The organism is Anabaena sp. UHCC 0399 (assembly GCF_034931465.1).
Classification (GTDB): Bacteria; Cyanobacteriota; Cyanobacteriia; order Cyanobacteriales; family Nostocaceae; genus Trichormus; species Trichormus minutissimus.
In genome coordinates, this window is sequence record NZ_JAYGGZ010000046.1 from 1 (window position 1) to 57,671 (window position 57,671).

47 protein-coding genes and 3 pseudogenes (1 of these 50 running past the window's edge) are annotated in these 57,671 nt (G+C 40.5%); 18 read left to right on the top strand and 32 right to left on the bottom strand.

Annotated elements, in window-relative coordinates; translation table 11 throughout:
• A partial coding sequence (locus tag VB693_RS21710) for a DUF3131 domain-containing protein (RefSeq protein ID WP_323268075.1) occupies positions 1-2,444 on the bottom strand: 2,444 nt, incomplete at its 3' end.
• 94 nt (positions 2,445-2,538) lie between these two features.
• Positions 2,539-2,976 (bottom strand): annotated as a pseudogene (locus VB693_RS21715) (DUF3131 domain-containing protein); the annotation flags it as partial.
• Between the two features lie 236 nt (positions 2,977-3,212).
• Between VB693_RS21715 and VB693_RS21720 the strand changes: the two are divergent.
• Positions 3,213-4,307: pseudogene (locus VB693_RS21720) on the top strand (transposase); the annotation flags it as partial.
• Positions 4,308-4,353: 46 nt separating this feature from the next.
• Here VB693_RS21720 and VB693_RS21725 read toward each other — a convergent pair.
• Both VB693_RS21725 and VB693_RS21730 read right to left on the bottom strand, forming a co-directional pair.
• A pseudogene (locus VB693_RS21725) lies at positions 4,354-5,352 on the bottom strand (DUF3131 domain-containing protein); the annotation flags it as partial.
• Complete coding sequence (locus VB693_RS21730; RefSeq protein WP_323268077.1) at positions 5,282-6,229, bottom strand: hypothetical protein; 948 nt, start codon at positions 6,227-6,229, stop codon at positions 5,282-5,284. The gene VB693_RS21730 and the pseudogene VB693_RS21725, both read right to left, overlap by 71 nt.
• 483 nt (positions 6,230-6,712) lie before the next feature.
• Here VB693_RS21730 and VB693_RS21735 point away from each other — a divergent pair, with 483 nt between their 5' ends.
• The 4 genes from VB693_RS21735 (at position 6,713) to VB693_RS21750 (ending at position 10,863) form a co-directional block, all read left to right on the top strand.
• Complete coding sequence (locus VB693_RS21735; RefSeq protein WP_323268078.1) at positions 6,713-8,758, top strand: serine/threonine-protein kinase; 2,046 nt, start codon at positions 6,713-6,715, stop codon at positions 8,756-8,758.
• A gap of 179 nt (positions 8,759-8,937) precedes the next feature.
• Positions 8,938-9,114, top strand: a complete 177-nt coding sequence (locus tag VB693_RS21740; RefSeq protein WP_190698249.1) for a hypothetical protein — start codon at positions 8,938-8,940, stop codon at positions 9,112-9,114.
• A complete protein-coding gene (locus VB693_RS21745) occupies positions 9,104-9,469 on the top strand; it encodes a type II toxin-antitoxin system PemK/MazF family toxin (protein ID WP_323268079.1) in 366 nt (121 codons plus the stop codon). The genes VB693_RS21740 and VB693_RS21745 overlap by 11 nt, the downstream gene beginning before the upstream one ends.
• Before the next feature lie 248 nt (positions 9,470-9,717).
• Positions 9,718-10,863 (top strand): transposase, encoded by a 1,146-nt coding sequence (locus tag VB693_RS21750; protein WP_323268080.1) that lies wholly within the window; start codon positions 9,718-9,720, stop codon positions 10,861-10,863.
• 73 nt (positions 10,864-10,936) lie between these two features.
• Here the strand turns inward: VB693_RS21750 and VB693_RS21755 are convergent, their stop codons facing one another.
• The 17 genes from VB693_RS21755 to VB693_RS21835 form a co-directional block, all read right to left on the bottom strand.
• On the bottom strand, positions 10,937-12,820 hold the full coding sequence (locus VB693_RS21755; RefSeq protein WP_323268081.1) for a CHASE2 domain-containing protein: 1,884 nt from the start codon (positions 12,818-12,820) through the stop codon (positions 10,937-10,939).
• 95 nt (positions 12,821-12,915) lie between these two features.
• Entirely contained in the window at positions 12,916-13,593 is a 678-nt protein-coding gene (locus VB693_RS21760; RefSeq protein ID WP_323268082.1) for a response regulator transcription factor, read from the bottom strand.
• A gap of 238 nt (positions 13,594-13,831) precedes the next feature.
• Complete coding sequence (locus tag VB693_RS21765) at positions 13,832-14,491, bottom strand: hypothetical protein (RefSeq protein ID WP_323268083.1); 660 nt, start codon at positions 14,489-14,491, stop codon at positions 13,832-13,834.
• Positions 14,492-14,612: 121 nt separating this feature from the next.
• Complete coding sequence (locus VB693_RS21770; protein ID WP_323268084.1) at positions 14,613-16,025, bottom strand: HlyD family efflux transporter periplasmic adaptor subunit; 1,413 nt, start codon at positions 16,023-16,025, stop codon at positions 14,613-14,615.
• 180 nt (positions 16,026-16,205) lie between these two features.
• Complete coding sequence (locus VB693_RS21775; protein ID WP_323268085.1) at positions 16,206-18,356, bottom strand: peptidase domain-containing ABC transporter; 2,151 nt, start codon at positions 18,354-18,356, stop codon at positions 16,206-16,208.
• Positions 18,357-18,369: 13 nt separating this feature from the next.
• Complete coding sequence (locus VB693_RS21780; protein WP_323268086.1) at positions 18,370-18,657, bottom strand: hypothetical protein; 288 nt, start codon at positions 18,655-18,657, stop codon at positions 18,370-18,372.
• 115 nt (positions 18,658-18,772) lie between these two features.
• The gene (locus VB693_RS21785) at positions 18,773-19,030 is read right to left on the bottom strand and encodes a hypothetical protein (RefSeq protein WP_323268087.1); all 258 of its coding nucleotides are present in this window, start codon (positions 19,028-19,030) and stop codon (positions 18,773-18,775) included.
• 199 nt (positions 19,031-19,229) lie between these two features.
• Entirely contained in the window at positions 19,230-19,451 is a 222-nt protein-coding gene (locus VB693_RS21790; protein WP_323268088.1) for a hypothetical protein, read from the bottom strand.
• 129 nt (positions 19,452-19,580) lie between these two features.
• Positions 19,581-19,802 carry a hypothetical protein gene (locus tag VB693_RS21795; RefSeq protein WP_190698277.1) on the bottom strand — a complete coding sequence of 74 codons (222 nt, stop codon included), beginning with the start codon at positions 19,800-19,802 and terminating at the stop codon, positions 19,581-19,583.
• Positions 19,803-20,142: 340 nt separating this feature from the next.
• Complete coding sequence (locus VB693_RS21800; RefSeq protein ID WP_190698283.1) at positions 20,143-20,892, bottom strand: SDR family oxidoreductase; 750 nt, start codon at positions 20,890-20,892, stop codon at positions 20,143-20,145.
• Between the two features lie 557 nt (positions 20,893-21,449).
• The gene (locus VB693_RS21805; protein WP_190698286.1) at positions 21,450-21,767 is read right to left on the bottom strand and encodes an RNA recognition motif domain-containing protein; all 318 of its coding nucleotides are present in this window, start codon (positions 21,765-21,767) and stop codon (positions 21,450-21,452) included.
• A 272-nt stretch (positions 21,768-22,039) separates the two neighbouring features.
• A complete protein-coding gene (gene infC / locus VB693_RS21810) occupies positions 22,040-22,600 on the bottom strand; it encodes a translation initiation factor IF-3 (protein WP_323268115.1) in 561 nt (186 codons plus the stop codon).
• Positions 22,601-23,090: 490 nt separating this feature from the next.
• The gene (locus VB693_RS21815) at positions 23,091-23,552 is read right to left on the bottom strand and encodes a peroxiredoxin (protein WP_323268089.1); all 462 of its coding nucleotides are present in this window, start codon (positions 23,550-23,552) and stop codon (positions 23,091-23,093) included.
• A gap of 285 nt (positions 23,553-23,837) precedes the next feature.
• Entirely contained in the window at positions 23,838-24,308 is a 471-nt protein-coding gene (locus tag VB693_RS21820; RefSeq protein ID WP_323268090.1) for a PAM68 family protein, read from the bottom strand.
• 12 nt (positions 24,309-24,320) lie between these two features.
• Entirely contained in the window at positions 24,321-24,590 is a 270-nt protein-coding gene (rpsO, locus tag VB693_RS21825; protein WP_190698297.1) for a 30S ribosomal protein S15, read from the bottom strand.
• 104 nt (positions 24,591-24,694) lie between these two features.
• Positions 24,695-25,543, bottom strand: coding sequence for a cyanophycinase (locus VB693_RS21830; protein WP_323268091.1), 849 nt, complete (start codon positions 25,541-25,543; stop codon positions 24,695-24,697).
• A 337-nt stretch (positions 25,544-25,880) separates the two neighbouring features.
• Positions 25,881-26,084: a hypothetical protein gene (locus VB693_RS21835; RefSeq protein ID WP_190698303.1), complete on the bottom strand. Its 204-nt coding sequence runs from the start codon at positions 26,082-26,084 to the stop codon at positions 25,881-25,883.
• A 304-nt stretch (positions 26,085-26,388) separates the two neighbouring features.
• On the opposite strand from VB693_RS21835, the gene VB693_RS21840 reads away from it, so the two are divergent.
• Entirely contained in the window at positions 26,389-28,299 is a 1,911-nt protein-coding gene (locus tag VB693_RS21840; RefSeq protein WP_323268092.1) for a cyanophycin synthetase, read from the top strand.
• A 98-nt stretch (positions 28,300-28,397) separates the two neighbouring features.
• Here the strand turns inward: VB693_RS21840 and VB693_RS21845 are convergent, their stop codons facing one another.
• The 3 genes from VB693_RS21845 to VB693_RS21855 form a co-directional block, all read right to left on the bottom strand.
• On the bottom strand, positions 28,398-29,441 hold the full coding sequence (locus VB693_RS21845) for a 3-deoxy-7-phosphoheptulonate synthase (RefSeq protein ID WP_323268093.1): 1,044 nt from the start codon (positions 29,439-29,441) through the stop codon (positions 28,398-28,400).
• Positions 29,442-29,717: 276 nt separating this feature from the next.
• Positions 29,718-31,376 carry an alpha-amylase family glycosyl hydrolase gene (locus tag VB693_RS21850; protein ID WP_323268094.1) on the bottom strand — a complete coding sequence of 553 codons (1,659 nt, stop codon included), beginning with the start codon at positions 31,374-31,376 and terminating at the stop codon, positions 29,718-29,720.
• 425 nt (positions 31,377-31,801) lie between these two features.
• Positions 31,802-32,179, bottom strand: coding sequence for a DUF1823 family protein (locus VB693_RS21855; RefSeq protein WP_323268095.1), 378 nt, complete (start codon positions 32,177-32,179; stop codon positions 31,802-31,804).
• A 105-nt stretch (positions 32,180-32,284) separates the two neighbouring features.
• Here VB693_RS21855 and VB693_RS21860 point away from each other — a divergent pair, with 105 nt between their 5' ends.
• Complete coding sequence (locus tag VB693_RS21860) at positions 32,285-32,587, top strand: acylphosphatase (protein ID WP_323268096.1); 303 nt, start codon at positions 32,285-32,287, stop codon at positions 32,585-32,587.
• A 43-nt stretch (positions 32,588-32,630) separates the two neighbouring features.
• Here VB693_RS21860 and VB693_RS21865 read toward each other — a convergent pair whose 3' ends face one another.
• Both VB693_RS21865 and VB693_RS21870 read right to left on the bottom strand, forming a co-directional pair.
• Entirely contained in the window at positions 32,631-33,617 is a 987-nt protein-coding gene (locus VB693_RS21865) for a zinc-dependent alcohol dehydrogenase family protein (RefSeq protein WP_323268116.1), read from the bottom strand.
• A gap of 200 nt (positions 33,618-33,817) precedes the next feature.
• The gene (locus VB693_RS21870; RefSeq protein WP_323268097.1) at positions 33,818-34,606 is read right to left on the bottom strand and encodes a dienelactone hydrolase family protein; all 789 of its coding nucleotides are present in this window, start codon (positions 34,604-34,606) and stop codon (positions 33,818-33,820) included.
• A gap of 237 nt (positions 34,607-34,843) precedes the next feature.
• Here VB693_RS21870 and VB693_RS21875 point away from each other — a divergent pair, with 237 nt between their 5' ends.
• From VB693_RS21875 to VB693_RS21885, 3 genes are all read left to right on the top strand, one after another.
• Positions 34,844-36,952 (top strand): M3 family metallopeptidase, encoded by a 2,109-nt coding sequence (locus tag VB693_RS21875; RefSeq protein ID WP_323268117.1) that lies wholly within the window; start codon positions 34,844-34,846, stop codon positions 36,950-36,952.
• A gap of 744 nt (positions 36,953-37,696) precedes the next feature.
• Positions 37,697-39,373, top strand: coding sequence for a SulP family inorganic anion transporter (locus VB693_RS21880; RefSeq protein ID WP_323268098.1), 1,677 nt, complete (start codon positions 37,697-37,699; stop codon positions 39,371-39,373).
• Between the two features lie 198 nt (positions 39,374-39,571).
• Positions 39,572-40,987 carry a cation:proton antiporter gene (locus tag VB693_RS21885; RefSeq protein WP_323268099.1) on the top strand — a complete coding sequence of 472 codons (1,416 nt, stop codon included), beginning with the start codon at positions 39,572-39,574 and terminating at the stop codon, positions 40,985-40,987.
• Positions 40,988-41,052: 65 nt separating this feature from the next.
• Here VB693_RS21885 and VB693_RS21890 read toward each other — a convergent pair whose 3' ends face one another.
• Together VB693_RS21890 and VB693_RS21895 are read right to left on the bottom strand one after the other, a co-directional pair.
• Positions 41,053-42,132: a hypothetical protein gene (locus VB693_RS21890; RefSeq protein ID WP_323268100.1), complete on the bottom strand. Its 1,080-nt coding sequence runs from the start codon at positions 42,130-42,132 to the stop codon at positions 41,053-41,055.
• A 53-nt stretch (positions 42,133-42,185) separates the two neighbouring features.
• The gene (locus tag VB693_RS21895) at positions 42,186-43,169 is read right to left on the bottom strand and encodes a hypothetical protein (protein ID WP_323268101.1); all 984 of its coding nucleotides are present in this window, start codon (positions 43,167-43,169) and stop codon (positions 42,186-42,188) included.
• Between the two features lie 577 nt (positions 43,170-43,746).
• Between VB693_RS21895 and VB693_RS21900 the strand changes: the two genes are divergently transcribed.
• The 5 genes from VB693_RS21900 (at position 43,747) to VB693_RS21920 (ending at position 49,623) form a co-directional block, all read left to right on the top strand.
• Positions 43,747-44,499 (top strand): winged helix-turn-helix domain-containing protein, encoded by a 753-nt coding sequence (locus VB693_RS21900; protein WP_190698334.1) that lies wholly within the window; start codon positions 43,747-43,749, stop codon positions 44,497-44,499.
• A gap of 58 nt (positions 44,500-44,557) precedes the next feature.
• On the top strand, positions 44,558-45,889 hold the full coding sequence (locus VB693_RS21905; protein WP_323268102.1) for an ATP-binding protein: 1,332 nt from the start codon (positions 44,558-44,560) through the stop codon (positions 45,887-45,889).
• 28 nt (positions 45,890-45,917) lie between these two features.
• Positions 45,918-46,586, top strand: coding sequence for a phosphate signaling complex protein PhoU (gene phoU / locus VB693_RS21910; RefSeq protein WP_323268103.1), 669 nt, complete (start codon positions 45,918-45,920; stop codon positions 46,584-46,586).
• Between the two features lie 688 nt (positions 46,587-47,274).
• Entirely contained in the window at positions 47,275-47,886 is a 612-nt protein-coding gene (locus tag VB693_RS21915) for a Crp/Fnr family transcriptional regulator (RefSeq protein WP_323268104.1), read from the top strand.
• Between the two features lie 147 nt (positions 47,887-48,033).
• Complete coding sequence (locus VB693_RS21920; RefSeq protein WP_323268105.1) at positions 48,034-49,623, top strand: iron uptake porin; 1,590 nt, start codon at positions 48,034-48,036, stop codon at positions 49,621-49,623.
• A 76-nt stretch (positions 49,624-49,699) separates the two neighbouring features.
• Here the strand turns inward: VB693_RS21920 and VB693_RS21925 are convergent, their stop codons facing one another.
• Complete coding sequence (locus VB693_RS21925; RefSeq protein WP_323268106.1) at positions 49,700-49,960, bottom strand: hypothetical protein; 261 nt, start codon at positions 49,958-49,960, stop codon at positions 49,700-49,702.
• 215 nt (positions 49,961-50,175) lie between these two features.
• On the opposite strand from VB693_RS21925, the gene VB693_RS21930 reads away from it, so the two are divergent.
• Complete coding sequence (locus VB693_RS21930; protein WP_323268107.1) at positions 50,176-50,784, top strand: DUF3318 domain-containing protein; 609 nt, start codon at positions 50,176-50,178, stop codon at positions 50,782-50,784.
• Positions 50,785-50,803: 19 nt separating this feature from the next.
• Here VB693_RS21930 and VB693_RS21935 read toward each other — a convergent pair whose 3' ends face one another.
• The 3 genes from VB693_RS21935 to VB693_RS21945 form a co-directional block, all read right to left on the bottom strand.
• Complete coding sequence (locus tag VB693_RS21935; RefSeq protein WP_323268108.1) at positions 50,804-52,441, bottom strand: N,N-dimethylformamidase beta subunit family domain-containing protein; 1,638 nt, start codon at positions 52,439-52,441, stop codon at positions 50,804-50,806.
• A gap of 413 nt (positions 52,442-52,854) precedes the next feature.
• Positions 52,855-54,555: a glycosyltransferase gene (locus tag VB693_RS21940; protein WP_323268109.1), complete on the bottom strand. Its 1,701-nt coding sequence runs from the start codon at positions 54,553-54,555 to the stop codon at positions 52,855-52,857.
• A gap of 73 nt (positions 54,556-54,628) precedes the next feature.
• Positions 54,629-55,876, bottom strand: coding sequence for a glycosyltransferase (locus tag VB693_RS21945; RefSeq protein ID WP_323268110.1), 1,248 nt, complete (start codon positions 55,874-55,876; stop codon positions 54,629-54,631).
• A gap of 413 nt (positions 55,877-56,289) precedes the next feature.
• Between VB693_RS21945 and cofH the strand changes: the two genes are divergently transcribed.
• Positions 56,290-57,459, top strand: coding sequence for a 7,8-didemethyl-8-hydroxy-5-deazariboflavin synthase subunit CofH (cofH, locus tag VB693_RS21950; protein WP_323268111.1), 1,170 nt, complete (start codon positions 56,290-56,292; stop codon positions 57,457-57,459).
• Positions 57,460-57,577: 118 nt separating this feature from the next.
• A protein-coding gene (gene psb27 / locus VB693_RS21955; protein ID WP_190698365.1) for a photosystem II protein Psb27 crosses the window boundary here: on the top strand, positions 57,578-57,671 show its start. The gene runs 308 nt beyond the window's last position; 94 of the gene's 402 nt are visible here — the first part of the coding sequence; its start codon is at positions 57,578-57,580; its stop codon lies beyond the right edge, outside the window.

The following is a 57,671-nucleotide window of genomic DNA, read 5'->3' on the forward strand; positions in this document are numbered from 1 at the left end:
GCAAAGGCTACTGCTGTACTCACCATTCGCGCTTTAGGTAGAGTCTGTCCATCATCTCCTACAACTATCCAAGGCTCACCTTTTCCAGTGACTGCACTGTGTACGGTGTAAGGCTTGCGGTCTATGAGGGTAGTAGCTGAAGCTGTTAGTGTTCCGGTGCGACGGTAACGCTCGGCTTGTGCTTGGAAAACTGGCTCAAAGAGCGATCGCATTTTTGGATCTAAGCCAAATTCCAGCGCATACAGTAAGAAAGGATTGCTAACTGTATATTGGTTAACTTGGGAATTGGTATCAGTTCGCTGACGCTGGATGGGAACTTTCAACCCTTCTACTAACGCAGTCTTATATTCACCCCCAACAGCAGAACCTTCAACCTCAAAGCCCCATAATTGAAAAGCACGCGCGGCATATTCTTCATACCCTAAGCGGGTTTCAGGGTTGACGCGGGTCAGAGTACGCCCTTCTTTATCTTTGGCGGTTGTAGCACTGGATAAAATACCATCCCGCACTACCCGCAAGTATGACCAATCTAAAACAATTTGATCAACTGCTGCTGCATATTCTGGATGATAGCTTTTTAAGTTGTGCAGTGCTGCCAGCATCCTACCTAAATCTAACGCAGACCAGCCGTTACCTTGGGGAACTGGATTCCCGCCGTAATCTATTACTTGGAGCGATCGCGTATCATAACCCCGATTTGGCAATTCCCCTGCAAATAAAGGCAGTTTACCTAAAGCAGCTAATAAATGACGGGTGCGCTGATCAAATTCTTGGGGTGTAATTATATCTAGCGATCGCGCTGCATGAAGTGCTGCTAGATAATCTCCTAACCCCCAAAGAGTTGCACCTTTAAAATCACTGCGATCGTTTATCAGCCCACTTTTAGAATGATAATTTGCTTGAAAATACCTCCATGCTGCTGCTGCATAACGCCGTTCAACTACTGTTAGAGGTCGAGTTAGTTTTAGGTTAGACGATGGTTCACCAACTGGAGGAATAGGTGCGATCGCCACTTCTACAACTTGAGAAGTATCCGCAGAGATTTTCGTGGGAACGCTAGGATTTAGTGGAGTTGCAGGTGTCGCAGCCGGAGTATTATTACTAGGCGGTTTAGTTGGTGTACCGATAGATGCAGAAGCAATTAAAGGCCGATTCCCTCTAGCTTTGTAGTAGAGAATTTCTAAAATTAGCCCGTTGGTATTGCCAGTTAAAGCTTTATTCGGCTGCTTCGATTCCTCATAAATCCCAGCATAGTAACCATCATCATTAGGGCTGCGAAGTTCTTTAACTGTATCAAACAGTTTTTGCGCGTAAGCATTATCTGGAAAAAGATAACGCCAACCAAAAGCTGCCTTTGTACTCACGCTGCGAAATTGCGGGTAAGGTTTGTTTTCGTCTGTAATTGTTGCCCAGGCGTTACCATTAGCGTAAACAGTATTGTAGAGAAAATAGGGTGCTTGGTCGATGTTATCTTCTGTCACCGCCGTCAACTGACCTGTAGCATCATACCGCCGCTTCTGCACATCTAAAACCCTAGCGGCAAAATCTGCTAATTCTCCTTGCAAGCCAAATTCGATGCCATCTAAAATATAAGACTCACTAACAACGTAATTATTGGCGTTAGTGGTTTGAAAATCGCGGGTATCAACGGGAATTTGGACACCGTTAATCTCAACCATCTTATATGGTTCAAAAGCCAGGGCTTTGGGTGCAGAAAAACCCCAAAGTTGATAACCTCTAGCACCGTATTCCTCGTAGCCGAGTCGTCCTTCTTGTACCAGTAATGTTTTGTTATCTGGGAGAACTGTCGCGCCAAACAGTTGTTCATCTTTGAGCGATCGCCCGATTTGCCACTTGGCGACAATTCCCTTCAGCCAGTCATTATATTGCGGGTGACAAGTACGAATCACATCAAACGCCGCTAATATCCGACCTATATCCAAAGCAGACCAGCCAATCCCGCGTTCAATAGGATTGTTACCATAATCAACCATCTGTCCGGTAGCTACGTTGTAAACTTTATTCGGTAAAGCATCTTCAAATAACTTTAGGCTGCCGAAAGTTGTCAAGAACTTGTTGAGACGCGCATCAAAGTCTGCTTGGTCAGTAAGATTTAGCGATCGCGCCGCATTCAACGCCATGAGGTAGTTTCCCATATCCCAGAGCGTACCAGAAGGATAACCCCCAGTAGAATTGGTAAATCCCGTTGCTGGCTGATAATTTTTGACAAAATATTGCCAAGCCGCACGAGCATAAGTTTGTTCTTCTGGGGTGAGAGGGGCAGTAATATTGTTACAACTACTAGAATTTTGAGATAAGACTGGTGTTGGGATGTAAAACAATAATTGCAGAAATGTCCCAACGAGGAACAATGCAATCCATCTCAACAGCTTTTGTTGATGGTGTTTGTATAGCATATATAAATAAAAAGTTAAGAGCGTCATAGCGCGATCGCACAAATAATTCGAGTAACGGGAATGGCTAGTGGAACGCGCAGATCAGAGCGAAAGAAAGCAAGTAGTATCTGCCAGTTGATTGCTAATTATTAACTGTTGCCCAAACTATAAGCGGTTTGCCAACTTGCTTGTATAGCAAGCTTTCTAGAATCACACCATTATTGTTAGCGGTGAGAGATTTATTTGGCTGACGCAGAGATTCATAAAAGCCGTTGTACCAGCCATCTTGAGATTTAAGGTTGGCTTGGACAAAATCAAATAACTGGTGAGTGTAAGCCGTGTTGTAAAGTACGTGCCAACCGATCGCAGCTTTGGCACTCAGGAAGCGTAAATTATTATGCTGTTCTTGAGTATCTGTCATCGTTGTCCAAGGTTTACCATTAACAAACAAGCTGTTGTAAACAAAGTAAGGCGGACGATCTAAGTTGTCTTCTGTCAGGGCAGTTAATTCTTTTGTTGCTTGATAACGTGCTTCTTGAGCAGCTAACATCCTATCTGCATAAGCTTTACTCACATCTTGCACCAACCGTATTCACCCGTACAGGTGAAAGGAACTAGTGCCAAACTATAACAACAGGTGAATATAACTAATCAAGTATATTTAGTAATAAATACAACTTAAATAGTATCATTAATACAGAGACAGACAGATGATGGAATGCACAGACTTCTTGACCTCAGATCATAGAGATGATTGCATCTGAGTCTCAAAACATGAGAGAAAAGGCGTGAAATATTGAAATTAAAGCAAGAAAAATGCTTGCCCACGCCCAAGAATTAGTTTACAGCCTAAAGGAATTGATGCCGACGCAGTACCAAAAAGATAACCTAGAGACTATGTTGGCGTTATTTTTGGAGGCACAAGGACACCCATTACCCGAACATAGCCAGACAAAATCCCCCAGTGCAATCAGCCGATTTCTGAATATCAATCCTTGGTCAACTAGGGAAATGATTCGGAGAATTCGCCACCAAGTATTACAAACAGTTGTCAAATCATTATCCTCATCTGGCAGAGGACGTAGACCATTTTTACAAGTAATAATTGACCTGACGACTTTAGAAAAACGAGGCAAATTTAAAGAATTTAGTGATTTAATCAAAGTCTATAACGGTAAGCGTGGTCTCCATTTGGTAGTAGTTTATTTGGTCATAGGAAAATGGCGTATTCCCTCTCCTTACGGAGACGCTACGCGAAGGAATTTTCGGGTTTGGCGAGGTAAGGGAACGCCTTCCCCAGCACAGTTGGGGCTATCCCTAGTGAAACGTTTACCTCAATCTTTAACTCAACATTTCCAGACAATTATTTTAGCGGATACAGCTTTTGGCAGTGTCGAATTCTTGGAGGGTATACGTCAGCTTAAATATCATGCCGTTACAGGTGTAGCTATTAGCCGTAAATTAGTTGATGGCAGGGTTTTACGACATTTACATCAACAAGGGCAGCAGGTTCGTTTGTTTGGCTTAAAGTTTCCCGTTACGGTGTCTTGGTATTACTTAAAGCGTGATAACGGCAAGTTAGAAAAGCGTTTTGTTCTGTCTACCCGTCCCATTAAAGCCTCTACTCTGCGGTGGTGGGGTAAGCGTCGTTGGCAGATAGAAGGTTGGTTCAAGACTGTAAAGCATCGTTTTGGTTTACACCGCTTTGGACAAGGGACTCTGCTCGGTATGTATCGCTGGCTGATTCTTTCTCTCACTGCTTATCTCATCGCTCATTGGAGTTATCTGCATACTCAGCCAGCATCCCCACCTGATTGGGGACAAGCTGCACAAACAGCAAGAGAATCTATTTTCCCTCAAATAGTTGTGTATCTTCTTTTACTGGATATTGAACGCCTAACTCCCCTTACACGTAGTTGTGGTTTTGACATTCATATTTCCAGGTGCAAGATGTGAGTTTAGGCAATGCTTTAAATCCGGTTTCAATGCCGTCGAGAATATAAGGTTCGCTGAGGACGTAGTTATTTGCACCTGAGTTACTAGCGTCGCGGCGATCATAAGGAATACCCTGGCTGTAAAGATTGACAAAAGCAGTATTAGACTTATAGTCTAAGGCTTGCTTGACATCTAATCCCCACAGTTTCAAACCATAGGCAGCATAGTTTTCGTAGCCTAAGCGGCCTTCCTGGTTATACTGTTCTTTCCCTTTAACAACGGCAGTACCGTACATTTGCCCGTTTTTGGTGAGACGCTTAACTTGCCAATGTTTCCAGACAGCTTGCACAGGCGATCGCATTTTGGGATACTTGGCTTCGACAATTTTCAGCCAGATTGCCATCCGTCCCAAATCAATGGCTGACCAACCAATTTCTTCTCGTTTCTCTAATTGTCCATAATTAACAGGTATAAGTGTTTTCGCGTTATAGACTTTGTTGGGCAATTCACCTTTATATAGTGGCAATGCTGCTAAAGTCTGCAACATCTTGGTCATCTTCGCCTCAAATTCTGCGGCTGAGATGATATCTAGTTCCTTAGCACTTACCAAAGCGGCGATCGCTGCCGCTTGATCCCACATAGTCACAGAATTAAAGCCATCAACAGAATTGACTAAGCCAGTTTTATCATTCCAGTTGCGTTGAAAATACGACCAAGCTAGACGCGCAGTTGCCAGGTCTACTGCATCCAGTTTTCTGACTCCAGACGTAGTAAAAGGTGTTTTGCTGATTAGTTCACTGGGAGCAATTGCTGTTCCTGGCAAAACTACGGAGTTAGCATCAAGTTTTGCTACATTTTGAGCTTGTGTTTCCAGGTCTGCTTGAGGGATAACAGGGGTAACAGTTTTGGATGTTGTGATTACAGGTGTTTGTGTATTTTGAGCAAGACGACTAGACCAAAAATTTAAAAGAGCGATCGTAACTCCAAGTAAATAAGTTAGCCGCCACAGAAAATTGTCCAAACTTGCGTTCTAGCCTGCTAAATGACTGAATTTCAGAATTACCATCGTTGTAATTACCTAAACGCAACGATGAGAATAAACTAGTATCACGATCAATCTGCCAATATAAATTCGGACCGAACCGCCAAGCACTAATTTGATTGTCTAAAGTTTGAGCATTAAATTTATATGGTTCTTTGTCTAAGTTGGCTGATAGTATTACAGCCGAAAGTAATTTACCGGAAGAAGAAACCTGTGGCGGTACAATTGGAGCTTCAACTTGAGCATTGAAATTTATAGCTGTGGGTAAACGGTTGAAAATATCCACTCCTGCTGCTGTAGAGAGAGTTACTTGTCCGATTTTTCCTTGCCAACCAATTTGTAAAGGAATATTGGTAATTGATTCCACACCCCGTTGCTCAAAAAAGTTAAAACCTGTTGTGAACAGTATTTTATTGCCATTGGGCGATCGCAATTGAAATCTTGGTTCGATGAACAAATTATGTTGACCGAAATTATCGGTATCATTCCGAAAGTCAGTTTGAATGCTTTCTAAAACTGCAAATGGCTTAACTGGTTCAGGAAAAGTTGATGGTGGACTAGGTTTTTGTGGCGGTTTTGGTAATGGTGGTGGTACTCGCAGACCAGGATTAAAGTTTTCCGGTGCAGCAATTAAAAGAGGTCTTAACTCTAATCGAGAAGGTAGTAATTGCAAGTTATTATCATTAAATTTGGTAGTTTCAAGGTCAAAATTGTGAAAATTTTCTCTAGGAATTACTGGGGTTGTTAATTCCGAAAACAATTTTCTGCTTTCATGTGCTTGTGCAGCTTGTAAATTAGCTGATGACAATGTCCAAATACCAAAGCTCCAAACTCCCAGCCATTGAATCTGTTTCATATTAATGCCGTAGCCGATCAAGACTAATAAGTTTATGCACTACAGAAGTTTGGCATAAGTTACTAAAATTAGCCCTTTTAGTAACGTTACTGAGTTTATTGATCGAGCGTAAAACCCCATCCCTTTATGGGTGGGGATGTAAGCGAGCCTGGGACTATGTTCAAATCGGCATATCTCAATTACCCGTATGCAACAGATCGTGGCGATCTAGTTGCAAGCTGTATCGCCTCGTGGGTGTGGCAGTTGACTGCGGAATATTATATAATCGGGAGAATAATGATTTAGGTAAAGGAAATCCTGCTCAGGAAAATACTTTTACCTCCTGACTTTTGTACTAGCATTTACCAAGATTTACCGGATAAATAAAACCCCAATTATTCATACCAGTGTGATTTACTAAAAATACACAAGAGCTACTCTACATTCAGGGAATTTACGGGGTTAACTTAACATAATTTGTCATGCAGCCACACTTATCAGAACATGATCTGCTGCTTAAATCCAGATTGCCTAAATCCTCATAATTCAGATGGAAAAAAGTCTTGTCAAAGTTGTGGTACTCCTTTAGTATCACTGTTAAGAAATCGCTTCCGTGTCATTCGAGTGCTTTCTGATGAAGGAGGATTTGGTAGAACCTATCTATCAGAAGATAAAGATAAATTAAATGAACATTGTGTCATTAAACAATTAGCACCAAAATTTCAAGGAACTTGGTCACAAAAAAAAGCAGTAGAGTTGTTTGCTGAAGAAGCCAAACGATTACAAGAACTAGGAGAACACCTCCAAATTCCCACACTGCTGGCTTACTTTGAACAAGACAACTGCTTGTATTTAGTACAACAGTTTATCAATGGACAGAACTTATTAAAGGAGTTGCAGCACCGGAAAAACTATAGGCCAGGAGAAATCCAAGCCATTCTCTTAGATATACTACCTGTCCTGAAATTTATTCACGATCGCGGTGTAATTCATCGTGACATCAAACCAGAAAATATTATCCGTTGTCGCAGTGATGGGCGATTAAATCTCATCGATTTTGGTTCTTCTAAGCAATTAACCGCCAAAGCCCAGAATTTTGGGACATCGATTGGTTCACACGGTTACTCACCCTTAGAACAAATCCGGGATGGTAAGGCTTATGCAGCTAGTGATTTATTCGCCTTGGGGGCTACCTGCTTTCACCTTTTAACGGGAGTTTCGCCCTTCCAATTGTGGATGGAACACGGCTATGGTTGGGTAACTAATTGGCGGAAATATTTGCATCGTCCAATTAATCCAGAGTTGGATTTTGTGCTGGATAAACTGTTGCAAAAAGACCTCAAAGACCGCTACCAATCAGCCGATGAAGCCCTGCAAGATATCACTCCGAAACAGCAGCTTGCATTACCAGCCGCCGGACAAACATCGGGAAAAATCCCCTCTACCCAAGTACATCAGACACCACGTTTAGGAATCTTACACGGCTTAGTGCGAACTGGTGTGTTAATGTCGGCTTTAATTCTATTATTTGGGTTTAGTGAATCTTGGTATGACCAATATCGCCGGATTTACAGCAGTTTATCCCCAAAGCTGATTCAGCGTCATAATAATTCCGCACCGGGGAAAGCGTTTTTAGCACAGCCACAAAAAACAACTTTGAGAGAGGTGGCTTTAGTCAACACCCTACCAGGACATGAAAACGCTGTTTCCTCAGTCGCCGTCAGCCGAGATGGTAAAATCATTGCTAGCAGTGGAGACGATCGCACCATTAAATTATGGAATATCGCCACCAGTGAAGAAATTGCTACTTTAAAAGGACACTCCCGTAAAGTCAATGTAGTAGTAATTAGTCCCGATGGTAAAACCTTGGTGAGTGGTGGTGATGACAACACCATTAAAATCTGGAATTTGAAAACTCGTCAGGTAATTCACACCTTAGCCGCCCATAGCGATGCAATTCATGCTTTAGCTATCAGTTCCAATAGTAAAACCTTAGTGAGTGGCAGTGACGATAAAACTATCAAAGTCTGGAATCTAGCTAACGGCAGATTAATCACTTCACTCAGAGGTCATAGATTTTGGATACGTTCAGTTGCTATCAGTGCCGATAATGTAACTATTGCTAGTGGTAGTTTTGATAAAACCATCAAAATCTGGAATTTACAAGCTGAATCTCTCATCCGCACAATTGCAGGTAGTGGCGAGACAGTGACATCAATTGCCTTTAGTCCTGATGGTAACACCCTCGCCAGTGCTAGCCGCGATCGCACCATCAAAATCTGGAATTTAGACGAAGGTACAAGACTCCGCACCCTCCAAGGTAGTACGGAAACAGTTACGGCTATTGCCTTTAGTCCTGATGGTAACACCCTCGCCAGTGCTAGCCGCGATCGCACCATCAAACTCTGGAATTTAGAGACTGGTGAAGAAATTCGTACCCTCGTTGGGCATGAAAACACAGTTACATCCGTCGTTTTTACACCTGACGGTCAAAGTCTCGTTAGTGGTAGTGAAGATAACACTATCAGAGTTTGGCGTGTGGGTAATTAAATACTTAGAGGCGAATTGGAAATCAATAATTTATATTGGTCGCAATTCATAAGGCCGCGCGTTGAGCGGCTAGGCCGACTTGTAGCAAATGCCGTCTCCCGGTAAGTTTGTGGCTGTACCGGGAGTTCTCTGGCTCTATTCAGATAAAATAGAGATAATATTCGTTGTCAGAATTTGATATGGATGCTTTAGTTCAAGAACTTGACATCAAACTGCGCCAATGGAAACCTGATATTGTTGAACAGGTACGCCAGTGCCTTGTAGAAATCATTGAATTGGCAGACCAAGATGCTCTAGATATTCTTCGCTCTAGAGTAGTTGAACAAGAAGTATTGGATCTGATTGATGAACCCTAAACCTGGTGAAGTATGGCTAGTAGATTTAGGACTTGCAGCTAAGACGCGTCCCATTGTCATTGTGTCTCGTTATGATCCAAATCCACCTCGCGCTTTAATTCTCTACATACCTGTGACGACACAAAATCGAGGGAGTACCTACGAAGTTAAACTGCCCAATGTGTCTTTTCTCCGACAGGGTTCTGTTGCCAATTTACAAGGTTTAGGCTCAATTTCTGCGGCAAGACTAGAGCGCAAATTAGGAGAGTTGTCAGACGAAACGATGCTTGAAATCAAGCAAGCTCTGATTTTTGTATTAGATTTAGCCGGCGGGGTGCAGCAGGATAGTGCGGTTGATCCGGATACCACTTTTTAAAAGTTTTACTACTAAAAGAGCGGAGAACGCACTAAATAATTGCCAGAAATCCTATTATTTCAGAACCTATTATTTTCCCTACTCCCCACTCCCTATTTTCAAGGCAGGTCTAACAACTGATTCATTACCCCATATCCAATCCCCATTACGAGAGTGATGCGTAAAGCCCCCGTGTTTTTAACCGGGGGATATAAGCGAACAGGACAAATGAATTTGTCCTTATCTTACAGATATTGTAAGATACAGTCATGTCAGAACTAACCTTAACATTAAAACTACCTTTTTATCGACTAAATCAAGTAAAAGCCCTTGAGCTTGAAAGGCTAACTACCATCAATACTCAAGTGGCTAACGACTTGCTTTTAATCGATAAAAAAGAACGTGCTAAGTTGACAAGTTCTGCCTTTCGCCATGTAGAAATAGGTTCAGCTTGGATTAACCAAACTATTCGTAATACAAACGCAAAAACAAAAGTCCAGCGATTTAAGCGAGTTTGGCTAGAAACTAATAATCAAAATTTCGAGATATCTAAGCAAGGCAATTTCTACACCGTTGCTTTCAATTTATTGAGAGGACGGAAAGGGCGAATACCTCTATCTATTCACCAAGGTTCGCATACTGATGTTTTAGATAAAGTGATTTCGGGAGAGGCTAAATTAGGTTCTCTCAAGTTATACAAATCTAAAAAAGGAATTTGGTACGCACTGATTAGTGTGTCAATGCAAGTTGCTGTACCACAATTAGTCAAAGGCTGGATGGGAGTAGACAGAGGACAAACAAATATTGCTGTTGCGGCACTGCCTAATGGTTTTGGTAAGTTTTGGCGGGGCGGACGAGTTAAGGCACTAAGAAGACAGTTTCAACGCACTCGCCGCAAGTTACAACAAGCCAAACAGCTGAAGGAAGTGAAGCGACTAGAGCAACGTGAAAGACGTATCATGACCCATATTAACCATGTGATTTCAAAGCAGTTGGTGCAGTTCGCCAGTGACTTTGGAATGGGGTTGCGGTTTGAAGATTTGTCTGGGTGTCGTCAGACGATGAAGCAGAAACAGAAAACTAAATCTGACGCTGCAAACAACCGCGATACATGGGCGTTCTATCAGCTGGAATTGTTCACTCGATACAAAGCAATTCGTGCGGGTGTACCCGTTGAATCCATACCTGCCCCATACACTAGTAAAACTGACCACCGCAACGGAGTGCTGGGTGTGAGAAATGGGAATTGGTTTAGAGGCTATGACGGGTATAGGTGTAATGCTGATTTTAATGCGGCCAGTAATATAGGTCAGTGGATAGGTTTTTCATGCCCTCTGGGTCTTCAGGAAGCTGTATCTGCAATGGGTACAGTCGATGCAGAGGGTGGGGTCAATGACAGTCCCCTATTAGTGTGAACTGTCCAAGTGAGTGGATTTATCCCTCACTTGGACAACCGCTAGAATCGCCGTCAATTTATTGCGGTGAGTGTCAACTATCCATTCGCCAAGATAATTGACAAATAGTGCCATGAGGGGACAGGGGCGATCGCTGAAATTTTCCTTGCAGTTGTTTTGCTAAATTAATAAACTGTTGCGTTCCCCGGCCTTGTTTAGCAGAATTTACTCCTAAACCATCGTCAATCACAGCCAAAGTGTACCAGCCGTCCAATGCAGCACAAGTAACTTGCAGGCGGGTTGCACCTGTGGCGTGCTTACCAACATTACACAAAGCTTCTTCTAAAAATCTACAAATTCCACGCTTTTGTTCGATGTTTAAATATCGCTCATCTAAAGGTTCAAAGCTGCGAATTTTAACTCGAATATGTTTAAAACAGGGAAAATTTCGTTCTAAAGTATAACTATAAACTTGATAGAGAATATCGTGCAGAGGTTCTTGTAAATTTAATACCAGATTATTCCCTAAATAAAGACTTGTATCTTTATCTAAGGATTCCTGCTGTAAATAGTCATAAATTCCTCTTAATTCGTAGTTTAATTTTTCTAGTTCCTTTTCTATTTCTGGAAGTAGTTCTTTTGTCGATTTATCTTGACCTCGTAGCAGTTGCAAAACTTTGGCAAGACTTTGCAAAGGTCCATTATGAATTGTTTCAAATGTGCTTTCTATAATAGCTTGACGAATTTTTATTCCTGAACGTAAAGCTTGATCATATTGATATAAAGCTGTGAGTTCCATGCCATTTATAATTAATACCAAAATTGCGGGAATGACTGGCAGCCACCAACCCAAAATTAAGCAGACATAACTAATAAATACCAAGGCACAACTAACTAAAATAACAACTATCAAATTGATCAAGGGAGATTTAGTTAGTCTAGCAATAGCAATTCCGCCAAAACCCCAGGCGAAAATCCATATATATTCCCAGTGATCATCCCAGGTGTTTAATAGCGGTCTACCATCAAGGACGGAACTAGTAATTTGACTGACAGCATGGGCTTGCATTTCTACTCCATAAACTCGCCCTTTGGCGGGTTGTGTGGATGGAGTAGCCGAAGTGGTAATAAAATCTTTACGACTGGGGGCGGTGATGCCAATAATCACGATGCGATCGCGTATCCATTCTGGGTTGATTTTACCACTTTTGATGTCATTCCCCGATAAAGTGCGAAATCTGGCGCGACCACTACGAAAATTGAGCAATACCTGGACTCCGCCTGCATCTGTGCGGATATATCCCCCAGAATTGGGTAAAAAGCGGGGTAGTTCAGTTTTGTCGAATCGCATAGCAGCGCGATCGCGAATGCCATTTTCTAAGAAAATATTATGATGGGCTAAATAAGCTGATGCTAATCTCACAGACAAGGATAATTTGTAGCCACTAGATGTTGGTGTGCCTAATAAAATTCGTCTTAATTTACCGTCAATATCAGTAATTTGGTCGGCAAAACCAATTTGTTCTGGAGGTAAGTTTGGCGGGGGTGGAATTGGTTCTGGTAAGACTTTTTCAATAGCAATTATGTTTTGATATTGTTGCAAAACGGTTGCTAGTTGACCATCACTAGGTTTAACTGGTAAATCTCGATAAATATCTAAACCAATAACTCTAGGTTGATATGTCTGCAATTTTAATAACAGCGCAGCTAAATCGCGATCGGAAATGAAAGACTCTATTTGATAGTCATTATGACGACGAATATCTTCTTCATTAATTCCTACAATGACAATTCTTTCATCAATAGTTTCTTCTGGACGCACACGCAGAAAATTATCAAATGCTAGCCATTCTAAAGACTGAATTAAACCCAGGTTACGAGCTAATATTACTAGAAAAATGACTACACATCCTGGTAATATTCCCACACGCCACATAGCAATTTCTGCTTTGATAATATTCCAAAGTCCAGGAGGCATAAGTTAATTCTCCAGTCTTTAGTGATAGGTAAAGGGGATAGGGGACAGGTGACAGGGGACAGGGACAAGAAATATTTTTTTGACTTGATTTGTCCCTAATCAATTAACCCTTCTGCTCTAGCCCGCATTTCTGTTTGAATGCGAATATTTTTACCATGATCGGGATAAATATCTAAAGCATCTTGCAGCTTACTCCAGTAATGACGTACCATTCTTTCAGAAATAGACATTCTTTCTGCGATCGCTTTATCTTGTAAGCCTTCATCAAATGCTAAACTTAAGACCTTCAGCCACTCTGGTTTAATTTCTAATCCCGAATGAATACTTTTGATATCTTTCGTGTGAGTTAATCCTTGTAATGCCCAATCAACTCTAGTTATCATTTCTTGAGTAGAAAGACTTTTATCCGCAACAGTAAAACCTCCTTTATGAGTATCAACTTCCGGTTTAATTCTGACTAATGTTCTGATATGTGCGCTTTGTACAACAATATTTAAATCGGGATAATTTTTCATCAATGTTCTGAGGAGTTGCACGCCCGTATCAGGCCGCGCTGTCACTCCCATATTTTTAGGAATAGACAGATCCATAACTACAAGATCAGGCTGTAAAATACTTACTTGTTCTAGTGCATAATAAGCGTTTATAGCCGTGATAATTTCTGCATCTAAATAATTTTTTCGGAGTAATTCTACTGTTCCACTTAAAACAGATTCATGATCATCAATGACTAAAATTTTCAGGAGTGCTTTTTCATTTAATGTTTGTTTCATAATTAACACCCTGCTAAACAATTTTGGATTTACGATGGCGTCTCTATTCGCGGAGCGTCCCGTAGGGAAAGAGTAGCGGACGCAGCGCATTTTTTGGATTTAACTCAAAAAGAAGGAAATGTAACTATCAAATTTTCGATTTTTTATTTTCAAAATTACCTAGTGAGATTATTCTATCGATGAAATGATTGTGTAGAGAGCATTTCCAGGTGAGATACAAAAATTTTTAGGACAATAGTTACCAAAATAAATACCAAACTACTTTGTGATGACTAGTACGATAAAAACATCTACCTGAAGTTAAAAATTGGAAAGTATCACAAAGATAATCTAATTCTGGTAAGCTTGTATGGCAAACAAATGTAGTGATATCAGGATAGTTAATCTGTATGTTTAACTGCCCCATATTTTTTTGCTGCTTTAAACTAATACAAATTGTAATTTGAGTTAAAATATGGGGTAGAGTGATTGTCAGTAATTCCTCTAAAGTTGATAAGACAATCAAACTATGTGATGCTTGCTCATGTCGCCAATAAACTGGCAAATCAAGATGAAAATATAGATGTGGATTAATTGCTAGCCAAGGTTCTATTAAGCACTCAATAGCTAATGGAAAACTATCTTGTAGAGATTCAGGAAATAAGCGGTTGCTTAATTGTACTAAAGAATTGTGGAAATTATCAATTTGTCTAAGATATTCCTGAGTTTTGTTGCTGGATAAATTTAAATTATCCGTCGTTAACACATCTAAATTGCGACGAATTGTAAAGGCTTCTTGCAATAAATCATCCCGAATTTTCTCAGCTTCGAGAAAAAGCTTTATTGACTGTCTAGAAGACCACCATTGCAATGCTTGTTGAATTCTCTGATAAGATGGCAGAAATTTAACAAGGGTCATAGCTTATAGGGTACTGGGGACTGGGGACAGGTTATAGGTGACAGGGGACAGGTGACAGGTGAGAGGGGACAGGTGACTGGGGACTGGGGACTGGGGACGAAAACTAATGTCTTATGCCGATTTATAAATCAGTAACTAATCTGGCTTTTCTGAGTATGAATTGTAATGCTGTTTCTTGTTGAGAAATGATGTTGGCGTTGGCATTCATACCTGATTGGATGTAACATTGCCGATCGCCATTGCCAAATTTGAGATTTTCTGGTTGAATTGTTGCCTCAAAATAGCCCCCTGCCGGGGTTACAGCATTACTTGCACTGGTACTGGTATCATTGCGCTGTGGTGCGATCGCATCTGGAGAAATGGCACTGACTACAGCCTGGAGAGTTCCATAATCAGGGTAGGGACAAGCATCAACGCGCAGTTGTACTTTCTGCCCTACGTCTACTTTTTTAATGTCTGCGGTGGGAATCATGGCTTTGATTACTAAAGGAGTATTTTGGGGAACAATCTCTGCTATTGGTTCACTTGCGCGTACCACTTGGCCAGGGTTGCGTAAATTTAACTTGAGAATTACACCATCGCTAGTGGCGCGAATAATACTGCTTTGTAATTGTCTTGCTACTTGTTGTAGTTCTTTTTGATATTGATTGAATTGGGCTTGCATTTCTACTCTACGCTGCTGGAGAGCTTGTTTTTCTTTATTTAGCGTAGCCATGCTAGCCTCGCCCCTAGCACGTTCCTGGGCGATGCGTTCCGTGGCGATCGCTACTGTTGCGTTACTGGGGTTTACTGCTGCTTTTGCGGATTGCAATTGGGCTTGGGCAATTTCGACAGCTTGTTTTTCAGCTGCTAGAAAGGCTTTAGTCTGTTCTACAACGAGTTTTTTCTGTTCGTATTCTCGCCTACCAATCGCACCTATTTCCGTTAACTGCTGGTAGCGATCGCGATCTACTTCAGCAAATTCTAAATCAGCTTGGGCTTTTTGCAAGTTGGCTAGGGCTTTTTGCAACCCCGCTTCAGCAGCCAGAGATTCACTATAAGTAGTAATCTGTCGTTCTTGGTAATCTCGTTGGTTACGCGTTAAATCTGCTTGGGCGGATGCAATTGTACGTTCAATTAACCTAGCTTCAGCGAGTATTTGAGTATCTAGCGTGCTGATTTGGGCATCAATTTGGATGAGTTGTAATTTACCCTGTTGAATATTGCTTTGTAATAGACTTTGTTTGATTTGTAATTGATCTGTATCCAAACGCGCGATCGCATCACCCCGCTTAACAATTTGATTTTCCCTCACCAGCACACTCTCAACCGTCCCCTCCATTTCCGGTTGTACTAGGCGCACATCACCCACAGGCCTGACAGTAGCAGCAGTTCGGACAACGACATCATATTTAATCCAAGCCGAAAGTGCGATCGCTGTCCCAACAGTTCCTACCAATAAAATTCCTACTAAAGATGTCCAAATGCTAACAGGAGGTAAAAAATCATCTTCTTGGGGTGCTGTCAGTATTTTTTGATTCTGAATATACAGCATATTTCACCTATAGTAATCTGCTTTGATTATTGAAATTATTTACGTAGGTAGGAATTAGGGACAAATCAATTCAAAATTAAAGAAACCCTGGGAAATGTGAAAGGTATTTGTTATTGGCTAAAGTAATTACGTAAAGCCTGCGGCATAGCTGCGCTTAGAGCGTAGCGGGACGTTAGTCCATTACGAATTTAAAAAATCTATATGGTCTCCTGTTTTAGCTCGTAGTTCGTCTACAGAACCTTGCAACTTTAACTTACCTTGGTCTAACAAGACAATCCAATCAGCCCGATTAATTACTTTCGGACGATGACTAATTAAAATCGTGGTTTTACCTTGGCGATGACGTAATAATTGATCCAAAACCTGCGCTTCACTAACTGGATCAAGTCCGCCTGTAGATTCATCTAAAATCAGAATTGATGGGTCTGTCATAATAGCTCTAGCTATTGCTAAACGTTGACGTTGACCACCAGAAATATTAGCTCCAAATTCACCTAAAACAGTTTGATATTTATCTGGTAGTTTACTAATAAATTCATCAGCATGAGCTATTTGGCAAGCTCTCACAATTTGCTCAAAACTCACATAGGGCGCACCTAAGCGAAAGTTCTCTACAATCGAACGACTCCAAAAGTGAGCATCTTGAGGGACTAAAACCACCTGCTGACGTAAACAATCTAAAGCTAAATCTTCTAAATTATATAATCCAATACGGATATTACCAGATTGCAGAGGATATAACCCAGTAATCAGTTTAGCTAAACTACTTTTACCACAGCCAGATTTACCAATTAAAGCCGTAACTTTTCCGCCAGGAATAGTTAAAGTAAAATCTTCTAACAGGTCAACTCTACCTGCATAGTGAAAATTAACATTAGTACAAATAATATCCGCATCAGGTAGAATTTTAGCAAATGGTTTTTTCCCATCATCAGCATTTTCTGGTGTAGTGTCGATAACTTCTGTCAAGCGTTGCATGGCAGTTTTTGAGCGGGTAAATTCCTCAACAAAACTGATGACAGTAGCAATCAAGCCGAGAAAATTACCATTCATCGAGTTAAAAGCTAATAGCTGTCCAATACTCAAATTCTCTGCCGGATTAATCACTAAATTACCGCCAAACCAGAGTAATATCACACTACCAATCGCCGAGAAGAATCCAGAAAAAGTGTTATTGATAATACTTATTTGAATGGTGCGTAATGTTAGGGTTGCAAGACGATTAAAGCGATTGTTTAACTCCTCTAAAAATTGTGAACCAGAAGTAGTTGTTTTGAGAGTTAGCGCACCTTTAAATGTTTCTACTAAAATACCTTGATTTTCTGCATCTTGCACTAATAACTCACGGGTTTTTCGCCGTAAAGTTGGCTGAAACACAATTGTAGATGTGGTCATCATCCCAGCGACGAACATAGCTACTAATGTCAGTTTCCAGCTATAAAAAGCCATTAAACTAAAAGAAATTACCGCAACGAAAAATTTACTAGGTAGACTAACAACAACTTGAGCAACTAACTGATTAATTTGGTTAATATCTTGCAGACGACTAACAATTTCTCCACTCCGACGAGCTTCATAATAACTCAGAGGTAAGCGCAGAATCTGCCGTCCAAATTCTAGAACTAAACCTAGTTGTAAACGTTGAGCAAAATGAGCGATCAGGTTAGATTGTACCCAAGCTAGACTACTAGCAATGAAATTCATGACTACAACTGCGATCGCCATCGTAGTTAGTAGCTTAGTATCACCGCGAACTAAAACATCATCGGTAAGAATTTGTAACAAAAAAGGAGATGCTAAAGATAAAACTCCTAATAGGAGATTTAGAGGTAAAGCTTGAGCTAAAATGCCGCGTAAATGCCAGACACGCTTGAAAAAACGCCAAAAACCGCCAATTTTATCATCTTCTCCTTGCCAAAATAAACTCGGATCTGGTTCTAACAACAACATTAACCAATCTGTCCAACCCTCTACTAAATCTTTTGGTGACAGATAACGAATACCTACAGCCGGATCAGCAATTACACATTTTTTACCTTTTTTCCCATAAAAAACCACCCAATGATTTCCTTTCCAGTGAATAATTGCTGGTAAAGGTGCTTCATTTATCGATTGCAAAAGTTCTGGAGATGTTTTCACTGGACGAGCATTAAATCCTAGTGTTTCTGCTCCCCGTTTTAGTCCTAGTAAAGTAGTGCCAAATTGTCCTGTACCTACAGCTTCACGAATGCGACTGAGTGTAAAATTGCGTCCATAATGTTTAGCAATTGATGCTAGGCAAGCAGCACCACAATCTTCTTGACTATGTTGTAAAACGTAATCGTATTTCATAAAGCAAAAATGCTTATACAGAGCCAAAACTAGAGAATATTACTCTTGAACTTCTTGATAAGCTTGTGCCGAATGCACTGGTATTGGTGTTGTCATTACTTGCTTCATTATCTGTAAAAATGAATGAATTCATCCACGCAAAATGAATTTCTGAGGAAGTAAGTCCAGGGTTGCCAAATAATACAGCCGCGCCCAAAATATAAAAATAAGTATCCAAATCGAAATGAACCCTTCTTCCTCCACTGATAGCAGCAGATTCTTTAGAAGATAGCTCTGTAAAAAGTGGGCTTTTTTCTTTCATCGTCTTTCTCTTAGAAGCAGTATTACGGTTAGAATCCTGACAAACCTGGAACTCTAATTACATGATTATCATCAGCATAAATTAGCTGTTGAACTCAATAAACAATCACGTTAATTTACATCCTTCTTGTTGATGGATTTAACACAGGTGGTAAGGCTAAATCCTGGTAAGGAGGTTCATTAGCCTGAGTTTTTCTGTTTGAATTTTGAGAACCATAAATAGTTATGTCTTGTCCATAACCATCGGCATTCATGATTCTACCTTCTGTACTTTGCTCTGTAGGAGTTAGCGCGAAAGTTGGCATAGCACCGCCACTAACAACACAAGATTCAGCAGCACTGAGTAATCTGAAAAAAAGTCTGTTCTCATTCATTAGTCTTATTCTCCTTGAAATAACAGTAGCTATTTTCATACTTGTTCAGGGGATTAATCTAAATACTGGAACTTTGAAAAATGCTCCAGTATTTAGTAAAATTAAAATTACTCAATTATCCCTGAAGTATGATTAGGCAATCTATAAAAAGCTGGGCATAATACATTTCCCTAGCTTTTTAATGCCAATCCATTGAAAATTAAGCATCTGTGTTGTTATCGTTGTTGAAATCAAATGATCTTTCAAAAGCGAACTGGATTTCGTCTGTTGTCAATCCAGCGTTACCAAAAGTGATACCAGCACCTAGAATGTAAAGGTATTGATCGAGGTTAAATAAATTAGTAACTTGACCGCCGCTAACAGTAGCAGATTCTTCAAATGAAACTTCGGTAAACAGATTATTTTTGTTGATAACTAGCATGATATTTGACTCCATTAAAGGGTTGAGCAGGATGACTTTGGGTTGAATTAGCTAATAGCTAATTGATGATTAATTTAACCTTGAAAAGCCAGTATATTTTGCTTTTCAAGGTAAATATTTGGGAGTAAACTATATAGCTACGCCGTTGACTCCGTTGTCATCATCAAATGCACTTTCAAAAGCAAATTGTACTTCTGCTGTAGTCAGTCCAGAATTACCAAAAGTGACACCAGCACCTAAAACGTAAAGGTATTGATCGAGGTTAAATAAATCATCAACTTGACCACCGCTAACAGTAGCAGATTCTTCAACGGTGACTTCGGTGAACAGGTTATTTTCGAGAACTAGCATGAAACTTGACTCCATTAACAGGATTGTTTTGAACTAGATAAGCTCTTAGTTGATTGCCTGTTCTTGGCTCTTCAACTCTTCGCTTGCTTATTACAATACCTGTGATTAAATAGCTGAGTCATTTACACTTACTGCAAACTTAATTACCAAGTTGATGAGGCTGAGTTTCGCAATTAAGTTTGTGACTTTTCCGAAAAATACAACCTGAAATTATAATTTAATCTGGTTCAAGACAGCGAAACCCAACAAGGTCTTGATACTTGCGGATGTGGCGGGAGTACCCCGGAGGTTTTGATGGATGCTGTCAAAGCAGCATCTATATTTGCTCACTAAGCTTTTGTTACCAAGGTACTGGTTGACCTAGATGGAAAAAGCCTCCACTAGGCCCATCATCTTCTAATAGGGCTAATTGGACTCCGGTTTTTGCGCCTTCTGCAATATCCATCATTGCACCTTCACCACCTAACTCGGTTTTTACCCAACCAGGATGTGCGCTATTAACTTTTACAGGTGTGTTGCGTAACTCATGGGCTAAATGTACTGTAAATGAATTAACTGCTGCTTTAGAAGCATTATATGCAAATGGTTTTGAATCATAAATTGGGGAGTTGGAGTCAGCATGAAGTGTTAAAGAACCTTCAATACTTGATATATTCACAATTCGACCATTAGGACTTTTTAAGATTAACGGTAGTAATGCTTGAGTCAGTTCTACTAAAGCAAAAAAGTTGGTGTTAAATGTTTGTCGAATAGTATCTAAAGAAACAGAACTAGCGTTACTGGTTAACCAGTCTCCATCTAGAAATACCCCAGCATTGTTAATTAAAACGTCAAGTTTACCAAACTGTTCATCAATTTTTTGAACTACAGATTGAATTTGATTACTGTCACCAACATCAAGAGCGAGTGCCTCTGCATCAATTCCTTGATTTTGTAACTTATCTGCGGCTGTTTGGGCTGCTTCTAGATTGCGTCCGGCAATAAGAGTTTTTATTCCATGTTGCCCAAGTTGACGACTCATTTCCAGCCCTAAACCTTTATTTGCACCAGTGATTAAGGCTACTTTATGATTCAGTTCGCTCTGCCCCATTGTAAGTTACTCCTGTTGAAATAGGGATTACATCACATTCAAGAACAATAGGTTTAAGCTTTGTTTAAGTCTGCGCTCAATCTTCTCACATAATTGTTTAAAATCAAACCTAGAAAAACCCGATTTTCTCACAAGTAATAAAAAATCAATTTACCTGGCCTAATGTCAATAGACCGAAAAGTTTGGCACTCCTCCCGGCTGATTAATTAACTTTTCTTATGTCTCTTGCTATTTTTTGGACCGAGAGCATCTGCTTGAGTTCTTCTGCACTTTCTTTGATGTCGAGATGAGATACCCCTGACATTTTGATTCTCCAGCATGAGCATTTATATTATTTTCTCATCTGTTGCCCTATTTTGGCGAATTGGTATAAATTCATTGGAATCCCTGTGTTCGCGTAACCTTCCCACAGGTTAAGAAAAATCCCCGAATGAGAAATTCGGGGAGTATCAATTAATAGCTCATGATGGTAAGCTGGCCGTTTGATTAGATGGCAAACAAAGGTAGATTCTTTGTCTGATTTGAAAATTAGCTTGAGAAAATTTAGCTTTTAAAGCTTAGTAGCGGTTACGTCCACCACCTCCACCACCTCCACCATATCCTCCGCGATTACCACCAGATGAACCTCTGTCTTCTCTGGGCTTGGCTTTGTTAACTTTCAGGTCACGACCCATCCATTCAGCACCATCAAGACCATCAATGGCGGCTGTTTCTTCGGCATCTGTTTCCATTTCTACGAAAGCAAAGCCTCTCGGACGGCCTGTTTCCCGGTCTGTAGGTACTTGAACCCGCTTTACAGTACCATATTCAGCAAAAACACCTCTTATGTCCTCTTCTGTAACTTGATAAGAGAGATTACCTACATAAATTGACATCAATTTTCTCCAAAATCATAAATGTGTAGAGATTTAAATTTCGGAGATGTCTTGTAAATATTAAACACAAACACCGTCACCGAATTAAGTCTCATCTTTAGGATGACATAGAAGTAAACGTTATGTATTAAGTAAAAAGTTAATATTGGAGTTTAGACTAGTCTAAACTCCAGGGATCAGGAATATTGTTTGTACATAGCCAGGATGTGTATGTTTACCAATACCATTTTTGTGGCTACTGTAGGTTGATTAAAATACTCCCAAAAAATTATTTAGGCGGGAATGACTTGAGCAACCAGGGAACGTTTATCAAGCGACTGGACTTTACCAACTTGACCCAGGGCATTTACAATACGCTCTAACAGTTCTCCAGCCTGTTCACGATATTGGTGTTCTCGACCTCGTAAACGAATAACAAACTTGACTGAATCACCTTTACTCAACCACCCAACAGCTTGCTCGATGCGTAAGTTGTAATCAGCCACCCCTACGTTCGGACGCAGCCGAACTTCCTTTACCGTAGGTTTCGCACTGTGTCCCTGACGCTTTTTCTTTTGATACTGGAGCTTACCATAGTTGACAATCTTGGCGACTGGGGCATCTTTACCTTCGGAAACGACGACCAGGTCAAGTTCTAGGCTTTCTGCTAGCTGTAGAGCCTCATGTGTATCCATGAGTCCACGGTTATTATTTTCATGGTCAATCAAGAAGACTTGAGTTGACTTGATTTGTGAGTTAATTAGTTGCTTTTGGATTACGATAATGATTTCCTCTTTTTCAATTGTGCAATACTTGGCAAATGCCAGTATTGCTAATGTAACACAACACTTGATTGAAGTTTTAGTTTCATGATCTTAATTTGGCAATCAGGGAAGTCATCAAAATTTGTCTGGTATCTCGGCGTGGTTCGCCAGAAAAATAGCAGCAATTTGAGCATCAGCTTGAGAAATAGGGTAGCCAACTTTCTTTCTCAGCACTTATGCAACAGACTTGTGGGGTAATTCCTGTTTCTATTCACAGCGATTTGCTCAAAGGCGAGAATCTATCCGGCAAATTCCTCTATAAACCAATACGGTTCAGTTAAGCAAAGCGCAACCCAACACAGACTTGGAAATGCTGGGTTTCATTCCTCAACCCAAAGGGATGTTAAGTATCTCTGCGTTCACATTTGTCAGATGTCGCCCATCTAAACAAGGTTTTTGGGCGTTGCTGATTGATGGGATGAATTTTGTTTCGCGCAAAGGCGCAAAGGCGCGAAGAATCAATCTTTGGCTTTGGTGAAAAAGCTGAATTCATCCCGCATTTATGCAACACCGGTTTTTTTTAGCTTGCTGCCAGATTCTGCAACGTTTTTAATGCTTCCTCAACGTGTCCTTTGAAATTCAACATGGAATCAAACACATACTGCACAATTCCCTCTTTATCGATGACGTAGGTAACACGTCCAGGAAATAGCCCAAAAGCAGCCGTTGCACCGTATAGTTTGCGTACTTGGTCGCCTTGATCACTCAAGAGGGTAAAAGGCAGACTATACTTAGCAGCAAATTTCTGGTGAGATTCTCTAGAATCGCCACTCACACCAATGACCTCAGCACCAGCATTTTGAAAAACTTCATACTGGTCACGAAAAGCGCAAGATTCTGCCGTACATCCGGGTGTGTCATCTTTGGGGTAAAAGTACAATACAACAGATTTATTGCCTCGAAAATCTCTCAAACTAACTGTTGAGCCATTTTGAGCAGGTAGAGTGAAATCTGGGGCAGTGTCTCCAACTTTAACAGGCATAGATGTAAATAAAGTTTGTGTACATTTATTAATTATTGGTCAAAATGTCCTTATTCAGACTTTTGATTTCGTCATGCTACAGATTTGATTGGTAATTTATGAGAAATTAATTGTAAGTATTTATATTTAAAAAATTAGCACTCAGTTCTTAACGACTGCCTATTGGGTTTAAATTTTAATTATAAATTTTTACTTAGAAATGTTGAAGTTATTATACGTAAACTCCAACATTGATTCTAAAAATTTACCCAAAATCGCAGTTAGTAGATACCTGAGTGCTTTTTGTCATGCTTTGTTCTGCCGAGTTTCGCGCCAACCGTCTACCATTCGTCCCCAATTGGTGCTGAATTCACCAAAACCTAGTAGACTACCAACCCTATCTTCGTCCCATGAGGCAGAAAGAACACCATAGGTGATACCTAACACACCTAAACCAAAAAGTCCCATATTCACCAGTAATACAGCTATGGGGGCTAGTTTGATATCCGAGTAGGTAGCTAGCAGATAACTAACTACTAAAGCGGAAATACCCAAGGCTGTGGGAATACCGCAAAATGCCGCTACTCGCCGAATCATGCGCTGACTCACCACCTGGGGAATAGCCATCTCTTCTTTAGTAAAGGTCAGCTGCTGTTTTTCCAGTTGTTCCGGTTCTGGGGATTTTACTGGTGGGTTACTCTTAGCTTTTGCAGGTTTTTGGCGTTTTGTTTTTGGTTCAAATGGCAACCGAGTGCGTTCAAATTCTTCAGCAGGCATAAATGCTCATCCCTATCCACGAATACCTAAGCGAGCAATTAAAGCTTGATATTTTTCCCGGCTATCTTGTTGAATATATGCTAGCAGTCGCTTGCGTTGACCAATGAGTTTCAACAATCCCCGCCGGGAAGAATGGTCTTTTTTATTTGCTTGGAGATGTTCGCTGAGGCGATTAATACGTGCAGTCAGCATCGCAATCTGGACATCAGCAGAGCCGGTGTCTGTCTCATGAACTTGGTAGCTAGAAATTAATTCTTGTTTGCGCTGTTGCGTCAGAGCCATGATTGGTTCAAGTTATATTTAGTCTAAATGTATGCAGCAGTCTCCAATCATATCACAGCCATCAAGTTGTGTGTAGCTGGGGTGGGGATTGGGGACTAGGAATTTTAAACTTTAGCTGGCGCAACTGGGACAGAAACTTGAGAAGGTTGATCTAAGATGGGCTTGCGGGTTTGCAAATCAAATTTGTAACCATGAGGCAATATGTGTAGTTTCGCTCCACAGATTGCTAATGGCTCATCTTTTAAAATCACATCTATATTGCTATAGGTGGTTTCTGAATCATCTACTATTGTGACCGCACCTTCACCAATGATTTCAATTTGGTTATCAGTTACAACCATAGCTGTATTTTCATCTATCCCAAATCCTAATGTTGCGGGTTCTTGCATCAAAGCAGTAATCAACCGTCCTAAGCGTCCGCGTTCAGAAAAATGCTGGTCAATTACTACCCCAGGTAGAAAAGCTAACCCTACTCCCATTTCTACTGTTTCTAGTCGAGGATTGGTTTCTCCGTCACCTTCTACAATCATTTTCTCTGGCATGACAGCCGCACCTGCACTTGTACCTGCGACAACTGCACCTTCCGAGAAGCGTTTATGAATGGCGGCATCAATTTCTGTATCTTTGAGGATGCTAATAATGCGGGATTGGTCTCCACCAGTAAAAAATATACCAGTTGCGTTGGCGATCGCTTCCAAGGCTGTGGATGAAGATGCGTCTTCACGGGTTTCTGTATCGATTATCCGCACATTTTCTGCTCCCAATCGCTCAAATACCCTGATGTAATTTTCTCCCACATCTCTAGGTAGTTCGGTTGCTGCCGTTATAATGACAATATACGCCTTTATACCCCCAGCACGCCGCACAAACTCCCGTAATATCAGAGAATCTCCGTCTTTGTCTTCAGCACCGCCAATAATTACTAACTGACGTTTGCTTTCACTTGTCGTCATACTTTATTTTCCTGATTTTAGTCAATACCATGCTAATTTCAATAAAGCATGACATTTATCAATATAAAATCATTCTTTTGAAAGATAAAAAAAATACATATTTTTTAGACAAGTTACCAAAAATCTATCTAAAAGCATAGGCTATTAATAACCCAATAAGAGATGATTTTATAGAAAAAATATAAGGCAAGATATATCTAGCTTTTATTTTTTATAGAAGAAAATATTTTTTAACAAATGATTTAGCAAGAATCATCTGTTAAAAAAAGCTACTTACTTTACTAAAGGGTGTTAAAAAGTATGAAACGTTTAAAGTTGGTTTTTCCAGGACAACCAGTTAATGAATCTGGCTTCTATAGATGATGTTCATTAAAAACAAACGGGCTTGTTCTAGTGGGATATGTCTGGGTTTACCTTGGTAGACGATTTGATATTCGTTGGCATCTGGGCCATCTCCATACCCAGAAATTAGTTTGAGGTGGAAGGCTTCTTCTGCGAGTTGCCTAACTTCATCTCTAAGGCTAGCTTGTGTGCTATTCATACTTTCTTTGTTGACTCCTGAAGCATTCTTCTATTTTTATAAATTTTGCGGGAATTTGACACCTTTCAAGGGTTAGATTTTTGATTGCCGATGAGTATACTTAGGCAAATATTACTTTTTGACTAATCAATAAAGTTTAATTATGTCTTGTGATAGTTGCGAATGCTTAAGTATGAGGTTAAATAGAAATGGTTCAGATTAAAAATAAAGTGATTGCAGCCTCAGTAATAAAGAAAATTAATTTAAAATTTAGTCAGACTAATTAGCTGTAATTAACGATGATATTTAAAGGTAGTTAGCCACAATGGTTCAGGAAAAAAGTACCGATCTAGTCCGTGTTAATGCCAGAAAAACGGATGTATTTGATATTTTCAACTTTCGGCATTATGTTGGATCTAACCCCTACTTAGATGTAGGGACGCTCGTATTTGATTTGGCTTTGGTGGTAGGTAAAGAGCCGCTACCTATGGAAGATTATATTGCCAAGGTGAGCGATCGCTATCCCCAATTAGGCAACCAAACCTATGAATCCTATGCCCATCTGTTTGCCGCTACAGCCGCAGAAGTAGGCAAGCTAGACATGGATTTATACCTCCATCGCTGGAGTGTGAAACCAAATCATCAAGGGTTTAAGATTGCTGTGCAATCACTGCACGAACGCACTACTAAAGGTGTGGCTTATCTAGTTTGGGACTGGTTTGAAGCCATTACCCAAGGGGCGGAATTTTTCTTGGATGAACAAATTTTTAATCTCCAAGATAGATTTCGGCAATCTGTTTATGGTGGACCGACGGTTTACGCCTTATTGCGAACAGCCCACGAAAAAGGTATACCCTCATTTTATCTCTGGGAAGAAGGGTTAATGCAGTATGGCTGGGGAAAAAAACATATCCGAGGCGTAGCCACAACCTTTAACTGTGACAGTCATTTAGACTCAGAATTTACTACTCGTAAAGATGACTGCAAAGAGTTTTTGCAAACTTTAGGCTTCCCCGTCCCTCAAGGTGATATTGTATTTTCTTTTAAAGAAGCCAGACAGGTGGCTAAAGAAATTGGCTACCCAGTAGCAGTTAAGCCTGTTGTTGGTCATAAAGGTATCGGTGTGACTCCAGATGTTAAAGATATAGATGAACTAGAATTGGCTTATGATCGTGCTGTAGAGGCAATTCCTGAAGACCAACCAACGCGGATTATTGTTGAAAAAAGTATCTCTGGCAAAGATTTCCGTCTGTTGTGTGTTAACGGTAAATTTGTCGCGGCTACTGAACGCTGTTCAGCATCAGTAGTGGGTGATGGCTACTCTACAATTGGAGAATTAATTCGTCAAGAGAACCGCAAAAAAGCACGATTAGACACACCCACTTCACCGATGAGTAAGATTCTCATTGATGATGAGATGGAATTTTATTTAGATGAACAGGGTTTCTCATTAAAAAGCGTTCTGAATCAAGGAGAAACTGTTTACCTGCGGAAAGTTGCCAATCTCTCAGCCGGGGGTGTCAGTATTAATGCTAGCCACATCATCCATGATGACAATATTATCTTGGCGCAAGACATAGCCCAATACTTCCGCCTGACTTGTCTGGGTATTGATGTGATGGCTGAGAACCTGTCAGAGTCCTGGAAGTCTGGTAACTTTGCCATCTTGGAAATCAACGCTGCACCGGGTATTTTTATGCACTTTAACCCGGCAATGGGTGACAGTGTGGATGTACCTTCCCATATTTTGGCAACTTTTTTTCAGTCGGGGTTAGATGCCAGAATACCAATTATTACCTTCAATAAAATTTCTGTAGAGGAACTGCAAGCGGCGATTGATCACATTTTGTCACAATATCCCGACTGGACAATCGGGTCTGTGTGTCGAGGAGGTGTGTTTATCCAGCGATCGCCAAAGGTATTGCACAAAGAATACAATAACAATGTCCAAAGTTTATTACGTCATCCCAAACTAGATTTCCTCATTGCTGAGTATCCAGAAGAAATTTTAGAAGCAGAAGGGATGTTTTACTATGGCAGCAATCTGGTAGTTTTGGATAACCCCAGTGAAACAGAAATGATGTTGATGCGAGATATATTGGATGGTTCGACTGTAGTAATTAAGAAAGGCAATGATGTTTCAATTCGACGCAAAGGGTTAATTGAAGACTACGCTTTGGGAGAACATGAATCCTTTGCTCAAGTTTATTTGAAAGAAATCAGCACAGTTTTGTAGTTTTTTTTAACCCAGAAAAAAGGCAGCAGATATCAGGCAGTGGGCAGAGGTGCATAAGAGAAAAATCTCATGCCCAATGCCCCAATAACCATTAACTTTTACTTCAATTTTTTATGGGCAGCTAAAATAATTTGTTCTGTTTCCTCCCAACCGATACAAGGATCAGTAACAGAAACCCCATATTTGAGTTCTTCTTTTTTACAGTTAATTGGTTGACTACCTTCAGATAAATGTGATTCCAACATCATGCCCACAATTGATGTGTTACCATCAACAATTTGTTGCACAACATTTTCTAAGACAGTTGGTTGTAATTTGTAGTTTTTGTTCGTATTGCCGTGACTACAATCAATAACAATGCGCGGGGGTAAATTGGCTTGTTTTAATTGTGTTTCTACTTGTTGTACACTCTCTACATCAAAGTTGGGTTGACTACCACCCCGCAAAATGACATGACCATAGGCATTACCTTTAGTTTCAAATACACTCACCTGTCCTTCGGGATTAATACCCAAAAAATTATGGGGAGTTCTGGCAGAATGTAAAGCATTTAAAGCAACTTGAATATTACCATCTGTACCATTTTTAAAACCTACAGGCATTGATAATCCGCTAGCCATTTCCCGGTGAGTTTGAGACTCAGTTGTACGTGCGCCAATCGCAGACCAAGTAATTAATTCGCCAATATATTGAGGTATAATTGGGTCTAAAGCTTCTGTGGCACTGGGTAGTCCTAATTCTGCCAGTTGTACTAACAAATTTCTGGCGATTAATAATCCCTGTTCTACAAGGAAAGAATCATCCATATTAGGATCATTAATTAATCCTTTCCACCCTACTGTTGTTCTGGGTTTCTCAAAATAAACTCGCATGATCAACAGTAACTTATCTTGGACGCGATCGCCTAAATCTTGCAGGCGTTTAGCATATTCAATTGCTGCTTGTGGATCGTGAATTGAACAAGGCCCAACTACTATAAATTTACGTCTATCCTGAAAATCTAAAATCTGTTCTATTTCTTTTCTAAACTTCCAAACAGTTTTTTCAGCCGATGATGTTAAAGGTACTTTAGATTTTACTTCATTAGGCGTTAAGAGAACGTGGTAATTTTCAATATTTGTGTTAGATAATTTGTTGTGCATGGAGGAGTTCTCTTGATGACTGAGATTTCATTTTGAGTACAATTAGTATATATATTGTAAATGAAACGCATGATACAGATTCATTTACTTTTTCTCGTTACGTCAGAAAAATCAGACATAAGGCAATACGAGTTGACGATGGTAGAACCCCGGTTTCTGGGAGAAATCGGGGTTCTAAATGGGTGATTAACTGAACTTTATTCATGAAAAAGGGAGAATACATACTCTCCCTAGAACCCAGATATTTCGTTTACCCGTAGATGTAAGTGTATTTTTTTACTGCCAAACAAACACTTTGGCTTCGTAAGAACCGATATCAGTCACAATCCCATCATCCCCAGCCTCTACATCATAATCTCCCGTCCATTCGTGCCACGTACCGCCACAGGGAAAATTAGGAACGTGATAGCCTGCGAGGAAATTTTCGGAGAAATTGGCTACCACTACTACACGAGAACCTTCAGCATTCCAACGGCTGTAAGCTATTACCTTAGCTTCAGGGTTTTCATGAATGAAATCAATTTTTTCCGTGTAGAGGGCATGATTATTTTTACGTAAATGAATCAACCCTTTGTAGTATTCAAATAAACTACGGTTAAGGTCATTACCTAGAAGTTGCCAATCTAGTTTTGATGCTTCTGGCTGTTTGGGTTTATATTCACCAAATTCTTCACCCATCCAAATTAAAGGTACACCAACAGATGTTAATAAAATTGCTGCGCCTAGTGTAGCTCTTTTGAAAGCTTCTTCATCAAAAATATTGCGATCGCCTAACTCTACCATGAGATGGTTATGATCATGGTTAGTCAAGTAATTGACCACATTTGTTGCACCCATAAAGCCTTGACGTTTGCAGTCAATCACATCTTTCAGGTTTTCCAAATCAAATGTTTCACCGCAGATATGGGCTGTGATTGTGTGATAAAAACTATCATGCCAGCAACCATCCATTGGCCCATCTACATTAGTGATACTAGTAGTTTCGGGAATGTGTTCTGCAACATTATAAAATGGCTTTGCGCCGGCGGCTTGTTTAGTTTCCGGAACAATCCAGTGCATAAAATCATAGTTAGCTATTTGTCTAGCTGCATCGTAACGAATCCCATCTATATGGTATTCTTCAATCCAGAAACGGATTGTATCACCGATGAATTTCCTGGCTGGGTAAGTATCTAAATCTTCATCATAGAGTTCATAATTAAATTCCGGCCCCCAATTATTGTCCGGGTCACGCGGTTCATGGTGATACCAATAATCGTGGTCAATTTGTGTCAATGGACTAGAGGCTTCTGAGTGGTTAAAAATCCCATCCATCAAGACGCGAATCCCGCGATGATGACACTCATCAATTAAATGTTTTAAATCTGCTGTAGAACCATAGCTAGATTCTGTAGCAAAAAAATAGCGAGGATTGTAACCCCAACTATAATCACCTGGATATTCTTTAACAGGCATTAACTCAATAGCATTGATACCTAATTCACTCAAATAATCTAATTTTTCAATGACGTGTTTATATTTACCCCGTGCATGACGGTCATCTTCACCGCCAGAAAAGTCACTTACGTGTAATTCATAAATTACTAACTCTTCGTCTGCTGGTAGGGGTTGATCATCATATTGCCACACATAAGTATCAACAATAATTTCACCATCCTTGATACGGACTACGCCATTATCTTTGCCGCTTAATTCATCAATATCAGTGGCGTATGGGTCTGTGACATCAACCCACTGGTCTGGTTCAAAAAACCATGATTTTGTCTGCACCCGGAATTTATATTGATAAGTTCCGTCTTCTAAGTCAACAGTAGTCCGAAAATAACCATCATCACCTTTTGCCATTGCAATTTCTTGCCAATTGGAAAAATCACCAATTAATGCAGCACCTTTGTTATGAGGTGCAAATAATTTAAATTCAATTGGCTTTTTCATAGAATTGTGTAAATTCATAAAATGATAGTCTTCATATTTTCTAATTATTAAGTTATTTGCAAATCAGCCAGAGGAGGTAATTAACTGCTGAGTTCCTCTATCGGAAGAGAGAATGTTTAATACATTGATAGATTATTTATTGATTCCAAAATCGGCAAAATCTTGTTAATCATATTATCGGTGGTTGTCTACTCTCATTGGATATATAAGCATTAATATTCTGAATTGGTGGTAATCATGGAATTACTTCGCCGAATCCCTATGACCTAAACATTGATATTTATCCACAACAATTTCATTGATTAGATGTAAACAAATTATTTTTTAGCAATGAATTTGGTATTTAAATCTTTCTTGTGAGAGATCAATAGCAAATATTCAGTTAATACTATATATTTTGATACTGAATATTTGCTATCAAGAAATTATCCCTGTTTATCAATACTTTGTTGCAAATAACTTAATAACCAATTAGCAGATGTTGCCCTACGAGTTTCTCTAGGAGTAAACTCACCGAGTTTGTAACCTTTAAAGCCCAGCTTTTCTTTAGTGATTTGTTTGTATTCCTTGGGGATAGAACGAGTTAACTTCATAGTAGCTGGACGGCTATCTAGAAAATTTGGTGGTTCTGGGTACTCATCTCGCCATTCTGGTGCAACAGCACTGTTATCCCACTTTCCAGTTGTGGAGTCGTAGCGATAACCCAGATAGTACCATACCAATTGCATAACCGTAGCGTCATCAATTTGATCGTTGAGAATACCCCAGATAGTATCTGTATTGAGTGGCGGTAGTTCAGACATAAGCAATGCAGAATTCAACATTTTAAATTAGCAGTTTTAATTTAAAATATTAGTTCTGGATTCACAAACAATGTAGACTGGTGATTATAAAGTATAAACTAGTCAATGCCAAATCCTACACCACAATCAAAGCTGACTCGCGCCCATGTCTTGATTTCTGGTAGAGTGCAAGGGGTAGGCTATCGCTATGCTACTGTAGACACGGCTAGCCAGTTGGGATTAACTGGTTGGGTGCGGAATCTACCTGATGGTCAGGTAGAAGCTGTATTTGAAGGGGCGCGGGAAATTGTAGAAGAGATGGTACGCTGGTGTCATGTTGGCCCACCTGCTGCCGTAGTCCAGGACGTTAACGTTGAGTACGAACACCCCGAAGGATTGCGAGGATTTGAAGTGAAGCGTGTTGCTTAGTTAATCGAGGAATGAGATTTAGGCAGTGGTATAGTTTACCTTTTTACTCCACTACTAATACAGCCGAACCTTCAATTTTGCCGTTGCGAAGTGCTTCTAAAGCTTGATTTGCCTGAGTTAAAGGAAAGGCGTTGACTTCAGTATGAATAGGAATTTGCGGTGCTAAAGCTAAAAACTCTTCTCCATCTTGGCGGGTCAAATTAGCTACAGAACGTAATACTCTCTCTTCCCAGAGAATACTGTAGGGAAAAGAGGGAATATCACTCATATGAATTCCTGCACAAACTACTACACCACCTTTCCCAACAGCCCGTAAAGCTGCTGGTACAAGCTTTCCGACGGGTGCAAAAATAATGGCTGCATCTAATGGTTCTGGGGGTAACATATCGGAGTCACCTGCCCAGGTTGCACCCAATTGACGCGCAAATTCTCGTCCAGCAATATCGCCAGGACGTGTAAAAGCAAACACTTGACGGTTTTGATAACGCGCTAGTTGAATGAGGATATGAGCCGATGAACCAAAACCGTAAAAACCTATTTTTTGAGCATCACCAGTCATGTTGTAAGCGCGATAGCCAATCAAACCCCCACATAGCAAGGGTGCAGCTTGCAAGTCAGGATAACTGGGGTCTAAAGGAAAGCAAAAGCGATGGTCTGCTACGGTATACTCAGCAAAGCCACCGTCTAGATTGTAGCCTGTAAATTCAGCATAATCGCAGAGATTTTCTCGTCTAGAAAGACAATAGGGGCAGGAATTGCAAGTATATCCCAACCAAGGCACACCAACCCGTTGCCCAACCCTCAAGTTCTCAACTTTTGCGCCCATTGCCTCGATAGTACCAACAATTTGATGTCCCAGTATCAGAGGTAATTTTGGGTGTGTCAGTTCGCCATCAACTATATGCAAATCTGTACGACATACAGCGCAAGCATGAACGCGAATCAGCACTTGCTTAGGACTATAACTTGGTATGGGCAAGTCAACTAATCGTAAGGGTTGACTTTGTGCCTCTAAAATCATTGCACGCATAGGTTGGGGATTGGGGACTAGAGCCGCTACGCGGAAGTCAAAATTCAAAATTCAAAATTCAAAATTCCCGTATTGTAAGACTTTGAACGATTGAGAATGGTATCTCTATTTCCGCCGCGTTTTACTAAGTATTTCTATACTAATTAAATACTGAATCAGTATTCAAGTAACCTCAGCACTATTGTCCCAGTCCCAATTCCCTACTTCCGAAATATTTCTGCAAAAAACTGCCGCATCGCTTGCCAAGAACGCTGGTCGGCAATAGGGTTGTATTCTACGCCTTTCATCTCACCTTTAGCTTCTGGATTGGTGAAGCTATGTACTGTACGACCATAGGAAACGAATTGCCAGTCTACATTAGCTTGGCGCATTTCGGTTTCAAAGCCTGTGATTTGCTCCTCTGGGACAAAGGGGTCATCAGCACCATGTAAGACTAAGACTTTAGCTTTAATGTTTTTAGCATCTTCGATGTTCGGGGTGTCGAGGTTGCCGTGAAAACTGACTACTCCGGCAATATTTGCACCGCTACGTGCTAATTCTAACACAGTACCACCACCAAAGCAGTAACCAATGGCGGCAATACGTTTAATATCGGTAAGGGGATTTGCTTGTAAAACTTTTAACCCAGCATTGGCTCTTTCCCGTAATAATTGTCTATCTTTACGGTAAATTGTCGCCTGTGTTCCTGATTCTTGGGCATTTTTAGGTCTAATGCCTTTACCGTAAATATCGGCAGCAAAAGCCACATAACCCAGTTTGGCTAGTTGTTCAGTACGTTTTTTAGCATAAGATTGTAATCCGTTCCATTCATGCACCACTAACACGCCGGGACGCTTACCTTTGATAGCATCATCGTAGGCTAGATAACCTTCTAAAACAGTATCACCTTGTTTATACTGGACAGTTTTAGTTTGTAGTGCTGCCAAAGCTTGTGCAGAAGCTAAAAGTACAGCCACAGGTGTCAGTAAAACAGAAAATATTAATCTCATCTCGAAGCACCCAATACAAAGGTATTTTGGAATTATCCCTAAAAAAGTGGCAAAGTTCTATATTGTTGCTAATACAATATCTGCTACTTGGGCATGATGGGAGTTCTACATTGGACAGCAATGATGCTCAGGCTTGCTGTTGGCGATGGGCTGCACCCCAGGGTAGCTGATCGCTATATTAGAAATAAAAGAAATTACAATCGTTATTTACCCATCAACTGCTGCTCACATAAAACTATGAGTGCAAATACCACTATTCCTCAAAATTCTTTACTCAAAGGTTCTGGATTACCTCCCTTTGGAGAAATTATACCAGACCAAGTTATACCCGCCTTTGAAAAACTTTTGGCAGAACTCGACGCACAACTTACCGCCTTAGAAGGCAATATTCAACCTAATTGGAGTGGTTTAGTAGAACCCCTAGAAAAGCTAACAGAACGCCTCTACTGGAGTTGGGGCATTGTGAGTCATTTAATGGGTGTCAAAAATAGCCCAGAATTACGCGAGGCTCACGAAACTGTGCAACCGCAGGTAGTACAGTTCATGAATAAACTGGGACAAAGCCAACCCATTTATAATGCTTTTAAAGAACTCCGCACCAGTGATAGTTGGAAAAATTTAGCATCAGCTCAACAAAGAATCGTCGAAGCCGCTATTCGTGATGCCGAACTTTCTGGCGTCGGCTTACAAGGAGAAGCACGGGAACGTTTCAACGCTATTCAAATGGAGTTAGCAGAACTTTCTACTAAGTTCTCTAACCATGTCTTAGATGCTACCAAAGCCTTTAGTTTAACCCTGACAACTAAAGAAGAAGTTGATGGTTTACCCCAAAGCTGGTTGAGTTTAGCCGCACAAGCAGCCCGTGCAGCCGGAGAAGAAAACGCCACGCCAGAAAACGGCCCTTGGCGTATTACTTTAGACTTTCCCAGCTACAACCCCTTCATGCAGCACAGCACCCGTCGTGATTTGCGTGAAAAGCTTTACAAAGCCTATATCACCCGCGCTTCATCCGGGGAGTTAGATAATCAACCCCTCATAGAAAGGATTTTGGCGTTGCGCCAGGAACTAGCTAATTTACTGGGATTTAAAAATTTTGCTGAATTAAGCTTAACCAGTAAAATGGCCTCTAATGTTGAGGCAGTCGAGACACTCTTAGAAGAATTACGCAGTGCTAGTTACAATTCTGCTAATCAAGATTTAGAAGCACTCAAAGCCTTTGCTTCTACCAAAGGAGCAGCAGAAGCCCAAGATTTACGACACTGGGATATCAGTTTTTGGGCTGAACGCCAACGAGAAGAAAAATTTGCCTTCACCGCCGAAGAACTACGTCCTTACTTCCCCCTACCCCAAGTTTTAGAAGGTTTATTTGGACTAGTTAACCGACTTTTCGGTATCACCGTCACTCCAGCTGATGGTCAAGCCCCAGTGTGGCATAAAGATGTTCGTTATTTCCAAATAGCTGATGAAACAGGCACTCCCATCGCCTACTTCTACTTAGACCCTTACAGCCGTCCCGCCGAAAAGCGTGGTGGTGCTTGGATGGATGTTTGCATTAATCGCAGCAAAATCACTAACAATGGTGTGACTGCTATTCGCCTACCTGTGGCTTATTTGATATGTAACCAAACTCCCCCAGTGGATGGTCAACCTAGTTTGATGACTTTCTATGAAGTGGAAACCTTGTTCCATGAGTTTGGTCATGGTTTGCATCATATGCTGACCAAGGTTGACTATAGTGGTGCAGCAGGGATTAATAATGTTGAATGGGATGCTGTAGAACTACCTAGCCAGTTTATGGAAAACTGGTGCTATGAGCGCACTACTTTGTTTAGCATGGCTCAACATTATGAAACTGGTGAACTGCTACCAGAGCATTATTATCAAAAACTTCTGGCGGCACGTAATTACATGAGTGGTAGCGTCATTTTGCGGCAAGTCCACTTTAGCCTTCTTGATTTAGAATTACACTCTCGTTATCGTCCAGGTAGCAATGAAACCGCCGTCGATGTGCGTCATCGTGTTGCCAAGACTACTACTGTGTTACCCCCGTTACCAGAAGATGCTTTCTTGTGTGCCTTTGGCCATATTTTTGAAGGTGGTTATGCAGCAGGATATTACAGTTACAAGTGGGCTGAAGTGCTAAGTGCTGACGCTTTTGCTGCTTTTGAAGAAGCGGGACTAGAAGATGAAGCAGCTATTAAAGCTACTGGTAGACGTTACAGAGATACAGTGCTAGCTCTTGGTGGTAGCAAACATCCAATGGAAGTGTTTCAAGCATTCCGGGGTCGTCAACCAAGTACAAGTTCTTTACTCAAACATAATGGGTTATTAGTAACCTCAGTTTAGTAAAGAAAAATATCTTGTTCTTTGTGCTTCTTCACCACAGAGGCACAAAGACACAAAGAAAAATTTATTTCTAGATATATTCTGTTGTTTTTATTTATAGCCAGTTGTGTGAAGCGATGAACAAGGGGTGTAACTTGACCATTTCAACTATGTAGAGCCATTCTCCAACCCTTGGTCAACAACTGGCGATGGGCTAGGAATACGGAGACTAGGTTTGATCCCTACCTTGTATCGATGTCTCGCTATACCCGCTATCCCTGTTGATATGTCTATTAAAACTACTCTAGGACACATGAGGTTGCCAAATTGCCAAAAACTTTTCCTAAGCAAATAATAAATCAAAGATATAAATAAAAATTAACTACAGATACAGACTTGTTTATTTGATGTGCAAGTCCTTTGCTTAAGCAATAGTATCATTCATCAAACTACGATTTATTCAGATGTATAAGTTTTTATTGATGATAGTGATTTAATATTGTTTTAATAATTAACATATCAAATTGACAACATTGGGATTAAAAGCTGTAAGCTATTCTCATCAGAAATTAATTTAGCTATAACCAAAACTTACTCTTGATGTAAGGGGTGTATATAGCTTTTTTTGTACCCGTCTTTGGCTAGACAAGAAAATTTTGTTTTCTTGTCTTAACTTTTCATGAATATGAAATCAAAAATTTACTAAAGACTGCCCCAATTTTTTATCAACCATCAAAACTTCTTTGCTTGTTTTAGAAAACTACAATGTCCTTGACCAATACTATTAATTTTAGAAACCTGCGAGGGGATATATTCGGTGGTGTCACTGCCGCAATTGTGTCTCTACCCCTAGCTTTGGCTTTTGCTGCCGCCTCTGGTGCTGGCCCAGCATCTGGTCTTTATGGTGCTGTTTGTGTCGGTTTTTTTGCCGCATTATTTGGTGGTACGCCAACTTTAATTTCCGAACCTACAGGGCCAATGACTGTAGTCATGACGGCGATCGTTACTTCCATGATTGCGGCAGCTGGTGGTGATGAAAAAACCGGTTTAGCGATGGCTTTTACTGTAGTTATGCTAGCGGGGTTGTTTCAAATTTTACTTGGCATATTTAAGCTGGGTAAATACATTACCCTCATGCCCTACAGTGTAATTTCTGGCTTCATGTCAGGGATTGGGGTGATTCTTATCATTTTGCAAGTTGCCCCTTTCGTTGGTCAACCTAACCCTAAAGGTGGGGTGCTGGGGATAGTACAGAATCTGCCCGATTTATTGACAAAAATCAATCCGGCCGAAACAGCTTTGGGTGTGCTGACGTTGGCAATTATTTTCTTAATGCCAGCTAAAATTAAGCGTGTTGTTCCACCGCAGTTAGTAGCGTTAATTATTGGGACTGTAGTTTCTCTCGTCTTTTTTGGCAATCTGGAAATTAGACGAATTGGTGAAATCCCAATGGGATTGCCAAGCTTGCAACTACCTGTCTTCACTCCATCCCAAATCACAATTATGCTCGTCGATGGTGCGATGTTGGGAATGTTGGGTTGTATTGATACCTTACTAACGGCAGTGATTGCAGATAGTTTGACTCGCACTGAACATAAATCTGACAAAGAATTGATTGGTCAAGGTATTGGTAACATAGTATCTGGTTTGTTCGGTGGATTACCAGGTGCTGGTGCGACAATGGGAACGGTAGTTAATATCCAAACTGGTGCTAGCACTGCTGTATCTGGTTTAACTCGCGCCTTGGTTTTGTTGGTTGTAGTTTTGTGGGCAGCAAATCTCACAGAAAGTATCCCAATGGCAGTATTGGCGGGTATTGCCTTGAAAGTGGGGATTGATATTCTCGACTGGAGTTTCCTGAAACGCGCTCACAAAGTTTCTTGGAAAGGTTCAGTGATTATGTACGGTGTTTTGTTCCTCACCGTATTTGTAGACTTGATCGTAGCTGTAGGTATAGGAGTCTTTATTGCCAATATCTTAACTATTGAGCGTCTTTCACAATTACAATCTCAAGAGGTTAAGACAATTAGTGATGCCGACGATACCATCGTTTTGAATGATGAAGAGAAGAAGTTACTAGATCAAGCCAATGGGCGCATTCTGCTATTTTACTTGAGTGGGCCGATGATCTTTGGAGTTTCTAAAGCGATCGCTCGCGAACACTCAGCAATGGCTGACTCTGATGTGCTAATTGTGGATCTCAGCGATGTACCCATGTTAGGGGTGACTGCTTCTTTAGCAATTGAAAATGCAATTAAAGACGCTTGTGAACAAGGTCGTCACGTTCTCATAGTCGGTGCAACAGGTAAAGTTAAACGCCGCTTAGAAAACTTTGGTATTTCTAGATTTGTACCGCCACATCATATGTTCGTAGACCGTGTAGAAGCTCTAAAACAAGCTGTTGCTTTAGTTAAAACGGATAATACTTCTAGCGTTTACTAGGTGACAGAGGACAGATAAAAGGCGGGGGAGCAAAGGAGAATATTATTATTACCAAAGCTCCATTCCCCATTCCCCGCCTGACAAAATCAAGTTAAACTCTAGCAAAAGATATAAATAATTGGACAGGTTTTTACCTGTCCAATTACTTGGAATACGCATCAATTAGTAATTGACCCCCAGCATTTACAGACAAACCAAATGATTTTTTCAGAGCCAATCATTAATTCGATGACTTCTTTGACACCATCAATCTCTACATTGCCACCTTTATTGTTGACAACAGAAACCAACGCCGAAAATGCTCCTATTGTTCTGACTGGTGTATTACTCACTTTGGTAGTCATTTATCTGGCTAGTAAAATTGGCGGTGAGTTGTCTAGGATGATAGACTTACCTCCCGTTTTAGGTGAATTGGTTGGTGGTGTATTGGTGGGTGCTTCAGCACTGCATTTAGTTGTATTTCCCGAAAGCGGTGCAGTAGCTGATGACTCCATGATTATGAGTGTGCTGCAATTCATTAACAACCTCACCCCCGATGCAGCCACAGCCATTTTTAATAGTCAGAGTGAAGCAATTTCCATTTTGGCTGAATTGGGTGTGATTATTCTGTTATTTGAAATTGGTTTGGAGTCAGATTTAAAAGAACTGCAAAAAGTCGGTTATCAAGCCGCCATTGTGGCGTGCGTTGGCGTAGCAGTTCCCTTTGCTGCGGGTACAGCCGGACTGATTTTATTATTTCATGCCCCAGTTATTCCAGCGATTTTTGCTGGTGCAGCCCTGACAGCAACAAGTATTGGTATTACCTCTAAAGTTCTCTCAGAAATTGGCTATCTCAAATCTAGAGAGGGTCAAATTATTGTTGGTGCAGCAGTCATTGACGATATCTTGGGCATCATCGTGTTAGCAGTGGTTGCTAGTCTGGCTAAAACAGGTGAAGTAGATATTTTCAACGTCATTTATTTAATTGTCAGTGCCACTGTTTTTCTCATTGGCTCAATTTTACTGGGCAAATTTTTCAATCAAAGCTTTATAGCTGTTGCAGATAAATTGCAAACACGAGGGAATTTAGTGATTCCAGCATTTATCTTTGCATTCTTTATGGCATTCTTGGGTAATGCTATCCATCTAGAAGCTATCTTAGGTGCGTTTGCGGCTGGCTTAGTTCTAGATGAAACCGACAAACGCAAGGAGTTAGATGAGCAGGTTAAACCCATTGCTGATGTTTTCGTACCTATTTTCTTTGTGACAGTTGGAGCTAAAGTAGACTTAGGTGTGCTGAATCCTGTACTGCCTGAGAATAGAGAAGGATTAATTATTGCCGCCTTTTTAATTTTCGTGGCAATTATTGGTAAAGTTGTCACTGGTTGGGCAATTTTTGGTCAGCCTGGAATCAACCGCTTGGCGGTTGGTGTAGGTATGGTTCCCCGTGGTGAAGTTGGTCTAGTATTTGCTGGTATTGGTGCAGCTAGTGGTACTTTGGATAAACCTCTGCAAGCCGCAATTATCATCATGGTTATCCTGACTACCTTCTTAGCACCGCCTTTGTTACGTTTGGCGTTTAAAAACTCTGTGGCTTCCCCAGAATCCCTAGAAAAAGCAGATTTACTTGGTTAAATCTACTATAGAACAGTGAACAGTTATCAGTCATCAACACTGTTCACTGCTTCTGCGTTACCTAATTATTTATTTTTCATCTGGCTTTTCGCCTGTTCTAATGCTATTTCTTTCATAGCCTGGTATGAGTTGATATTTGCAGTCCCTTCAATGGCTTTAACTGCCAAATCTTGCACTTGTTTGAGGGCTGATTCCAGTTGTTGAGAGAGATTTTGTAGTCTGTTTTCCTGATTAGTAATTGTTTGTTCTAGCGATTGTAATCTCTGTTCATAAAAACGCTTTTGGCCTTCTACTTCTTTCGCGTATAAATCAGATTTTACTTTGGCTTGATAGTGAGCGATTCCTTTACCTTCTTCTGTAGCTTTTTTGATGACTGCTTCTTTTTCTTTCGGGAAAGTTTCTACTTTGGTTTTATACTCTTCAAATTGTTGCTCCCGTTCAAAAATTGTCTTCTCTCGTTCAGTCCACTGTTTTGCTACTTCCTCTTTTAATTCTTCTAACTGTTGATATAAAGCTTTCTGTCTTTGTTCATATTCATCTAGATTTAATCGTCGCTGGAGTTCTAAATCATATTTATATTCTGCCGTTTCTCTTTGGCGAGTTTTATTTAAGTTATCATTTCTCTCTTTGATTGTTCTTTGGTGTTCTTCTTGTTCTTTTTGCCAAGCGGTTTTCTGTGCTAATGTTTCTTGTGAGAGTAAATCGTAACGCTGGTTAAACTCATCTTGATAAGCTTTAGAATTATCTTCATATGATGAAATAAGCGTATCTAAAGTATTATCTGTAACTTCTAAATTATGTAACTGTTTTAATTGCTCAGTTTGATTCTCTACAGATTTTATAATTTCTTCTAACCTAGATGCTTGTGTGGTTAGTTTTTCTGATAATTCATTAGCCGCGCTACTAAATCCCAATTGAATTTTCGCTAAATTTTCAATTGTATAATTCATTTTTTGTTGGATGGTAGTAGACTGATTTATAAGTTGATTTGTCGCTGTTTTAAGTGGCTCTTTATTTTCAGATTGTTTTTCTTTTAATCCTTGATTGATTTGCAACTTCAGGGATGATGTCTCTTTGGTTAAATCTTCATAAGCTTGGAGAATTTCAGCCTTGGTATTTTTATCTGTTAGTTTTTTTGTTGTCATAAGCACCTCTTAATTATTTATGCACATTTAATTACAAGTAAACAAATTGCTAATTATTTAGAAGTAGAACTATCAAAAGCTCTCATTGCCAAGTCTTGGGCTTGTTTTAATGTAGACTGTAATTGAGTTGATATACTTTCTATCTGTTCAGTTTGTTTCTGAATTGTTTCTTCCAGAGACTTGATTTTCAATTCATAGCTTTGCTTACTAGATTCCCATTCTTTCTCAAATAGATCAGCCTCTATCTTAGCTTTCTGGCTAGTATCTTTAATAGCTTCTTCCCTGGCTTTTTTAATTGCTTCTTCAACTTCATTAGGAAATGTTGCTACTGTTTGTTGATATTGAGTAAATAAAGCCTGATGTTCATGCAAGAATTTTTCTCTCTCAGTCCAATCTTTATCTTTCTGTTGATTTTTTTCTTGGATATCTCTTTCTAATGTACGTTTGCTAGACTCATAGACATCAGTATTAAGTTTATGTGTAGTTTCTATTTTATATTGATATTCCTCTTGCTCTTGCTGGCGTTCTTTGGCTAACAATTCAATATATGTTTGTAGTGCTTCTTCAAAGTCTAATTGCTCTTTTTGCCAGTCTTTACGCTTAATTACGATTTCTTTTTCTAGTGATTCTTTCTTTGTGACAGTATCTTGCTCTAAATTTTTTAACTTTTCTTGATGCTCCTGTTGTAAAATATCTAGAGCATCGGCAACAATTCTAATTTTTTGCAGGTCTTGTAGGGTTTGAATTTCTATTTCTATAGCTCGATTAAGTTCATCTAATTTCGAGTTTTCTTGAGCTAATTTTTCAGCAAGACTATTGACAATGCTACCAAATTCTAACTGTAAGTCTGCTAAACCTTTGACAATACTATCAACAGTATACGTAGAAGCAACCGCCAAAATTTCTAGATTTTTAGCTTTATCTGCTTCTTCTTGTTTAGTGGCTATTTTTGATTCTAGTTTCTTCCTTTCATTCAGAATTTGTTGAAATGCTTGAATTAGTTGCTGTTTATTATCTTTAATTGCAACAGTTGTCATATTTCAACTCCCTTGAAGTGTAATAGTTGAGTGAGTAGTAAGTCATACCAAATAACTACTCTTTGCAGACATTTCAGAGTAGCCTGGAAATAAAGTTTATTGATGCAGTACAATTACGGAAATCAAGCAATAACCCTTACTTGAAGTACGTATGAATTATTCATGCCAAAGTTTATACGCTTTTTGCTGTGCTGCGACCTTTTTGGTATAGTATTTATGTACTATCAAATATACTCAGATGAGTCTGCTATTGTCAAGCGTTGAGGAATAGGGACTAGGGACTGCGTTAAAAATTTCTCCTCTGTTTTGCGTTCGACTGACACCGCTAGAAAGAGTTTTGTTGAATGTCTCACAGAGGAGGTCTGCTCCCATAGCTTCTGCTATAAGTTAATGTAAATGCGATCGCTTTCTTGCAACCAGAGTAATTTATGATATATGTATTACTGTTACAAACATTACTTTTTTGCAAAGTAATTCACGATGGTGCAAACATGAATGCACTGAAAGCAGACAATTAACTCAAGCATCATCAAGCATGATATTGATACAAGCACAGGGTTAGACTTTTGTGATATCAATGTACACCAGTGAATCAATCAAATATTCTGCTAGAGCAGACATTGGACAAACGAGCCGTGTTCTGGTGGTAGAAGATGAAGAGCTAATCCAAGAAATGCTAGCTGTAGCATTAGAAGAAGAAGGTTATGGCGTAGTAACTGCCCCTGATGGGCGTTCTGCTGTGGAATATCTGAAAAATTTTGAGTCGAACGGGGGAGAATTTCCATTCGACTTAGTGATTCTGGACTTAATGTTGCCCCAAATCAATGGCTTAGATATTTGCCGCTTACTACGTCATCAAGGCAACCCAGTACCGATTTTAATGCTCAGTGCCAAAGGTAGCGAAACCGATCGCGTGTTGGGTTTAGAAGTAGGAGCAGATGACTATTTAACGAAGCCCTTCAGTATGCGGGAGTTAGTAGCACGTTGTCGCGCTTTACTCCGCCGCCAACGCCTCAGCACCCTACCACAGCTACCAGTCCTCAAATATAAAGAAGTCACCTTAAACCCCCAAGAATGCCGGGTGTTGGTACGTGGACAAGAAGTGAACCTTTCTCCCAAAGAATTCCGCCTATTGGAATTATTCATGAGTTATGCTCGCCGAGTATGGTCACGGGAGCAGTTACTAGATCAGGTGTGGGGGCCTGATTTTGTTGGCGATAGCAAAACTGTAGATGTTCACATCCGGTGGTTGCGCGAAAAATTAGAGCAAGACCCCAGCCATCCAGAATATATTGTGACTGTAAGAGGATTTGGCTATCGATTCGGATAAGCTAGTCAGATAGTTGTTAGTTTTTAGTAATCACCAGCAACTAACAACTTAAACTCAAATGCTCTTATTGGGATTTCTTCTGGGTTTAGCGGTAGGCATTGGGTTTTGGATTTGGCAACAGGTTCAATTAAACCGCTACCTGGAGCGCGTACTCCAACCTTTAAACTCCCGCACTCCTAAAGTGACCATGCCTTGGCTACCCCGGCTAAGGCAAGAGCTTGTCATGCTCAAGCAGCAAGGACAAGACTGGCAGCAGTCACTACAAACTTACCAAGACCTGCTCGACTTTGCACCAGTGGGATATTTGCAAGTAGATGAAGAAAATCAACTGCTGTGGTGTAATCAACAAGCCCAGAAAATTTTGTATCTGCAAAGATGGCAACCAGGACAGGTACGCCTGTTGCTAGAATTAGTGCGTTCCTATGAACTTGACCGCTTGATTGAGCAAACTCGTGATGAGCAAGTAGCTAAAATTAAAGATTGGATGTTTCACCCTTCTTGTGATAATCCCGCAGAAATGCCCACAATCAAATCTTTAGCGTTGCGAGCTTCTAGTTTACCTTTACCTCACGGTCAAGTCGGCGTGTTTTTAGAGAACCGCCAACCTATACAGGATATGAACCAAGTGCGGGAACGCTCATTTTCCGACTTGGCTCATGAGTTGCGAACCCCATTAACTTCGATTCGTCTGGTAGTAGAAACCCTGCAAAATCGATTAGACCCGCCTTTGAATCGTTGGGTTGACCGTTTGATGCAGGAGGTAGACCGATTGATTAACTTGGTACAAAGTTGGTTAGAACTCACCCAAATGGAAACTAGTCTGGCGTTTCAATTACAAACGGAAGCAGTGGAATTGCGATCGCTCATTTTATCCGTTTGGGAAACCCTAGAACCATTGGCACAACGACAAAATTTATCTCTTTCCTATTCTGGCCCCGAAAATATCTGGATTAAAGCCGATCCCGCCCGCATTTATCAAGTTTTTCTCAACTTGCTAGATAATAGTATTAAATATAGTCCGCCTGCTGCCAACATTCAAATTCAAGCCAAAATATTGCAGCCAAAAGCTCATCAGGAGGGTGATATTACTTGCCCAACTTTAGAAATCAATCTAATTGATTCTGGAGTAGGTTTTGCACCAGAAGATTTACCCCATATTTTTGAGCGATTTTATCGCGGAGATAAATCCCGGACTCATTCTTCCTTACCAGCAAATAGTCCAGTGGAAACTATTGTAGGTAATGGCTTGGGTTTGGCGATCGTGCGACAAATTGTTTTAGCTCATGGTGGTTCGATTAAAGCCATGAACCATCCCCAAACCGATGGCGCATGGATGCAGGTTCAATTCCCTGTGATGATGGCAAACTCCCAAAGCGAAGACTATAGTTAAGAATATCTTCACCTTTGAGACTACAAGTGTGAAAGTCGTTGTTTATAGTCCCAACTCTGCAAGTCCCCAGTTAGCACGCGCCATTAGGCGATTAGAACGGGATGTATTACGCATGGGAGCTTTGGTGGAACAATCATGTCGCCTGAGCCACCAAGCCTTATTTTCCCGCGACTTGCAAGCAGCAGAGGAAATTCCTCGATTAGATAAAAAAATTGATCGTTTTTATAGACAAATAGAATCAGACTGTACATCTATCATGACATTACAAGCACCTACGGCTCAAGATTTGCGCTGTTTAAGTGCTTTTATGCAATTAGTACGCGATTTAGAGCGAATTGGCGATTATGCTAAGGATTTAGCTGATATTGCCGTAAAAATCTTTCCTTATCCGCCCCACACCTCTTTACCAGAGATTGCCGTGATGTCTCATCATGCCCAAGCAATGTTAGCAACTAGTTTAGTCGCTTTAGCTGATTTAGATGCAGTCGGTGGACGGGGGATCAAACATTTAGATGATACCGTAGACAATGCCTACAATTGCGTGTATCAGACTTTAGCTCAACAACGAGATGTACAAGGTGTTGTTGAGCCAATTATCTTACTAGCTTTGGCGATTCGGTGTCTGGAAAGAATGGCAGATCATGCAACTAATATCGGTCAAAGGGTGGCGTACATCGTCACCGGTCAACGCTCCTAAATTATGCAGAACCATCAGTAACAGAGGATTGGCAAGTTCCTAATTAGCCAATCCTCTATTTTTTATGTCTTGGTCGCTATAAATCATGAAAACTTACTAAATATGAGTAACATTTTACTCAATCATTACCTTTCCTTAAACTTATAAAATTAAATTTGGCATGGTAATCAATAAATATCTCTGTGGATGGATGTCTATGCTGAAAATATATCTATAAGCAATACTTTTATGATACATAAGTAAAGTTTAATTAATATTGTATATCCTCATATTTCAATAACATTCTATTTTAGAAACAGGTCAAAAATTTTATGGGGAAGTCAGCTAATATTCATACTAATTAGTTTTATAAAATGCAATAAAAATAGATGAAATAATGAATACAAATAATCAATAATCAAAAAATATTAATAACAAATTGATGCTATCTATCTAACCATAAAACATTGAGAATAAGTGCTTCTACCAAAGCTCATAAATGCAAGAAAACATCTTTGTTATAAATTCTAAAAATCACCTGTATTGAGAAATACCAAATGTTATGGTAAATTAATTTTACCCCATAAAAATTATCTATCAAAAAAATAATATGAAAAATTATATATTTTATAGTGTGCAATGCTAAACGAATAATTAACTTTTAATAAATAAAAAATCTAGTAATTCAATTCTAGGAACATCCCCCATAATGTCATCGATAATTTTTCCGCCCGATTCTGCTACTTTAGCAAATAAATCTACCTTTAATGGACATTTATCACAAAGGCTATTTACCCGTCGAGAAGTCCTTGATCCTGTCAATGACGTACTTTGGCTAATTGATCGTGGAGCAGTTCGTACACTAACTTGGGGTGAAGATGGAACATTTATCACTCTAGGATATTGGGGGGCTGGTGATTTAATCGGATATCCTTTATCCAAAGTAAAACCTTATCAAATTGAATGTTTGACAAGTGTAGAAGTAAGCACTATTCCTGCACACCTTTGGCATCAATATATAAATGCTTTTGTTGCTCACATCCAAAATTCAGAAGAGCTTTTAAATATACTAAATCTCAAACCTATTTCACTACGTTTATGGGAATTTTTGGTATGGCTAAGTAAAAAATTTGGGCGCGATGTGGAACAGGGGTGTCTGATTGAACTATATATTACCCATCAGGAAATAGCAGAAGTGTTAAGCACAACCAGAGTCACAATAACACGCCTGTTGCAAGAGTTTGAAACAGCAGAAATGCTGTTACGTTATCAACGCCGGATTATTCTATGCCTACCGAATAAACAACTAAGAATAAAGTAAAAAAAATTAGAAATTTTCTTGTGTTAATTACTGGAAGATATGTATAATGACTACTGAATCTCATGTGTAAATTATCTTACGAAAATTAATTGAGTTTGAGATTTTACCATGACTTTGAACTCGTTGGTGTGAGCGGAATTTAAGATCATGACAAAACTATTCTGGAACGCTTTAAAAGTAAGTCCAGCCGTCTTTGCGGCTACCTTTTTGGCTGCTAACAGTGCTTTGGCTGGAGAAGCAACTGAAAAGGTGACAAGTGTTACCCAACTGACTCAAGCCTCTCAAGAAATCGGTCAAGTAACATCTGTATCACAGTTTTCTGACGTACAGCCTACAGACTGGGCTTTCCAAGCTTTGCAATCTTTAGTTGAGCGTTATGGTTGTATCGCAGGTTATCCCAACGGCACATACCGTGGGAACAGAGCGTTGACTCGGTATGAGTTTGCGGCTGGTTTGAATGCTTGTTTAGACAGAGTTAATGAACTAATTGCTACAGCTACAGCTGATTTGGTAACAAAGGAAGACCTAGCTACCTTACAGCGTTTGCAAGAAGAATTTTCTGCTGAATTGGCAACCCTGCGCGGTCGTGTAGATGCTTTAGAAGCTCGTACTGCTGAATTGGAAGCTAACCAGTTCTCTACTACCACCAAACTTTCTGGGGAAGCAATTTTTGCCTTGTCTCAAGTATTTGGTGATCAAAGAGCTGGTGGTGGAGACTTGGAATCAAACACCACATTTTCTAACCGGGTGCGGTTAACACTCAACACCAGTTTCACTGGTACAGACAGGCTGCAAACTCGTTTGAATTCCGGTAACATCGTTGAAAATAATGATGTAACTGGTACTAGAATGACCCGCTTGGGTTTTGATGGTGATAATGGCAACAATGTTGAAATCGATAAAGTTAACTATGCTTTCAACTTCGGGCCAGCACGCGTCAAAATTGATGCCACTGGTGCTGAGTTGAACGAAAACGTCAACGTCTTTAACCCTGACTTCAGCAGCAGTGGTACTGGAGCTCTTTCTCGCTTTGGACGTTTCAGCCCAATCTACCGTCTGGGTGCTGGTGGTGCTGGTTTAACTTTGGAGTTCAATCCTGGTGGTCCTTTGACATTGAGCGCAGCTTATTTAGCACCTAACGCTAATGACCCAGCTGATCGTAATGGTATCTTCGATGGTGCTAACGCTATCTTCGGTCAAATTGCTTTTAAACCAAGCAAAGCACTCAATCTAGGTTTTACCTACGCTCGTGCTTATCAGAATAATATAGATGGTGTAAACCTTACGGGTAGTACAGGAAGCAGTATAGCAGCAAGCTCTGCTCGTAGGCCCTTTGGTAATGTTGCCAGTTCATCCAACAACTACGGTATTCAAGCTAGCTTCCAACCCAGTGATAAATTAGCCGTTGGTGGTTGGGTAGGGTACATTGATGCAAAATCCGAAGTTGGTAATCAAGATGCTGATATTTGGCACTGGGCTGCTAACTTGGCTGTGAAAGACTTCGGTAGAGAAGGTAACACCCTTGGTTTGATTTTTGGTCAACCACCTAAATTAACTGGTGGTAGTGGAGTTACGAGAGATTCTAACACTTCCTATCACTTAGAAGGACTCTACAAAATCCGACTCACCGATAACATTCAGGTGACTCCTGGTTTGTTGGTTATCTTCAACCCTGAGCATAATGACAACAATGACACCATCTACGTTGGTACTCTCCGCACAACCTTCAGGTTCTAAACCTCTTATGCTTAGTAAATAGGTAATTAATTAAGTATCTATTACAACAAAAAGCCCGCTTGCAAGCGGGCTTTTTTTATTCAGAGCTAGAATCTTGAGGCTTGACTAAATTAGACGGAGGCCGATCGCTACTCCAAGCCCACCATACACAACCACACCGACAGTTGTAGAACTCTTGCCATTTACGGCGATGATTTTCTGTGAATACAGGCGATCGCCGATTAATCCAAACTTGTACAGCTTCTAAGCTACTGGCGCGACAACTAGGACAGCAAAACTTATAAGCGTGAATTGCCTTATCTGTCCATTCAGGCGGGATGGGAGCAAAAGCGTCCATGTATTAATTCGTAGTTCGTAATTCGTAATTCGTAATTAAGAAAGTTCATCGGTGTTTTTTCGGACACCACAATCATCATAATAGAATACATGGTTAGAGTTGAGAGTTAGGTGTTATTCAGCTGGCTCTAGTGAGAATGCTATTTACCAGAACGTAGGCCAAGTGTGTATGGGCGAATTTTTGTAAAATCAATTATCTAATTACGAATTATTTTCATGGAGTCTAAGATTGAAATTCGCCGTTTGTTAGATGTGATGCCTGCTTCTGGGCGCATGACATCTAAAATTGTTAGTAAACCAGAGCAACCCAAGGTGATAGATGCTGCTTTTCCCTTACCTTGGAATCAGGAACGACCGATATATATTAATTTTGATTTATGGGGTCGCCTGTCGAAACCACAACGGGATTTGCTGCTGTTGCAGAAAGTTGCTTGGTTAACGGGGGTGAAATGGTTTAAACCGGATATTTATCAAGGTGTAGCTTTGGCTGGGTTTATAGGTGCATTGGTGGAATCTACACAGTCAGATTTTGTAGGTGTAGCCGTAGGTGGGGGATTAAGTGCGATCGCTCTCACGCGCATTTGGCGTAAGAATAAATCCCCAGAATCATTGATAAATGCTGATTTAGCCGCGATTAAAGTAGCCCAAAGACGGGGTTACTCAGAAATAGAAGCTGCACAACATTTGTTAGCTGCTATTGAAACAGTCAGCAAAATTGAAGGTAATTCCGGCTTAAATTTTACTGATTTAATTCGTTGTCAAAATTTAAGAGCGATCGCCGGTTTGTCACCAATTGGTGTACCAGAGAATTATGAGACAAGGTAGAAAATATTTTCTCAATCCCCTATTTCCCTATCATCCTATCCAGAATATTCTGTGTAATAGCCTGTGCATCAGGACTTAATACCGATGAGCGTAACTTTGGCGCATTGTAATCATCTAATCCCCAACTCCACTGTATCGAACCAGTTGCAAATACCATTGCGCCAGAATCTGCTGTGTACATCGTCATATCTGAGTATCTAGTTCTGCCTTTATATCTATAAGGTGAATGGGCTAGGCGTATTGTATTAGTTGGGGTGTAGCCAAACATTCGATCAACTTCGTAGCCTAAAAGTCCTTTCAGACGCATTTCCTTGGGTGGTGCTTTGCTATTGCTCTGTACTGATGCTGTATCATTATCCTGGGATAATTGTGTTCCAGTCAGCAACCAATTGGGTGCTGTATTATTAATAACAATATCAGCGTTAACTTCAAATGTTTCATACATCACGCCTATCAATGCTTCCTCTGGACGATTGACAGGTTTGCTACGCCAAAGGGTTGTCACTAAGAAATCATTTGTGGGATCTCGATCTCTGGCAAATGGATCTAAAGCCATACTTTCTTTGTAAGCTACGATGGTACGATTCATATCTTGAGTAATAAGACTAGGCTCAAAGCGAATTTGCCAGTAGCAGGTGTTAGCAGAGAAAAATCCCAGATTTAAACCGTTATCTCTAGCTGTTTCTACATTTTGCCGCATCTTTGTCGACCAATATTCATCATGCCCTACTGAAAGAAAGGCTTTGTGCAACCACAACATGGGTTTGGTAGTATCCATGTCCAAAGGATTTTCGTGGGTATCAATATCTGTAATGTAAGTAACATTGTAGCCAGAACGTTCTAGCCATCTCACCATGTTGTATTCCCAACCAGCGTTAGAAGTTCTTCTTGGTGGTTGGACATTCGTTAAAAATTCTCCTGCACCTACTCCGTAGGCGGCGGCTGAATTGGGGCTAGCAGCATAGGGACGGTTAAAGGAAACTTTTTGTGCTTGTTTAGCCTGACTATTCCAACGATACAGGGACATCCCACCCCAATTATTGTAGGCTTGGTGAGTAGTGACGCTTGACTGAAACAGAATATCAGAAGGGCGACTATCATCACGCACAACAAAGATGATGTAGCTTTGCTTGCCACTTTTACTAGCAGTCAGTTTTGCTAAATAAAAACCACTAGCCCACTGTGTCGGATCTCTCGGATTGTAAGGTATTTTCAGAGTGTATGGATCTTGCCAATTACATTCAATCAGGCCGGTGGTTTTATCTATAATTGGCCGTGGTTGCTTGACTCCTACTCGTTTAATATCAGCAGCCATTTGCCTACCACCAGCACCACCATACCAACCCATCCGAAAGATTTCTATGGTGTAGTTTGGCTCTTTAGTATTGACAAATAACTTAATTGTGTCACCACGATTCACACTAGTCAGAGAAGCATAACCTTCTATTTCTCGCCTAGTTGCAGGTTTCGTCAACTGCCAATCTGTAGTCCCTATTTTTTGATTTTCAATGATGATGGGGTTATTTTGCTGATTGAGGTTTGGTAATTCTGCCGCGATGATCGCATACGGTTGGTAAAAAAATATGATGGTGGCGATACTGAGCAATAATGGCAATACAGCACTGGTAAAAAAATTTAATGGATGTCTAGATAACATTACAGTCTCAGAGATTGTAACCAATCAAATTTGCACTATCTTTTGATTGTTTCACGTTGACTCTTACTTATATCTCAACATACACAAAATATTTACCAACTCAGTGCTGAGTGCTGAGTGCTGAGTAGTGAGTAGTGAGTAGTGAGTGCTGTTAGCGGTAGCGGGGCGTTTAGCCGGTGCTGTTAGCGGTAGCGCGGCGTTTAGCCGGTGCTGAGTATTCAAGTCAAGTAGAAAGTACGGGCTGATGTTCTGCTGACAGCACTTTCAACTCAACGTTAGTCCGAAAATGAGATGTGTCATTCTGAATGAAATGTAGAATCTTTGAGATGTTTCGCTTTGCTCAACATGACAGCTTAAGCATTTATGCAAGAGGTCTATTGACATCTTCACCGAGCTGAAACTCAGTGAGGATGTCATGTATCAGAGTTTGTTAAACAGTGATAAATTTTGTACTCATAGCCGTTTACGCCTGGCAAAGATTGAGTCTCAGAGGCACATTTTTTGACTGATTCGCCTATGGGAGCATGAAAATTCACTAGCCATAAATCAAACGGTCGTGGCAATTTATTTAAAGTCTTTTCTAAGGTATTAGTGGAAATCTGAGGATCATGGTCTTGATTAGCTAGAAGAAATAACGGAGAGGGAAAGTCAATATTTCTGATTCTGAACTCTCTGGCTATGCCCATCATTTCACCAATCTGCACATGAGTTACCTGTGTAGTGGCAATGAGAACAGGAACTTGCGATGTTTGCTGAATTAATTTTACAAACAGGTCAGGGCGATAATATTTCTGATAACCAAGATTACAGATGACTGTAACCGCGCTGATAAACCCCATCAGCCAAATCGCTATGACGGCTTTTTTTCCCTGGGAACTGTGCCAAGTTGCAGCTAAACTAGCTCCTAGTAAAGCTATAACAGAGGGAAAGTAAACGAAGTTATAACGCGCACCCCTAGTTAAGTCTATACCTAGAAAATAGGTAAAGACAAAAAATAAAGCGATCGCGTAGGCAACGACTCCCATTAATATCTGCGTCACAAAACGGGTTTCGGGTTGTTGTAAGTTTGCTTTTAACCCCTGGACTAAAATCGGTGCTGCCCAAATTATAAATATCAGCATTACCAAGCCAGAAGCAATCACAATCAACAACTGTGGGGCTTCGACTGGTAGCAAGTAAAGCATCGTTACCCAGGCTGCAAAAGCCTGAAAAAATGGACTTAACCAAGCAAATCCTTGACGGGGTTGCTGTATCCAGTCTGTTAATTGCTCGCCGTAGCTATTTTGTAAAAATACTGGTAGCCAAACTATACCAGCGATAAAAGTACCCAGAGCAACAGCATAAATCCGCCGCCAAGGGGGAGATAAAAAAACTTTGGGATTAGTTCGGATTTGCTGCCCAGCCAGAACTATTAACACTAGGCCTTCTGTCAACAGCGTCAGAACAAAGAAATAATGAGTCGCAATCCCCAAGGCATTAATTATTACCCAGCTTAGTGCTATGTTAATGGGTATTTGTGTCTGGTTTTGAATGTGGCGAGTGGCTATCACAAAGCAGGCAAGGGAAGCAATCACCCACAAAATCACCAAACTGTAGTGACGGGCTTCTTGTGCCAAAAAGATGGCGTATGGTGATACAGCCATCATCGCTGCCGCTAAATGACCCACTAAGCGGGAACGAAAGGCAATCCAGCTAAAGACATAAATTACCGGGATAGATACAGCACCTAAAATCGCTGCTAGAGATCGCGCCCCCCATAAAGAAACTAAACCCTGTTGTGTGGGAAATAATTGCATCCACAAGTGGGCTAAACCGAAGTAAATCGGGGGATGGTTGGTTTCATGACTCAGGTGTCTCCAGACATCATGAAGATTCGCAGCTGGTTGTGGTTGCAGTGGTTGCAATAAAATGTCAGGTGCGATCGCTTGATCTAGAGGTACTCCTAAAAAACTATTCCCTAAGCTAAAAACCAATGTAGAAAATTCATCAGTCCAAGGAGGCTTGGTAGTCAAGTTGGTTAAACGTAAGCCGAGTCCGATGATTAACCACATCAGCAACAGTAAAGGATGAAACCAACGAGATGAGATGGTAGAGTGCCAATTATACAAACGCATCTATGTCTTTGCCAGAGCCAGAACAGGTCAATTTGTATATATTAGACTCACATGGTTGATTTCAGTTCGCTGACTATTTCACATCAGTCACCCGCCAGCTAAGTTTTAAGTTCACCCAGAAATTCCAGACTGTAGCAAATGCGATCGCAATTAGGTTAGCAACATAGCGGTTAGAAATCAGGAAATTAAATACCAAATTCAACACCAAGACATTCAAAACTAACCCAGCCAAACAAATCACGTTGAACTTCAAAAATCGCTTTAGCCGTTGATGCCATTCTTGCTGTCTCATGGAGACATCCGCAAACGTCCAAGCATCATTCCACAAGAAGTTATTGAAAATTGCAATTTCCCCAGCAATGATTTTACTGCGAGTCAAAGGCAAAGCCAAGGTAGACGGATCACTGAGTAAATAGAGCATCGCCATATCGACAAATACCCCACTCAGCCCCACTAAGCCAAACCGCAAGAATCTACCCATCGGAAAGCCTTCTACACTCTGACTCAAGCGTTTCCAGCCACCTGTAGACAGCCGCAAACGAATTAAGTGGTGAATATAGTCCACATATTGCTTCCACGTAACTTTACTTTCACCCTCTTTGCGCTCGCAGAATACGTAACCTATTTCGGCAATATTTTCGACATTACCCCGCCCAATCACCTCTAGGAGAATTTTGTAACCGACGGGATTAAGTGTCGCCCCCACAATGCTCCTACGTTGCACCATAAAATAGCCACTCATGGGGTCAGAAACTCTTCCCAAAACTCCCGGTAGTAAAATTAACCCCAACAATTGCGCCCCACGAGATAAGAAACGTCTTACTGCACTCCAACTACTGACACCACCACCATCTACATGACGGCTGGCTACTGCCATATCTGCTCCCTGTACAATTTGAGACAGCAATTGTGTTAAAACTTCTGGTGGATGCTGCAAATCCCCATCAATTACTCCTAAAACCCTACCTCTAGCGACTTGCCACCCACGAATCACTGCTGAAGATAGTCCTCTTTCCCCTTGTCGCCTCATCACCCGCAACTGTTGGTATTTACTAGTTAAGGATTGAGCTACTTCCCAAGTCAAATCAGGACTATCATCATCCACAACTATTAGTTCATAGTCTCCTGGAATATATTCATCTAATGTTTGAGTCAAAATTTTGACAACATTCTGAATATTGTCCCGTTCTTTGTAAGTAGGAATCACCAAGGACAAGTAAATATCTTGGTCAATTGTTCCTAAACTAGTAGGCGGTAAATCAGAAATCTGCAACGGGCCATTTGGGACTGCTAACAATGCGCTGGATGAGTTGACATTCATAAACTAGATTACAAATCACAAGATAGAGTTTACAAAATGATGGTGTTCTGGTCTTCTACAGGAGAGCATCGACTTTTGGCAGGCTATTCACCGAGAATGGATGCTCCCTTCCACAAAAACCAGTTTCTTGAAGCTAGTTTCTGGCAACCCTGGATTTATCAATATATTTGCTTATACGTAATTTTGATCATAGTACCAGTAATATCCTCACCATACTTTGATGATTATGTTAAGTATTCACCCTAGAATTATAAAGAATTGCCGTCTTAATTATACTAAAAGTCGTGTTTTATTAAGCTTCAGTTCAAGGCTAAGTAATGTTGCACACGAATATGAAATTTGTATACTTTTTAGTAAGATTAAATGCAAAAATAAGACTATAAATTTTTGTAGCTAATTTTTATTAATTTACTGTGAATAAAAATCCTATTGATGCTGTTATTGACCGCGCTCTTTTAGGGTATGATCTATCTCCGGCTGAGGGGATGGCATTGTTAACACAAACTCACCCTGAAGCGATCGCAGCTATTTGTGCCACGGCTGACAAACTCCGCCAGCAGCAAGCCGGGGATACGGTTACTTACGTAATTAACCGGAATATTAACTTTACTAATATTTGTGAGCAACATTGTAGCTTTTGTGCTTTCCGTCGAGATGATGGAGACACTGGTGCTTACTGGTTAGATTGGCAGCAAATTCTGGAAAAATCTCAAGATGCTGTAGACCGTGGTGCAACAGAAATTTGTATGCAGGGAGGATTAAACCCACAAGCACAAATTGACGGTAAATCCTTGTCTTACTACCTCAAGTTAGTAGAAACGATTAAGCAAGAGTTTCCCCAGATTCATCTCCACGCCTTTTCTCCCCAAGAAGTAGAATTTATTGCCCGCATTGATGGCTTAACATATGCTGATGTTATTAAAGCTTTGCGAGATGCAGGTGTTGCTTCGATGCCAGGAACAGCAGCTGAAGTTTTAGATGATGAAGTGCGGCGTGTCCTATGTCCAGAAAAAATTGACACAGCGACTTGGCTAGAAATTGTCAGCACAGCACACCAATTAGGCGTGTATACGACCAGTACCATGCTATCGGGGCATATTGAAACCCCAGCCCAACAAATTGGTCATTTAGAAAAATTGCGATCGCTCCAACAAACGGCTGTCCACGAGAGATATCCCGCCCGAATTACTGAGTTTATTCTATTACCTTTTGTTGGGCAAGAAGCACCAAAATCCTTACGTCGTCGTGTCGGACGTGACCAACCAGTATTAGCAGATGCTTTACTATTAGGTGCTGTAGCGCGGATTTACTTAGGTAATTGGATTCCTAACCATCAACAGAGTTGGGTCAAACTGGGACTAGATGGCGCAACAGCAGCTTTAGATTGGGGTTGCAACGATATCGGCGGCACATTAATGGAAGAGCATATTACAACGATGGCCGGTGCTGTAGGTGGTACTTGTATGGATGTGGAAACCTTACAACAAGCGATCGCTTCCGTAGGTAGACCTTATCAGCAACGAGATACTCTCTATCAAAAGATAGAGCTAGAGGTAAAGAACAACATTGCTATTAGAAAATAATTCTTGACTACTCACCACTCACCACTCATTACTCACCACTCATCACTCATTACTCACTTGATCCCCAAGATACCAATCCAAGATACGATGGACGTTGATTTACGTATCGTTTTACATAATGCTTATGAAACGCTATTGGTCGCGTCTGCTTGCCCTCGTCTTGGTGGTTGCCATTGGCTTAGTAGGCTGTGGTAGTCCGGATAGTTTAACAG

What these genes read in the sequence shown, in the direction of transcription:
- VB693_RS21730 (WP_323268077.1), bottom strand. Translation starts at nt 6,229, where the DNA reads ATGAAACAGATTCAATGGCTGGGAGTTTGGAGCTTTGGTATTTGGACA.
- VB693_RS21735 (WP_323268078.1), top strand. Translation starts at nt 6,713, where the DNA reads ATGATCTGCTGCTTAAATCCAGATTGCCTAAATCCTCATAATTCAGAT.
- VB693_RS21740 (WP_190698249.1), top strand. Translation starts at nt 8,938, where the DNA reads ATGGATGCTTTAGTTCAAGAACTTGACATCAAACTGCGCCAATGGAAA.
- VB693_RS21745 (WP_323268079.1), top strand. Translation starts at nt 9,104, where the DNA reads ATGAACCCTAAACCTGGTGAAGTATGGCTAGTAGATTTAGGACTTGCA.
- VB693_RS21750 (WP_323268080.1), top strand. Translation starts at nt 9,718, where the DNA reads ATGTCAGAACTAACCTTAACATTAAAACTACCTTTTTATCGACTAAAT.
- VB693_RS21755 (WP_323268081.1), bottom strand. Translation starts at nt 12,820, where the DNA reads ATGCCTCCTGGACTTTGGAATATTATCAAAGCAGAAATTGCTATGTGG.
- VB693_RS21760 (WP_323268082.1), bottom strand. Translation starts at nt 13,593, where the DNA reads ATGAAACAAACATTAAATGAAAAAGCACTCCTGAAAATTTTAGTCATT.
- VB693_RS21765 (WP_323268083.1), bottom strand. Translation starts at nt 14,491, where the DNA reads ATGACCCTTGTTAAATTTCTGCCATCTTATCAGAGAATTCAACAAGCA.
- VB693_RS21770 (WP_323268084.1), bottom strand. Translation starts at nt 16,025, where the DNA reads ATGCTGTATATTCAGAATCAAAAAATACTGACAGCACCCCAAGAAGAT.
- VB693_RS21775 (WP_323268085.1), bottom strand. Translation starts at nt 18,356, where the DNA reads ATGAAATACGATTACGTTTTACAACATAGTCAAGAAGATTGTGGTGCT.
- VB693_RS21780 (WP_323268086.1), bottom strand. Translation starts at nt 18,657, where the DNA reads ATGAAAGAAAAAAGCCCACTTTTTACAGAGCTATCTTCTAAAGAATCT.
- VB693_RS21785 (WP_323268087.1), bottom strand. Translation starts at nt 19,030, where the DNA reads ATGAATGAGAACAGACTTTTTTTCAGATTACTCAGTGCTGCTGAATCT.
- VB693_RS21790 (WP_323268088.1), bottom strand. Translation starts at nt 19,451, where the DNA reads ATGCTAGTTATCAACAAAAATAATCTGTTTACCGAAGTTTCATTTGAA.
- VB693_RS21795 (WP_190698277.1), bottom strand. Translation starts at nt 19,802, where the DNA reads ATGCTAGTTCTCGAAAATAACCTGTTCACCGAAGTCACCGTTGAAGAA.
- VB693_RS21800 (WP_190698283.1), bottom strand. Translation starts at nt 20,892, where the DNA reads ATGGGGCAGAGCGAACTGAATCATAAAGTAGCCTTAATCACTGGTGCA.
- VB693_RS21805 (WP_190698286.1), bottom strand. Translation starts at nt 21,767, where the DNA reads ATGTCAATTTATGTAGGTAATCTCTCTTATCAAGTTACAGAAGAGGAC.
- VB693_RS21815 (WP_323268089.1), bottom strand. Translation starts at nt 23,552, where the DNA reads ATGCCTGTTAAAGTTGGAGACACTGCCCCAGATTTCACTCTACCTGCT.
- VB693_RS21820 (WP_323268090.1), bottom strand. Translation starts at nt 24,308, where the DNA reads ATGCCTGCTGAAGAATTTGAACGCACTCGGTTGCCATTTGAACCAAAA.
- rpsO (WP_190698297.1), bottom strand. Translation starts at nt 24,590, where the DNA reads ATGGCTCTGACGCAACAGCGCAAACAAGAATTAATTTCTAGCTACCAA.
- VB693_RS21830 (WP_323268091.1), bottom strand. Translation starts at nt 25,543, where the DNA reads ATGACGACAAGTGAAAGCAAACGTCAGTTAGTAATTATTGGCGGTGCT.
- VB693_RS21835 (WP_190698303.1), bottom strand. Translation starts at nt 26,084, where the DNA reads ATGAATAGCACACAAGCTAGCCTTAGAGATGAAGTTAGGCAACTCGCA.
- VB693_RS21840 (WP_323268092.1), top strand. Translation starts at nt 26,389, where the DNA reads ATGGTTCAGGAAAAAAGTACCGATCTAGTCCGTGTTAATGCCAGAAAA.
- VB693_RS21845 (WP_323268093.1), bottom strand. Translation starts at nt 29,441, where the DNA reads ATGCACAACAAATTATCTAACACAAATATTGAAAATTACCACGTTCTC.
- VB693_RS21850 (WP_323268094.1), bottom strand. Translation starts at nt 31,376, where the DNA reads ATGAAAAAGCCAATTGAATTTAAATTATTTGCACCTCATAACAAAGGT.
- VB693_RS21855 (WP_323268095.1), bottom strand. Translation starts at nt 32,179, where the DNA reads ATGTCTGAACTACCGCCACTCAATACAGATACTATCTGGGGTATTCTC.
- VB693_RS21860 (WP_323268096.1), top strand. Translation starts at nt 32,285, where the DNA reads ATGCCAAATCCTACACCACAATCAAAGCTGACTCGCGCCCATGTCTTG.
- VB693_RS21865 (WP_323268116.1), bottom strand. Translation starts at nt 33,617, where the DNA reads ATGCGTGCAATGATTTTAGAGGCACAAAGTCAACCCTTACGATTAGTT.
- VB693_RS21870 (WP_323268097.1), bottom strand. Translation starts at nt 34,606, where the DNA reads ATGAGATTAATATTTTCTGTTTTACTGACACCTGTGGCTGTACTTTTA.
- VB693_RS21875 (WP_323268117.1), top strand. Translation starts at nt 34,844, where the DNA reads ATGAGTGCAAATACCACTATTCCTCAAAATTCTTTACTCAAAGGTTCT.
- VB693_RS21880 (WP_323268098.1), top strand. Translation starts at nt 37,697, where the DNA reads ATGTCCTTGACCAATACTATTAATTTTAGAAACCTGCGAGGGGATATA.
- VB693_RS21885 (WP_323268099.1), top strand. Translation starts at nt 39,572, where the DNA reads ATGATTTTTTCAGAGCCAATCATTAATTCGATGACTTCTTTGACACCA.
- VB693_RS21890 (WP_323268100.1), bottom strand. Translation starts at nt 42,132, where the DNA reads ATGACAACAAAAAAACTAACAGATAAAAATACCAAGGCTGAAATTCTC.
- VB693_RS21895 (WP_323268101.1), bottom strand. Translation starts at nt 43,169, where the DNA reads ATGACAACTGTTGCAATTAAAGATAATAAACAGCAACTAATTCAAGCA.
- VB693_RS21900 (WP_190698334.1), top strand. Translation starts at nt 43,747, where the DNA reads ATGTACACCAGTGAATCAATCAAATATTCTGCTAGAGCAGACATTGGA.
- VB693_RS21905 (WP_323268102.1), top strand. Translation starts at nt 44,558, where the DNA reads ATGCTCTTATTGGGATTTCTTCTGGGTTTAGCGGTAGGCATTGGGTTT.
- VB693_RS21915 (WP_323268104.1), top strand. Translation starts at nt 47,275, where the DNA reads ATGTCATCGATAATTTTTCCGCCCGATTCTGCTACTTTAGCAAATAAA.
- VB693_RS21920 (WP_323268105.1), top strand. Translation starts at nt 48,034, where the DNA reads ATGACAAAACTATTCTGGAACGCTTTAAAAGTAAGTCCAGCCGTCTTT.
- VB693_RS21925 (WP_323268106.1), bottom strand. Translation starts at nt 49,960, where the DNA reads ATGGACGCTTTTGCTCCCATCCCGCCTGAATGGACAGATAAGGCAATT.
- VB693_RS21930 (WP_323268107.1), top strand. Translation starts at nt 50,176, where the DNA reads ATGGAGTCTAAGATTGAAATTCGCCGTTTGTTAGATGTGATGCCTGCT.
- VB693_RS21935 (WP_323268108.1), bottom strand. Translation starts at nt 52,441, where the DNA reads ATGTTATCTAGACATCCATTAAATTTTTTTACCAGTGCTGTATTGCCA.
- VB693_RS21940 (WP_323268109.1), bottom strand. Translation starts at nt 54,555, where the DNA reads ATGCGTTTGTATAATTGGCACTCTACCATCTCATCTCGTTGGTTTCAT.
- VB693_RS21945 (WP_323268110.1), bottom strand. Translation starts at nt 55,876, where the DNA reads ATGAATGTCAACTCATCCAGCGCATTGTTAGCAGTCCCAAATGGCCCG.